Origin of the sequence: uncultured Rothia sp. (assembly GCF_963544205.1) — a bacterium.
Lineage (GTDB): Bacteria > Actinomycetota > Actinomycetes > Actinomycetales > Micrococcaceae > Rothia.
Genome location: NZ_CAUUDY010000004.1, coordinates 1 through 57,671, shown reverse-complemented (window position 1 = coordinate 57,671; position 57,671 = coordinate 1). Strand labels below are relative to the sequence as shown.

At 58.8% G+C, this 57,671-nt stretch carries 46 protein-coding genes (1 of these 46 running past the window's edge); 4 read left to right on the top strand and 42 right to left on the bottom strand.

Going from position 1 to position 57,671, the window contains the following annotated elements; genetic code table 11:
* The 22 genes from RWZ58_RS03650 to hisS form a co-directional block, all read right to left on the bottom strand.
* Positions 1-865 carry the 5' portion of an aspartate carbamoyltransferase catalytic subunit gene (locus RWZ58_RS03650; protein WP_314657488.1) on the bottom strand. Its footprint begins 137 nt before the window's first position, so 865 of the gene's 1,002 nt are visible here — the first part of the coding sequence; it begins with the start codon at positions 863-865; its stop codon lies beyond the left edge, outside the window.
* Complete coding sequence (pyrR, locus tag RWZ58_RS03645; protein ID WP_314657486.1) at positions 862-1,530, bottom strand: bifunctional pyr operon transcriptional regulator/uracil phosphoribosyltransferase PyrR; 669 nt, start codon at positions 1,528-1,530, stop codon at positions 862-864. Before pyrR ends, RWZ58_RS03650 begins: the two co-directional genes overlap by 4 nt.
* A gap of 242 nt (positions 1,531-1,772) precedes the next feature.
* Positions 1,773-2,474 carry a methyl coenzyme M reductase subunit gamma gene (locus RWZ58_RS03640; RefSeq protein ID WP_314657484.1) on the bottom strand — a complete coding sequence of 234 codons (702 nt, stop codon included), beginning with the start codon at positions 2,472-2,474 and terminating at the stop codon, positions 1,773-1,775.
* A 142-nt stretch (positions 2,475-2,616) separates the two neighbouring features.
* Positions 2,617-3,318 (bottom strand): methyl coenzyme M reductase subunit gamma, encoded by a 702-nt coding sequence (locus tag RWZ58_RS03635; RefSeq protein WP_314657482.1) that lies wholly within the window; start codon positions 3,316-3,318, stop codon positions 2,617-2,619.
* A 516-nt stretch (positions 3,319-3,834) separates the two neighbouring features.
* On the bottom strand, positions 3,835-4,245 hold the full coding sequence (gene nusB / locus RWZ58_RS03630; RefSeq protein ID WP_303940727.1) for a transcription antitermination factor NusB: 411 nt from the start codon (positions 4,243-4,245) through the stop codon (positions 3,835-3,837).
* Positions 4,245-4,808 (bottom strand): elongation factor P, encoded by a 564-nt coding sequence (gene efp, locus RWZ58_RS03625; protein ID WP_005505932.1) that lies wholly within the window; start codon positions 4,806-4,808, stop codon positions 4,245-4,247. Before efp ends, nusB begins: the two co-directional genes overlap by 1 nt.
* Positions 4,809-5,034: 226 nt before the next feature.
* Positions 5,035-6,162, bottom strand: coding sequence for a 3-dehydroquinate synthase (gene aroB, locus RWZ58_RS03620; RefSeq protein ID WP_070629805.1), 1,128 nt, complete (start codon positions 6,160-6,162; stop codon positions 5,035-5,037).
* Between the two features lie 25 nt (positions 6,163-6,187).
* Complete coding sequence (locus RWZ58_RS03615) at positions 6,188-7,675, bottom strand: shikimate kinase (protein ID WP_314657477.1); 1,488 nt, start codon at positions 7,673-7,675, stop codon at positions 6,188-6,190.
* Entirely contained in the window at positions 7,675-8,892 is a 1,218-nt protein-coding gene (aroC, locus tag RWZ58_RS03610) for a chorismate synthase (protein ID WP_070678302.1), read from the bottom strand. Before aroC ends, RWZ58_RS03615 begins: the two co-directional genes overlap by 1 nt.
* A gap of 119 nt (positions 8,893-9,011) precedes the next feature.
* Positions 9,012-9,947 carry a shikimate dehydrogenase gene (locus RWZ58_RS03605; RefSeq protein ID WP_314657475.1) on the bottom strand — a complete coding sequence of 312 codons (936 nt, stop codon included), beginning with the start codon at positions 9,945-9,947 and terminating at the stop codon, positions 9,012-9,014.
* A gap of 200 nt (positions 9,948-10,147) precedes the next feature.
* Complete coding sequence (mltG, locus tag RWZ58_RS03600; protein ID WP_314657473.1) at positions 10,148-11,353, bottom strand: endolytic transglycosylase MltG; 1,206 nt, start codon at positions 11,351-11,353, stop codon at positions 10,148-10,150.
* Entirely contained in the window at positions 11,350-11,913 is a 564-nt protein-coding gene (gene ruvX, locus RWZ58_RS03595; protein WP_314657471.1) for a Holliday junction resolvase RuvX, read from the bottom strand. Before ruvX ends, mltG begins: the two co-directional genes overlap by 4 nt.
* Before the next feature lie 2 nt (positions 11,914-11,915).
* Positions 11,916-14,603, bottom strand: a complete 2,688-nt coding sequence (gene alaS, locus RWZ58_RS03590) for an alanine--tRNA ligase (protein ID WP_314657469.1) — start codon at positions 14,601-14,603, stop codon at positions 11,916-11,918.
* 132 nt (positions 14,604-14,735) lie between these two features.
* Complete coding sequence (locus tag RWZ58_RS03585; protein WP_314657467.1) at positions 14,736-15,233, bottom strand: peptide chain release factor 4; 498 nt, start codon at positions 15,231-15,233, stop codon at positions 14,736-14,738.
* On the bottom strand, positions 15,233-15,628 hold the full coding sequence (locus RWZ58_RS03580; RefSeq protein ID WP_298605513.1) for a DUF948 domain-containing protein: 396 nt from the start codon (positions 15,626-15,628) through the stop codon (positions 15,233-15,235). Before RWZ58_RS03580 ends, RWZ58_RS03585 begins: the two co-directional genes overlap by 1 nt.
* Positions 15,629-15,925: 297 nt before the next feature.
* Complete coding sequence (rpsD, locus tag RWZ58_RS03575) at positions 15,926-16,558, bottom strand: 30S ribosomal protein S4 (RefSeq protein WP_314657466.1); 633 nt, start codon at positions 16,556-16,558, stop codon at positions 15,926-15,928.
* A 728-nt stretch (positions 16,559-17,286) separates the two neighbouring features.
* On the bottom strand, positions 17,287-18,876 hold the full coding sequence (locus RWZ58_RS03570; protein ID WP_314657464.1) for a replication-associated recombination protein A: 1,590 nt from the start codon (positions 18,874-18,876) through the stop codon (positions 17,287-17,289).
* A gap of 182 nt (positions 18,877-19,058) precedes the next feature.
* The gene (dtd, locus tag RWZ58_RS03565) at positions 19,059-19,493 is read right to left on the bottom strand and encodes a D-aminoacyl-tRNA deacylase (RefSeq protein WP_314657462.1); all 435 of its coding nucleotides are present in this window, start codon (positions 19,491-19,493) and stop codon (positions 19,059-19,061) included.
* 100 nt (positions 19,494-19,593) lie between these two features.
* The gene (locus RWZ58_RS03560; RefSeq protein WP_296546069.1) at positions 19,594-20,121 is read right to left on the bottom strand and encodes an adenylate kinase; all 528 of its coding nucleotides are present in this window, start codon (positions 20,119-20,121) and stop codon (positions 19,594-19,596) included.
* A 234-nt stretch (positions 20,122-20,355) separates the two neighbouring features.
* On the bottom strand, positions 20,356-22,128 hold the full coding sequence (gene aspS, locus RWZ58_RS03555) for an aspartate--tRNA ligase (protein WP_314657459.1): 1,773 nt from the start codon (positions 22,126-22,128) through the stop codon (positions 20,356-20,358).
* A 238-nt stretch (positions 22,129-22,366) separates the two neighbouring features.
* The gene (locus RWZ58_RS03550) at positions 22,367-22,774 is read right to left on the bottom strand and encodes a DUF559 domain-containing protein (protein ID WP_314657456.1); all 408 of its coding nucleotides are present in this window, start codon (positions 22,772-22,774) and stop codon (positions 22,367-22,369) included.
* Between the two features lie 894 nt (positions 22,775-23,668).
* Positions 23,669-25,030, bottom strand: coding sequence for a histidine--tRNA ligase (hisS, locus tag RWZ58_RS03545; RefSeq protein WP_314657454.1), 1,362 nt, complete (start codon positions 25,028-25,030; stop codon positions 23,669-23,671).
* A 302-nt stretch (positions 25,031-25,332) separates the two neighbouring features.
* Here hisS and RWZ58_RS03540 point away from each other — a divergent pair, with 302 nt between their 5' ends.
* Positions 25,333-26,601, top strand: coding sequence for a DUF349 domain-containing protein (locus RWZ58_RS03540; protein ID WP_314657452.1), 1,269 nt, complete (start codon positions 25,333-25,335; stop codon positions 26,599-26,601).
* A gap of 374 nt (positions 26,602-26,975) precedes the next feature.
* On the opposite strand, the gene RWZ58_RS03535 is transcribed toward RWZ58_RS03540, so the two are convergent.
* The 16 genes from RWZ58_RS03535 to RWZ58_RS03460 all read right to left on the bottom strand — a co-directional run bounded on the left by RWZ58_RS03535 (position 26,976) and on the right by RWZ58_RS03460 (position 45,543).
* Entirely contained in the window at positions 26,976-27,524 is a 549-nt protein-coding gene (locus tag RWZ58_RS03535; protein ID WP_314657450.1) for a hypothetical protein, read from the bottom strand.
* Complete coding sequence (locus RWZ58_RS03530; RefSeq protein WP_314657448.1) at positions 27,521-27,871, bottom strand: hypothetical protein; 351 nt, start codon at positions 27,869-27,871, stop codon at positions 27,521-27,523. Before RWZ58_RS03530 ends, RWZ58_RS03535 begins: the two co-directional genes overlap by 4 nt.
* A gap of 565 nt (positions 27,872-28,436) precedes the next feature.
* Entirely contained in the window at positions 28,437-30,914 is a 2,478-nt protein-coding gene (locus RWZ58_RS03525) for a bifunctional (p)ppGpp synthetase/guanosine-3',5'-bis(diphosphate) 3'-pyrophosphohydrolase (RefSeq protein WP_314657446.1), read from the bottom strand.
* Between the two features lie 291 nt (positions 30,915-31,205).
* Positions 31,206-32,396: a protein translocase subunit SecF gene (secF, locus tag RWZ58_RS03520; protein WP_314657444.1), complete on the bottom strand. Its 1,191-nt coding sequence runs from the start codon at positions 32,394-32,396 to the stop codon at positions 31,206-31,208.
* Positions 32,397-32,398: 2 nt separating this feature from the next.
* Entirely contained in the window at positions 32,399-34,090 is a 1,692-nt protein-coding gene (gene secD / locus RWZ58_RS03515; RefSeq protein WP_314657442.1) for a protein translocase subunit SecD, read from the bottom strand.
* A gap of 99 nt (positions 34,091-34,189) precedes the next feature.
* A complete protein-coding gene (gene yajC / locus RWZ58_RS03510; RefSeq protein WP_314657440.1) occupies positions 34,190-34,549 on the bottom strand; it encodes a preprotein translocase subunit YajC in 360 nt (119 codons plus the stop codon).
* 371 nt (positions 34,550-34,920) lie between these two features.
* Complete coding sequence (gene ruvB / locus RWZ58_RS03505) at positions 34,921-35,907, bottom strand: Holliday junction branch migration DNA helicase RuvB (protein ID WP_210398797.1); 987 nt, start codon at positions 35,905-35,907, stop codon at positions 34,921-34,923.
* A 156-nt stretch (positions 35,908-36,063) separates the two neighbouring features.
* Positions 36,064-36,684, bottom strand: a complete 621-nt coding sequence (gene ruvA / locus RWZ58_RS03500; RefSeq protein ID WP_005505871.1) for a Holliday junction branch migration protein RuvA — start codon at positions 36,682-36,684, stop codon at positions 36,064-36,066.
* Between the two features lie 209 nt (positions 36,685-36,893).
* A complete protein-coding gene (gene ruvC, locus RWZ58_RS03495) occupies positions 36,894-37,583 on the bottom strand; it encodes a crossover junction endodeoxyribonuclease RuvC (protein WP_314657588.1) in 690 nt (229 codons plus the stop codon).
* Between the two features lie 236 nt (positions 37,584-37,819).
* A complete protein-coding gene (locus RWZ58_RS03490; protein WP_313968884.1) occupies positions 37,820-38,578 on the bottom strand; it encodes a YebC/PmpR family DNA-binding transcriptional regulator in 759 nt (252 codons plus the stop codon).
* A gap of 136 nt (positions 38,579-38,714) precedes the next feature.
* Positions 38,715-39,482 carry a glutamine amidotransferase gene (locus RWZ58_RS03485; RefSeq protein ID WP_314657437.1) on the bottom strand — a complete coding sequence of 256 codons (768 nt, stop codon included), beginning with the start codon at positions 39,480-39,482 and terminating at the stop codon, positions 38,715-38,717.
* Positions 39,482-40,765, bottom strand: a complete 1,284-nt coding sequence (locus RWZ58_RS03480) for a Mur ligase family protein (RefSeq protein ID WP_070604348.1) — start codon at positions 40,763-40,765, stop codon at positions 39,482-39,484. Before RWZ58_RS03480 ends, RWZ58_RS03485 begins: the two co-directional genes overlap by 1 nt.
* Positions 40,766-40,922: 157 nt before the next feature.
* Positions 40,923-42,131: a hypothetical protein gene (locus RWZ58_RS03475; RefSeq protein WP_314657434.1), complete on the bottom strand. Its 1,209-nt coding sequence runs from the start codon at positions 42,129-42,131 to the stop codon at positions 40,923-40,925.
* 45 nt (positions 42,132-42,176) lie between these two features.
* Positions 42,177-42,752 (bottom strand): HIT domain-containing protein, encoded by a 576-nt coding sequence (locus RWZ58_RS03470; protein WP_314657432.1) that lies wholly within the window; start codon positions 42,750-42,752, stop codon positions 42,177-42,179.
* 76 nt (positions 42,753-42,828) lie between these two features.
* Positions 42,829-43,485, bottom strand: coding sequence for an aspartate ammonia-lyase (locus tag RWZ58_RS03465; protein WP_314657430.1), 657 nt, complete (start codon positions 43,483-43,485; stop codon positions 42,829-42,831).
* Between the two features lie 477 nt (positions 43,486-43,962).
* Positions 43,963-45,543, bottom strand: coding sequence for an ion channel (locus RWZ58_RS03460; RefSeq protein WP_314657428.1), 1,581 nt, complete (start codon positions 45,541-45,543; stop codon positions 43,963-43,965).
* Between the two features lie 190 nt (positions 45,544-45,733).
* On the opposite strand from RWZ58_RS03460, the gene RWZ58_RS03455 reads away from it, so the two are divergent.
* The 3 genes from RWZ58_RS03455 (at position 45,734) to RWZ58_RS03445 (ending at position 51,035) form a co-directional block, all read left to right on the top strand.
* Positions 45,734-46,657: a hypothetical protein gene (locus RWZ58_RS03455; protein WP_314657426.1), complete on the top strand. Its 924-nt coding sequence runs from the start codon at positions 45,734-45,736 to the stop codon at positions 46,655-46,657.
* 140 nt (positions 46,658-46,797) lie between these two features.
* Entirely contained in the window at positions 46,798-47,787 is a 990-nt protein-coding gene (locus RWZ58_RS03450; protein WP_314657424.1) for a restriction endonuclease, read from the top strand.
* 341 nt (positions 47,788-48,128) lie between these two features.
* Complete coding sequence (locus RWZ58_RS03445) at positions 48,129-51,035, top strand: FAD-binding and (Fe-S)-binding domain-containing protein (protein ID WP_314657422.1); 2,907 nt, start codon at positions 48,129-48,131, stop codon at positions 51,033-51,035.
* A 107-nt stretch (positions 51,036-51,142) separates the two neighbouring features.
* Here RWZ58_RS03445 and RWZ58_RS03440 read toward each other — a convergent pair whose 3' ends face one another.
* From RWZ58_RS03440 to thrS, 4 genes are all read right to left on the bottom strand, one after another.
* Entirely contained in the window at positions 51,143-51,622 is a 480-nt protein-coding gene (locus RWZ58_RS03440) for a hypothetical protein (RefSeq protein WP_303982654.1), read from the bottom strand.
* The gene (locus tag RWZ58_RS03435) at positions 51,604-52,029 is read right to left on the bottom strand and encodes a hypothetical protein (protein ID WP_303982651.1); all 426 of its coding nucleotides are present in this window, start codon (positions 52,027-52,029) and stop codon (positions 51,604-51,606) included. The genes RWZ58_RS03440 and RWZ58_RS03435 overlap by 19 nt, the downstream gene beginning before the upstream one ends.
* A 283-nt stretch (positions 52,030-52,312) precedes the next feature.
* Positions 52,313-55,033, bottom strand: a complete 2,721-nt coding sequence (locus tag RWZ58_RS03430) for an RNA-directed DNA polymerase (protein WP_303982648.1) — start codon at positions 55,031-55,033, stop codon at positions 52,313-52,315.
* 974 nt (positions 55,034-56,007) lie between these two features.
* Positions 56,008-57,671: threonine--tRNA ligase (gene thrS, locus RWZ58_RS03425; protein ID WP_314657420.1), on the bottom strand; the 1,664-nt coding region annotated here is incomplete at its 5' end.

Sequence of the window (57,671 nt, the reverse complement as noted above, 5' to 3'; positions counted from 1 at the left end):
AGATTTCCAGGCCGCGGTTCATGGGGCCCGGGTGCAGGATTGCGACCGGCTGCGGCTGCGCCTGCAGGGTTGCGAAGCGTTCAGCGGTCAGACCCCACAGCTCGGTGTACTCCTCTGCGGAGGGGAAGTACGCGGCGTTCATGCGTTCCTTCTGGATACGCAGCAGCATCACGGCGTCGGGCTTGGTGGCGATAGCTTCGTCGAAGTCGTGGAAGATTTCCACGCCGGCCTCTTCAACCCAGGAGGCGGTGTTCAGCGGCAGCAGGGTCGGCGGTGCGACGAAGACGACCTGCGCGCCGAGGGTGTGCAGCAGCCAAAGGTTGGAGCGCGCCACGCGCGAGTGCAGGATGTCGCCGACGATGAGCACGCGCATGCCGGACAGGTCGGTGCCGCGGGGGCTGTCCAGGCCGTCGCGTTCTGCCTTGTACTGGCGCAGGGACACGGCGTCGAGCAACGCCTGGGTGGGGTGCGCGTGGGTGCCGTCGCCCGCGTTGAGCACGGGAATGTCGGTCCAGCCAGCCTCCGCCAGGCGCTGCGGTGCACCGGATGCGGAGTGGCGAATCACGAACGCATCCGCGCCGATTGCCTTGAGGGTCTGCGCGGTGTCCTTGAGCGACTCGCCCTTAGACAGGGAGGAGCCGGAAGCGGAGAAGTTGGTGACCGCCGCACCCAGGCGCTTCTCCGCTGCTTCGAAGGAGAGGCGGGTGCGGGTGGAGTCCTCGAAGAAGAGGTTGACGACGGTCTTGCCGTTGAGCACGTTCAGGGTGCGGTTTTCGGCCTTGACCTGCGCCATGTAGTCGGCGACGTCGAGGATTTCGATGGCTTCTTCGCGGGTTAGTTCGCGGGTGTCGAGCAGATGCTTCATGAGAGCCCTCCCAGCTGGATAATGTCAACTCGGTCTGTTGCGTTGTCGGTTTCAGTCAGTACGACGCGCACGGTTTCGCTGGCGCTGGTGGGCAGGTTTTTGCCCACGTGATCGGCGCGGATGGGTAGTTGCCGGTGTCCGCGGTCTACGAGGACTGCCAGGCGTACGAGGGCGGGTCGTCCGTGGGCGTTGAGTGCGTCGAGGGCGGCGCGTACGGTGCGGCCGGAGTAGAGGACGTCGTCAACGAGAACTACGGTTTTACCTTCAATGCCGATGGTGGGCATGATGCTTTCCCCCGCGTTTTCTGGGGAGGTGGTGCCGCCGGTTCGCTGGTCGTCGCGGTAGGCGGTGATGTCCAGGGCGCCGATTCGTGTTTCTGCGTTGAAGTTCGGCTCGATGGCTTGGATGCGGGCTGCGAGTCGTACGGCAAGGGGCACGCCGCGGGAGCGGATGCCGATGAGTACGAGGTTTTCTACGCCTTTATTGGTTTCGATGATTTCGTAGGCGATGCGGGTGAGGGCGCGGCGGATTTCGTCCTCGCTGAGGATGGTGCGGCCGACGGTGGTCGCGTCCTCGGAGGTGCTTTGAGGGGTTGCCGAATGGGGGGCTGCGGTTAGATTTCGCCCCTGATTCGCGCCGGATGTGGGTACAGTTGACCCAGGCATAGCCGTCTCCTTCCCCGCCTCACGGGACGGATTTAAAGGTTTTGTGCTTCTAGTAGGGTACCACAGTTCACAGGCTACGTTCAGGTTCGGCGAGAGTCCGCCCACGCTGAGGCGACCCCTCACAGTGAGAGGGCTGCGGGGATATCAGAAGCACGTCTATAGCATGAGGCCAAAAATAGAAGTGGGAAGGTAGTTGAAGCACACTCAGATGCTCTTCAATTACCTTCCCATTTCTGAAAGCGTTAGTGCTGCGAGGGCTTGCAGTCACCTTGGGCTTTGCGTCCGCTCTGAATCACAAACACACCGTCTGGTCGACGAATCATAGTGTTCTCACGCAATTCCTCTGCTGCAGGCGATGAGGGAGAACCATCAACAACAGGTTCACCATTGGGCCAGCGAAGGCTTCCCCAGTCTTCGCAATACTGCACACGAACAACGGCGTTAGGGGTGCTCTGCCCATTTTGGTCCGTTGAGGCAGATACTTCGACTACTTCTACATCGCGAATTTCAATCTGCCCGCCAAACGGTCCTTCCTGAAGTGTTTCACGTAAGTCAGCAAAACCAGCCAGGGTGCTTTTAACACCCTTCGGTTCCAAAAACTTAGCGAGGTCCTCTTCACTGGTATGCTCCAGATCCCCCTGCATCCAGGCATTTCGAAGACGCACGTCCTGAGCTAGCACTTGCTTACCTGCTTCTCCTGCAGCTTTTCGCGCTTCTTCGGAGTCAACGGTGGTGTCAACGGCGGCACGGATTTCAACGACCTCAGAACCGGTCGGGGTAGGCGAAGGAGTAGGGGTAGGAGTTGCGGAAGCTTCAGCGCTCGCGGAAGTGGATGCATTCGATTCTGCCTTGACCTGCGCGCCGCCGGAACATGCAGACAGGGTCAGGAGCATTGCCGCAGAGAGCACGGCAATAGAAGCACGCGTGGTACGACTAAACATCATTGTTGGTTCTTTTCTGGTGTGTGGTTGTGCCGATAAAGACGGCTATGGAAATGGTGACTGTTGGAGGCGCATATCGAGCAACACTAGCAGAGGTAGCCTCCTCGCGTGCCCGGTATGCGTCCCATTACATCAGGTGCGGAGGCTAGACGACTTCGTCTTCCTCATAGTCGCAACCTTTGTGGTCAATATCGATATTGCCAAGAACATATGCCCCGTCATCACGTCGAACAATAAAAATCCTCCGTGTTTGGCTAACGTTCAGCCTAGACCCGTCAGACAGACGAACATTTCTAGTATCTTCGCAGAAGGTGACGGCTATACCCGCGTTAGGCTCCGAAGGCTTAGAACCGTCAGAGTGCTCCAAATTGTAGATAGAGGGAAGGCGAACATCACGGAAGATAATATCGCCTTCCACAGGGGAGGATACTGAGAGCTCATGCATAGACTCTGCCTGCTTTTTAACGCTTTCGAAAATACCCTTATCTACGTACTGAAGTAGCTCCTCATCGCTGGTATGTTCCACATCTCCATGCAACCAGGCGTTCTTAACACGTAGATGCTGGTCCAATACGGCGTACGCTGCGACAAGCGCCGCGTTTTCAGCTTCCTTCGAATCATTATTGGTGTCCACGCTCGGGCGAACCAGCACAATCTCGGAGCCAGACGGGCCGGTCGGGGTGGGCGAAGCAGTGGGAGTTGCGGAAGCCTCGGCGCTTGCCGATTCAGCGTTCGCGGAAGTGGAAGCGCTCGATTCTGCGCTGACCTGCGCGCCGCCGGAACAAGCGGACAGGGTGAGCATCATCGCCGCAGAGAGCGCGGCAATAGAACTACGGTTAAACATCATTGTTGGTTCTTTTCTGGTGTGTGGTTGTGTAAACCGCAGAATTATCCACGCAACAACGTGTGGAATTCAGCGGAATGTTATCGGTTGATGCCATTACCCTAACATATACCCACGGAGCACACACCCTGGCTCGCTATTTGTCCATTTTGGCAATGTTCCGTTCATATAGGTGCAGACAAGGGCATATCTGAGGTATGCATAGAGGCGCATACCGGACACGCAGGGCGGGGGCTCCGTCCTCAAGGCGCTCAGCGCCGCAGAGGGGGCACTCCCCCGCCCGCGTTGTCCGGTGAAGCCTCGACTGTTGCTAACAAACCCTGCGAGCACATCCGCACCCAATACGGAACCCCACGCAGAACTGCACCAACCAAACGCAACCTAGACACAGAAAACCCCCGCCGTCCTGTAGCGAACTACAGTACGGCGGGGGTTTCACGTACGCTCCCCTGCGGGCGCATCCTCAACGGCAGCAAACCAACCAGCTGCGGGCTAGCGGTCAGGCCGCGGTGGGACGTCTTACGCGAGCAGGGTCGGCTTCACCTGACGGAGCTTATCCAGCAGACCGTTCACGAACTTCGGAGATTCATTCGTGGACAGCACACGCGCCAGACCGACAGCCTCAGAAATTGCGACAGCATCCGGAACATCGTCGTTGTACAGAAGTTCCCAAGTGCCAATACGCAGCACGGCACGGTCCACGGCGGGCATACGCTCGAAGGACCAGTCACGGGCGTAAGTCTCAACAAACTCGCGGATCTCTTCGTCGTGGTCGCGAACGCCACGAATGATTTCCTCAGAGTAAGCAGAAATCTGCGCAACCGTGTACAGTCGGCGGCGGCGGAGTACCTCAATATAATCTTCGTTGCGCTGATCCGCCTCGAAGAGCACTTCGAGGGCGCGCAATCGGGCTTTAGTACGCGAATTCATTAGTCGTTCACGCGACCGAGGTACTCACCGGTGCGGGTGTCAACCTTGACCTTGGTACCGGTCTCCAGGAACAGGGGAACCTGGATCTCGTAGCCGGTCTCAACGGTTGCGGGCTTGGTGCCGCCGGTGGAGCGGTCACCCTGCAGGCCGGGCTCGGTGTAGGTGATTTCGAGGACCACGGATGCGGGCAGCTCGATGTACAGGGGGCTACCCTCGTGCATTGCGATGGTTGCGGTCTGGGACTCGAGCATGTAGTTTGCTGCGTCGCCGACAACGGTTGCGGGAACGTTGATCTGGTCGTAGGTCTTCATGTCCATGAAGACGTAGTCGTCGCCGTCCTGGTACAGGTACTGGTAGTCGGAGCGGTCAACGGTTGCGGTTTCGATCTTAGCGCCAGCGTTGAAGGTGCGGTCGACGACCTTGCCGGAGGTAACGTTGCGCAGCTTGGTGCGGACGAACGCGCCACCCTTACCGGGCTTAACGTGCTGGAACTCAACGACGGACCAGAGGTTGCCGTCAATCTTCAGGACGGCGCCGTTCTTAATATCGGTAGTGGATGCCATGGGGCTCTCCTTCGTGTCATCGACGCCCACGCCGTAGTGGTACCCGGCGCGGCGCTAAGTTTTCAATGAGCAAAAATATGTCCCGTACATTCTACAGGATGCGCACGAATTTGCCTAGCAGGGGCGCCACAGAATCTGCGACACCCCGCCCGGCTGCCGCGCGCTGACTGCCATATGCTGGCGGTCGCGTGGCGTGTGCTTCCGGTGAATGTACGGGACTCACCACCTACTCAGTAATCTCCTGGTAGGTCATGTACAGAATCGAATCGTCCGGCACCTCGTAGACGCGCGGGCGGGCCAGACCATCCAGAATGATGAAGCGCAGCAGGTTACCGCGTGCCTTCTTGTCGCGGCGCATTGCTTCAAGCAGCTGGGGCCATGCGTCTGCCTTGTAGGAGGTGGGCAGGCCCAGGGATTCGAGGATGCGGCGGGTGCGTGCCACGAGCTCTTCGTCGGCGTGGCCGGTTGCCAGCGCCAGTTCGGCGGCGTAGACCATGCCGACGGACACTGCCGCGCCGTGACGCCACTGGTAGCGTTCGTTGCGCTCGATGGCGTGGGCGAGGGTGTGGCCGTAGTTCAGGATTTCGCGGCGGCCGGACTCGCGCAGGTCCTCGGAGACAACCTCAGCCTTCACGCGCACACTGCGCTCAATGAGCTCGCGCATCACGGCGGACTGCGAGTCGCGCACAGCGTCCGGGTTTGCCTCAATCAGGTCAAGAATTTCGGGATCGGCGATGAAGCCGCACTTAACGACCTCACCCATGCCGGTCAGCAGCTCGTGCTCGGGCAGGGTGCGCAGGGTGCCAATCTCACAGAGCACTGCGGCGGGCGGCCAGAACGCGCCGACCAGGTTCTTACCCTCGGCGGTGTTGATGCCGGTCTTACCGCCCACGGCGGCGTCCACCATGCCGAGCAGGGTGGTCGGAATGTGGATGACGCGCACGCCGCGCAGCCAGGTTGCCGCAACGAATCCGGCAACGTCGGTAATAGCGCCGCCGCCCACAGAGATGATCGCGTCGGTGCGGGTGAAGTCGTTCTGACCGAGCACCTGCCAGCAGAACGCCGCCACCTGGTAGTGCTTGGCTTCCTCGGCGTCCGGGATTTCGGCGCTGAACGACTCGTAGCCCATGGCGCGCAGGTCTTCCATGACGAGCTCACCGGTGGAACGCAGGGCACGCGGGTGAATCACGAGCACCTTCTTGGTGCGGTTGCCCAGAATTTCGGGAATCTTACCGAGCAGATTGTGGCCGATGAGAACCTCATAGTTCTCACGCGGGGAGCTGCCGGTCACCGGGATGCGGGTAATATCTTCCGCGCCGGAGGCACCGAAAGTGGGGGTGGGCTGAGTGCTCATCATGTGTCCTTTCACAGGTGAGGGGTTAAGCTTGGGGGCGCTGCGCGCGGGAGGCGCGGGTTGCGGTCACGTACGCCTGGATTTCGGCGGTCATCTCGGTGATGGGGCGGCCGCCTCGTGCGTCCAGGGTGAAGTGAGCCAGCTCCTCGTAGCGGCTGCGGCGGCGCTCAAAAATGTCGGTCCACCGCTCTACCGGGTTCGGTTGCAGCAGCGGGCGGGTCTTGTTGCCGGTAATGCGCGGGGTGACTGTCTCGGCATCAACGAGGATGTACACCACGCATTCGTCCTTGAGCAGCTCCGCGACCGAGTCGGTCATGGGCGCGCCACCGCCCAGGGAAAACACCGTGTTGCGGTACACGGGCGAAGTAAGGACCTCTTCGATGGTTTTGCGTTCGAGCTCGCGGAAGTGCGCCTCACCGAAGATCTCGAAGATTTCTGAGACTTCGCCGTAGCGTTCCACAATCAGCTGGTCAGCGTCGAGGAACTCGTAGCCGTAGAAACGCGCCAGGTGCGTACCAATGTAGGTCTTACCTGCCGCCATGGGGCCAATGAGCACGATGGGGCGGGAACGTTCCGCGAAGTTTTCGTGCATTTCACGCACCTGCTGCGGGTGGATGCGAGCGCCGCAGGCGGACTCGTCTTCTGCGAGCGCGTCTGCGGGGGTTTCTGCGGGCGCGACAAATTCAGCCGGTGCGGAAGCTTCGACGGATACTGCAGAATCAGCGGGAGTTGCGGTCAGCTCGGACGCGTCGAGGGGCTTCTCCCCCGCCGGGTTCTCTGCAGGCTGTTCTGCGGCGGGTGCTGCGGGCGCGGCAACCTGAACCTTGCCGAACAGCGCCGGGGTCGGACGGACCGGCTTGGCGGGTTCAGCCGCGGGCACAGGCGCAGAAACAGCAACGTTCTCCCCCGTTGCTTCAACAGGCTGAGCCTGCTTCGGTGCTACAGGTTTCGGAGGCGCCGGCTTGGGGGCAGTGAGATTGGGTGCCGCGGACTTCGGCGCAACAGGCTTGGGCGCGGCAGGCTTGGGAGCCTCCGCCTTCACGGACTCCTCGCGGGGTTCTTCCTGAGCGGTGCCCATGCCCTGCAGGGCGCTGAGCAGCTTCAGGCGCAGGTCCTCGTCCAGGCCCAGCGCCGGGTCGGCATCCTCAGAAACCGAGGAGGCGTACAGGCGCACACCCTGCGTGCTCGCGGCAGCGGCGGGCAGGGGGCGAACACCCGAACGCATCAGGTCAGCCGGGGTCGGCACGCGAGACGCCGCGCGGGCAGCAGAAACCGAAGCGGCAGCCTTGGAGCCTGCCTCAGAAGCTGCAGAAGAACCAGAAGCGCCCGCCTCACGCGCAGTAACCTCAGCGGATACAGCCTGCTCGGCCTCCACCGCGGCACCGGACTCCGATACACCGGATTCCGGGCGCGGCGAAGCGCCCCCTCGCGCACGCTGCGCAGCCGCAGCAATACGCGCAAGGGGGCTCGACGCGACGGGGTGAACGCCCGCAGGCTCAACCGGAAGGGGCACTACGCGTCCCAACCAGCCACGTTAGACTCCCACGCCAGAGACGCCGGAATGGCGTCCAGGTAGGAATCCATGTTGCGGCGAGTCTCACCAATCGAGTCGCCGCCAAACTTCTCCAGTGCAGCCTCAGCGAGCACCAGGGCGACCATGGCCTCCGCCACCACGCCGGCGGCGGGAACAGCACACACGTCCGAACGCTGGTGGTGGGCGCGAGCCTCTTCACCGGTGGAAGTATCAATGGTCTTCAGAGCCTTCGGCACGGTCGCAATGGGCTTCATTGCCGCACGCACACGCAGCAGGTCGCCAATGCTCATGCCGCCCTCAATACCACCTGCGCGGTTGGTATCGCGGGTAACGCCGTGCTCACCAATGGAAATCTCGTCGTGAGCGGCAGTGCCCGGGCGGTCAGCGGTCGCGAAACCGTCGCCAACCTCAACGCCCTTAATCGCCTGAATACCCATCAGTGCTGCGGCAAGGCGCGCGTCCAGGCGGCGGTCCCAGTGCACGTACGAACCCAGTCCGGGAGGCATACCGTACGCAAGCACCTCAACCACGCCGCCGAGAGTCTCGCCGTCTTTGTGAGCCTCGTCCACGCGCTGAACCATCGCGTCGGAGGTTGCCTTGTCGAAGCAGCGCAGCGGGTCAGCGTCCAGCTGGTCAACGTTGCGGGGCGAAGGCACCGGGGCGCCCTCGGGAGCGTGCACGCCACCCACAGCCACGGTGTGAGAAACCAGCTCAACACCCAGAGCCTTCAAAATCTGGGCGGCAACCACGCCAAGAGCCACGCGAGTCGCAGTCTCACGCGCGGAAGCGCGCTCCAGCACCGGGCGAGCCTCAGAGAAGTTGTACTTCTGCATGCCGGTAAAGTCAGCGTGACCGGGGCGCGGACGAGTCAGCGCCGCATTACGTGCGCGACCCTCAATCAGCTTCGGATCCACCGGATCAGAGCTCATCACGTCAGTCCACTTGGGCCACTCGGTGTTTGCAATCTCAATCGCGACCGGGCCGCCCTGAGTCAGGCCGTGGCGCACACCGCCCAGGATGCGCACGCGGTCCTCCTCGAACTTCATGCGGGCACCGCGGCCGTAGCCGAGTCGGCGGCGAGCCAGGGCGTCACGCACCATGTCGCTGGTGAGTTCCACACCGGCGGGTACGCCCTCAATAATGCCGACGAGCGCCTCGCCGTGGGATTCTCCGGCAGTGAGCCAACGCAGGGCCATAGGTTAACCTCTTTTCATCGCACCCGCACCGAAGCGCAGGAAGAAGGAATAATAATTCTTCACGTGTATAAATAGTGTATAAAATGCCCGTTTGCTGAGCGAATGAAAGCACGCTTTTTTCACGAAACGGAAGCGCGAGGCGCAAGATCAACCGCCGCGCACATCGCGTTGATTAGACCCAGCAGTTCGGCGGGCTGCAGTTCACGACCGGTAAACAGCAGAACCTGCTCCACCGCCTGGTACAGCAGCATCTCCAGACCAGAAACCACCGTGCCATCGTTAGCCTCCCAGGCGCTCGCCAGCACCGAAGGCCACGGGTTATACGCAACATCCAGCAGTACCGGGCGGTGCGTCGCGGAGGCACCCTTCAAGCCGGTCAGCTGGCTCGCCCACTCGTCCGCCGCATGCGCCGGAAGCGTAGACACCACCGGGTGATGGCCGCGCTCAGCAAGGTTCTGCGGCAGCTCAGCCAGGGAAACCTGCTCCAGCTGAACGCCCAGGCGATCTGCCGCCTCCTGCACGCTACCGAGCTTATGTAGCGAACGGGCGTACACGCTCACACGGCGGTAACCCAGCTTATGCAGGGCGGTCAGGGCGGAAATAGCGGTCGCTCCCCCACCAACGACGGCGGGCTCATCACGCTTGAGGTCCGGCTCCAAACCGGCGTGGCGCAGCGCGTTCACAATGCCAATCACGTCGGTGTTATCGCCCAGCACCTTCTCGCCGCGCGGATACACCGTATTCACCGCACCGGTCACGCGGGCAGTCTCGCTCAGCTCATCGCAATACTCGATGACGGCGGTCTTCAACGGCATCGTTACCGACAGGCCCGCAATATACGGTGCATCCTCCGTACCCTTCGGGTGGCGCACGCCGCGCATAATCGCCGGCAAATCATCGGGCAGGGTATCGCGGCGATCGTACTCAAGATTCGCCTCACCCAAAAAGTCATACGCCGCACGATGCAACGCAGGCGACAGCGAATGCGCAATAGGGTGCCCCAGCACGTAGGCACGGCGAAGATACGGGGCCTCGCGATACGGTTCAGTCTTCATCGGCTCTCTTTCGCTCTCACGCCGGGGGTCGTTCTCAACGCTGGGTACAGGGACGGCCGCGGGGGCCACCTCCCATTTTAGCGGGTACAGCAAAGGCGGGCACCTCCCCCACTCTCGTGGAGGCGGTACCCGCCTCAGCAAGGAACCTTCACGCCGAAGCCACCAAATCGTAGCTACCGGCTGAACCGACTAGCTACAGCTTAGCTACAGCGGTTCGGGTGCTTAGTACACCACTGGTTGTACTCTTCAACGTAACGCTGGTGCTCAGCGTAAGTGCGGGAGTACTTCGTCTCACCGGAGTCCAGGTCCACAGTCACCCAGTAGTAGTACGGGTTCTTCTCAGGAGCCGCTGCTGCCTTAATCGAAGCCAGCTGCGGGGAACCAATCGGACCCTTCGGAAGACCCTTATTCGCATAAGTGTTGTACTTATTGCTCTTGTCTGCCTTCTGCTCCTCCGTCAGATGGTAGGAGCGGATGCCCAGACCGTAGGTCACGGTTGCGTCCGACTGAATCAGACCGGAGGTCTCACCATCCGGGTTGTTCAGACGGTTCTCGATGATGCCCGCAACCGCCACGTAGTCCTTCGGCTGAGCCTCAAGCTCCACGATGGAGGCGATGGTCAGCACCTCGAAGGTCTTCTGATCGCCGCTCACGCCGGCTTCCTTCAGGTCGGCCTTGGTCTTGTCGACCATGGTCTGAATGACCTTCTTGATGTCGGTGTCCTTCGGGAATCGGTACTCGCCCGGGTGCAGCCAACCCTCAATCGAGGGGAAGTTGCTCGGCACGCCGTACTGCGTGTAGTTCTGCACGGCCTCTTCCACCTGCTTACGGGTGAACGCGCCGTCAGAACCGGAAACGATCAGGTCGATGGTTTCGTTCACACGCTTACCCTGCGGAATCGCCAGGTACAGCACGTTGCTGTTCGCCTCGATAATCGTGTTGATTGCGCTCGAGCTGCTCATGTGCTGCTGAAGCTCGTAGGTGCCCGGCTGCAGGTACTTGCCGTTGCTTTCCTTGCTGTACACCTCGACGAACTTATCGGCGTCGGCAATCACGCCGGCCGCCTCCAGCTCGTTCGCCACCTGCGCGGTGGACTGGCCCGAGCGGATCGTGAAGGTCACGGTCGTGCCGTTACCGCCGCCGGAGTAGTCGCGCGTCTTGAACGGATCGTACCGCGTGATGAAAGCGGCAGAAATAATCACCAGGGCCGCCACGAAGAGCGACATGGCGCTCAGCATGATGGCGCGGCGACGGCGTTTGCGAGCACGCAGAGTCGCTACAGAGACAATCTCGTGCTCCAAGGTAATGCCGGTAATGCCTTTTTCCTCATCGGCTTTCGTCGGCCGAAAAAGGTCCAGACCGCTCTCTTCGGGGTGTTCCTCGGAATGTTTATTCTTTTCGGTCACTGAAGGTTCTCCGTTTCATTGACGGCACCAACCGCAGCCCCTTCTAACTCGTGCGATCGGTTCTCTTCGTGGGCCGGATCGCTCACCTTGTACCCGGCTACGGACTGCCCTGCCTTGAGGGCGTCCAGGCTGTACTGCAAAATGTTCACAGCCGCCACCTGGTCAACCATAGTCTTGAAGTCTCGGCTGGATACCCCAGCCTCGTGCAGTGCACGGTGAGCGCTCACGGTGGTGAGTCGCTCATCCACCAGCCAAATGTTAATGTGTGTTTTCTCTTCGGAATCCAGCTCGGAGCGCAGAGCCTGAGCGTACTCCCGAGCCATCTCAGTGGAGGGAGAATCCCCACCACGCATGGTCTTCGGAAGGCCGACGAACACCTCCACCACCTCGTTCACCTCAATCAGCTTACGCAGGACGCGGCGGTCAGAGTTCTTCTTCGCGTCGCGGCGCAACGTCTTGAGCGGGGTGGCAAGAATGCCGTCGGGGTCGCTGAGGGCGGTGCCGACGCGGGCATTACCCACATCGACACCCATCCGCACTCCGCGCTGGAATTCTGCCATATTTAGGCCTGAGCCTGTGCGATAGCGTCGCGGACAGCGTCCAGTGCAGCACCAATCTTGGATGCGTCCTGGCCACCACCCTGAGCGACGTCGTCCTTACCGCCGCCACCGCCGCCGAGAACACCGGCAGCAACGCGGACCAGAGCGCCAGCCTTTACGCCAGCCTCACGAGCACCCTCGTTGGTTGCCACCAGGACGACGGGGCGGCCATTAGCCACACCCACCACGGCGACAACCGCAGCCTCGGAGCCGAAGCGCGAACGCAGATCCAGAGCCAGCTCACGAACGCCGTTAGCGTCCAGTTCGCCAGCGTCATGTGCCAGAACGCGAACAGCACCAATGGTCTGTGCGTTCTCCAGCAGCTTGCCAGCCTCAGCCTGCAGCTTCTCGCGGCGCAGCTGAGCCAGTTCCTTTTCAGCAGCCTTCAGCTTAGCCAGAGTCTGGTTAATCTTCTCCGGCAGATCAGCGGAAGACTGAACCTTCATCAGGCCGGTCAGCTGGTTCACCAGGGTACGCTCAGCAGCCAGGTGGTTGAAGGAATCCAGACCCACCAGAGCCTCAACACGGCGGTTACCGGAGCCAACAGAGCCCTCGGTCAGCAGGGTCAGCGAACCAATCTCAGCGGACGAACCAACGTGGGTGCCACCGCAGAGCTCACGAGAGAACTCGCCGCCGATTTCAACAACGCGCACCACGTCACCGTACTTCTCACCGAAGAGGCTCATAGCGCCCAGAGCCTTAGCCTCAGCCAGCGGCATCTCACGGGTAATCACCTCGTGGTTGTCGCGGATAGCGAGGTTAGCGACCTCTTCAACCTCACGCTTAGCGGACTCGGACAGACCCTCGCTCCACGCGAAGTCGAAACGCAGGTAGCCTTCCTTGTTGAAGGAGCCACGCTGGGTAGCCTCGTTGCCGAGAACCTGGTGCAGGGCAGCGTGAATGATGTGGGTACCCGAGTGTGCCTTCTCACCGTCGCGGCGACGCTGAACGTCAACCTGTGCCACAACATCGGCACCGGTGTGAACCTCGCCCTCACGCACAACGGCGCGGTGAACGCTCAGACCCTTCACGGGCTGCTGAACGTCCTGAACGTCAATAATGAAGCCGTTGCCGGTAATCATGCCGGTATCAGCTGCCTGGCCACCAGCCTCCGCGTAGAACGGGGTCTCGTCCAGGACAACCTCAATCTTGTCGCCAGCCTTAGCGGCGGGAACAGACACGCCGTCCACCAGGATTGCGCGCAGCTTAGTCTCAGTACGCAGCTCGGTGTAGCCGGTGAAGATGGAGCCGCGCTCGTCCACGAGCTTACGCAGCTCGGACAGGTCAGCAAACGCGCCCTTCTTCGCCTTAGCGTCAGCCTGCGCACGGTGACGCTGCTCAGCCATCAGCTCACGGAAGGACTTCTCATCCACCTTCACGCCAGCCTCAGCGGCCATCTCCAGGGTCAGGTCAATCGGGAAGCCGTAGGTGTCGTGCAGAGCAAACGCCTCAGCACCGGAAACAGAGTTCGAGCCATCCTTCTTAGCGGCTGCAACAGCCTCTTCCAGACGCTCAGTACCGGTCTCAATGGTGTGCAGGAACGCCTTCTCCTCAGCGTACGCAATGCGGGAGATACGCTCGAAGTCGTCAGCAACGTACGGGAACGCACCCTTCATCGCATCACGCGAAGCCGGGAACAGCACGGGCAGGCAGGGCTCAGTCACGCCCAGCAGACGCATCGCACGAATCGCGCGGCGCATCAGGCGGCGCAGAATGTAGCCGCGACCCTCGTTCGAGGGGGTCACGCCATCAGCAATCAGCATGAGCGAAGAACGGATGTGGTCGGCCACCACGCGCATGCGCACGTCGTCCTCGTAGCCCTCGTCCTCGGCGGACTCAGAGCCGTGGTACTTCTTGCCGGAGAGCTTGGACGCTGCATCCAGCACGGGGCGCACCTGGTCGGTCTCGTAGAAGTTCTCGACGCCCTGCAGCAGCATGGCCAGACGCTCAACGCCCAGGCCGGTATCGATGTTCTTCTTCGGCAGGTCGCCCAGAATCTCGAAGTCGTCCTTGCCGATGCCCTCGCCACGCTGGTACTGCATGAACACGAGGTTCCAGATCTCGATGTAGCGGTCGTCGTCAGCCGCCGGGCCGCCTTCCTTACCGTAGGCGGGGCCGCGGTCGTAGAAAATCTCGGAGTCGGGGCCTGCGGGGCCGGGCTGGCCGGTGGACCAGTAGTTTTCCTTCATGCCCATGCGCTGAATACGCTCGGCCGGGAAGCCCACCTTGTTGTGCCAAATGTCGAAGGCCTCGTCGTCACCCTCGTAGATGGTGACCCACAGGCGCTCGGGATCCAGGCCGAAGCCACCCTGATCCTGCGGGGTGGTCAGCAGCTCGTAGGCGAAGGGAATCGCCTGCTCCTTGAAGTAATCGCCAAAGGAGAAGTTACCGGCCATCTGGAAGAAAGTACCGTGACGCGCAGTCTTACCGACCTCTTCAATATCCAGGGTGCGGATGCACTTCTGCACGCTGGTCGCGCGGGAGAACGGAGGGGTCTCACGGCCCAGGAAGTAGGGAATGAACGGCACCATACCGGCGATGGTGAACATAGCGCCGGGCTCGTTCGAAATCAGCGATGCCGAAGGCACCACAGTATGGCCGCGGGAAGCGAAGAAATCGATCCAGCGCTTGGAAATCTCCTGTGAGAGCATCTCGTTCCTTAGAGTAATCTGTGCGAAATTCTAAATTAGTCTACTGACCTATGGTGCCTGTCCGAGAGCAAAATGGCTAATCGAGCCACCCTCGTACCGTGGTTAACGGACAAAAGCACCACCTTTTAAAACCTAGTTGAAGAAGCCGTCGCCGAGCTGACGGTCACGCGCAATACGCTGCTCACGCGCTCGCTTCTGAGCCTCTTCCAAGGAGGCAATCTCAGCCTCCACCTCAATGAGCTCACGCTCCGCCAAACGACGGTTCGTGGACTCAATCTCAGCCGAGCTCATCTGACGATCCCAGGTGTCGAGGGAACCGGGACGCAGGTCCTGCTTCTGGCGCTCCACCTTGGCGTTGAGCTCCATCTCCTTCTCCTGCATACCCTCGCGCACGCGAGCAGCGAACTCGACGGCCTTCAGCGCGTAGGGTTGCAAGGGCTTGCCAATCGGCGAATCGAAGAACTTTCCCATCTGAGACTCCGGGTTGAGGGCCAGCTCGCCGTGCTCACGCTTGAGCAGGGCGCTGCCGGGGGTACGCTGTGCGGGCTCGGAAGAGGAGGCTCGTCGGGAGGCAAGGTAGCCCGCCGCGGCACCGGCACCGAGCAGAAGAACGGAACGGAGCAGACCCATTAGTTCTCACCGCCCGCGGTCGAGGAGGTGCCACCCTGCTGGCCGGACTTGTTGCCGCCGCGGAAAGCCTGGCGCACGCCGTAAGAGAAGGAAGCCACCTTAATCAGCGGCTGGCCCACGGTCGAGGTCACCAGCGAGGACAGGGCCGAAACGTTCGCGGAGGCATCCGAAACGTTCGAGGTGATGTCGTCAACCTTCTCGAGCTGCTCGTTGGTGGTCACCACGGTGCGGGTCACCTCTTCAATGAGCGGCGCGGTGCTCTGGTTGAGCGAACGAATCGTCACGATCAGCTCATCAAACACCTTGGTCAGGCGAATAATGGGAAGGGCCAGCAGTGCCACGAGAATCGCGAAAACTCCCGCCGCAATCAGGCCTGCAATATCTCCGCCAGTCATCTGTACCTCATTTCGCGTAACGCATGGTGCTTGTCAATAGTCGTACTCACCGGCGCGCCGCCGTGGCGCATCGGTCGGACTGCCTACACAGTTCAATCCCTTATTCTAGTCGAAAATTCCTTCTCGCGCCCCTTAAACTCTCATGAAACTCCCAGGATTGAACAATTCACAGGTTCCCCAATGAGCCGAGGCGAAGCCCGCATCCGAGGGGCAGAACCCTAAGTCGGGCCCTTAAACGGGAACAACCCGTCCCCCACCGAAACGGTACGGAACGGGTTGCTTCTCGAAAAATCGAGATTATGCCAGACGCGAGTAGTACTCAACGACCAGCTGCTCGTCGCAGATCACGGGGATCTCTTCGCGCTTGGGCTTACGCTCAAGCTTTGCGTGCAGCTTCTCGATCTCAACGTTCAGGTATGCCGGAACCTCGGGCAGAACTGCCTGGTTCTCGCCAGCAGCCGCAGCCTGGAAGGGAACAGTCTTCTCAGCCTTGGGGTGAACGTGGATCAGCTGGCCGGGCTTGACCTGGAACGAGGGGCGGTCCACGCGAACGCCGTCAACCAGAATGTGACGGTGAACAACCATCTGACGTGCCTGAGCAATGGTGCGGGCGAAACCTGCACGCAGAACCAGGGCGTCGAGGCGGGTCTCGAGCAGCTCGACCAGGTTCTTACCGGTCTGGCCCTCAAGGCGCTTTGCCTCGAGGTATGCGCGGCGCATCTGTGCCTCGCGGATGTTGTACTGAGCGCGCAGACGCTGCTTTTCCTTCAGCTGGGTAGCGTAGTTGGAGTCAGCCTTCTTGCGGGCACGGCCGTGCTGGCCGGGGCCGTAAGGACGACGCTCGAGGTACTTTTCTGCCTTCGGGGTCAGTGCAATGCCCAGGGCACGGGACTGACGCACGGTACGGCGGGTGCGGTTGTGCTTAGCCACAATCTACCTTTCTATGTGAGGCTCCTGCACCCTCACGGGTGGGGCCTCAGTCTGTTTGGATACTGGCCTCCTCGGGTAACCTCGCCGTTGGCCCGCGCGCGACCGATTCGGTCGTTGCTGCGCGGCGGTGAGGCGGAGAGCGCGAGGCAGAGTACCTCGCTGCTACATTACTCATGCTCGCACGGATGCAGGCATAGCAATTGCCAGACCCGTCAAGCTTACCGGATGCGCCCCGGCTTTACCAGCCTTTTGGGGAATCTTTAGTTTAAATTGCCGTTTGTGTGGGTTTTTGACATATACCCACACGAACCCCACGGGGAATATTTGCACCCGTCAGAAGCATTTAGGGGAGCCTTCCCCACAAAATTGCCGGGTGTAGATGTTGGATTGTAATCATTCCGTTATTTTTAACCTGTGAATCTATGGGATTAGCTTGCTTTCGAGCTCTCGCATCGCCTAGACTAGGCGTACAAGCTTGGCGTCCGCCCTTCCGGGATTGGCCGACGGTCAAGACATCTATCACAACTCAAACTCTGATGCGGTGCGCAGTACGACCGAGGTACTGCGCACCGCATTTTGCGTGTGCTCACTGTCTGCTGTCCTATAGACGGGCCGGCGCGGGTGGTTTGCGTGATAAGTCCGCGCGGCTAATGAGCACGGCTAGTCTGCGCGGCAAGCGCGCGCCGCGGCTAGTTCGCGCGGTGAAACGGCATGGCCCCTCCGTGCGGCTAGTTGCCGCCGTCAAGAATCCTGCGGATACGCTCACGACGCTCCGTCAACGTGCGCTCAAAACCATGCTGAGTCGGCTCATAGTAGACCGTGCCGCGCAGGGTATCCGGCAGGTACTGTTGAGCCGCCACATGACCCGGCGCATCATGCGCATAAATGTACCCCTCACCGTGACCAAACTGCTTAGCCCCCGCATAATGACCATCACGCAAATGCACCGGAACCTGACCCGAAGCACCCGCACGCACATCCGCAATCGCGCGGTTAATCGCGTTATAGGCGGCGTTCGACTTCGGCGCGAGCGCACAATAAATCACCGCCTGCGACAGGATGATGCGCGCCTCCGGCATACCCACCAGCGCCACCGACTGCGCCGCAGCCGTCGCAACCTGCAACGCCTGCGGATCAGCCAAACCAATATCCTCACTCGCCAAAATCATGATGCGACGCGCCACGAAACGCGGATCCTCGCCGCCCTCCAGCATGCGCGCCAGGTAGTGCACCGCGGCATCCGCATCAGAGCCACGCATGGACTTGATGAACGCACTCACCACGTCATAATGCTGGTCACCCGAACGGTCGTAGCGGATCGCGGCGCGGTCCACCGCCTCCGTGGCGTGCGCCAGGGTGATGCGCACGGGCGCGGCAGATTCCGGGTCCTTCTCCCCCGCCGGGTCCGCTGAGCCCGCTGAATCCTCGGACGAGTTGGCGGTATCGGGGTCGGCGGGGTCAGTCTCTTCAGAGGTGGGTTCTGCTACATCAGTTTCTGCGGGGCTGGTTTCTGCTGTGGCATTTCCCGCAGCTTCAGCCTCACTAAACGCAATCGCAGCTGCCGCCTCCAGCGAGGTCAGGGAGCGGCGAGCGTCGCCTCCGGAAACCGCCGCGAGGTGGGCGCGCGCATCCGCATCAATGACCGCCGCGCCGCCAAAACCGCGCGGGTCAGCCAGCGCACGGTCAATCAGGTGCTCAATATCGGACTGCTCCAGCGAATGAACCCGCAACAGCAGCGAGCGCGAGAGCAGCGGCGAAATAATGCTGAACGACGGGTTCTCCGTCGTAGCCGCCACCAGAATCACCCAGCGGTTCTCCACACCGGGCAGGAGCGCATCCTGCTGAGCCTTCGTGAAACGGTGAATCTCATCCAGGAACAGCACGGTGGTCGTGCCGTACATATCGCGGTCGAGCAGCGCCTGATCCATGACCGCGCGCACATCCTTCACGCCCGCAGTAATCGCTGAAAGCTCCACGAACTTACGACCCGGCGCGCGTGCAATCACGTGCGCCAGCGTGGTCTTACCCGTACCCGGCGGGCCGTACAGAATCACCGAGGACGGTCCAGCCGGGCCGGCGTTCTCCCCCGCCAACACGCGCAAAGGCGCACCCGGAGTCAGCAGGTGCTCCTGGCCGAGAACCTCATCAATAGTGCGCGGACGCATCCGCACCGCCAGGGGTGCACGAGACGCCGAACGGGCAGAGCGCGCACGCGACGCAGAGGCGCGTGAGGAGGTGGGCTCCTCGGCGGGCGCACCAATCAGGCTCACGCGGTCCCCGTCGTCGGGCAGCTCAAGATCAAAGAGGGAATCAGCCATAGTCTTACTCTATCGTTTTGCAGGCTTGAGGTGGGCGCGGGGTGCGGATTTAGCTCGCGGCGTGACGCCACACAGGTTTTCGATGGGGTTTCGATAGGTTAGTGTCTTCGCCGTGGGTTTTAAACCCCTGGGCAAGGCTATAAACCCAGGAGCAATCCACTAACCTATCGAAAGCGCCGCTTTTAGAGGGTCTCGCTGTCGAGAATCAGGGTCACCGGGCCGTCGTTGACGAGCTCCACCTGCATGTCCGCACCGAACACGCCCGTCTCCACGTACAGGCCACGCTCACGCAACGCCTGAACGTAATCGTTGAACAGCGGCTCACTCACCGGACCCGGCGCAGCGGCAGACCAGGAGGGGCGGCGGCCCTTCTTCGCGTCCCCGTACAGGGTGAACTGGCTGACTGCCAGCACGGGCGCACCCTCATCGAGGAGGGACCTCTCCCCCTCCAGCAGGCGCAGGTTCGCGGTCTTATCGGCAAGCTTCGCAATCTGCGCCGCACCGTCGCCGTGGGTGATGCCAACCAGCACCAGGTAGCCGGGCCGGTCAATCGCGCCGACCGTCTCACCGTTCACGCGCACCGCCGCGCGGGTTACGCGCTGAATAACTACTCGCATCGTTCACCTTTCATTTGGAGCCGGCTCTCGCCGGGCTCGCACATCTCTTTCAATATTCGCGGCGGCTGGTTTAGAGGCAGCCGATTTATAATCAGCCGCCTCAGAGTACGCCGCGCAGCTGCACGGCACGCAAAAACTGGTTCGCCGCCCGTGGGGTACGAAACTCAATAAAACGCTTCTGCAGATGCTGCCCGCGAGCCTCCGCCAGCAGCTCACCGACGTGCGGGTAGCTCCTCCACGTGTACCGAATCATGTTGTCCGGGTCCCGCAGAATATTCCACAGCGGCGGTTCCACGTTATCAGCCCACAGCTTCTGACCCGTCACCGCGCGCCGCACCGTCCGGCGAACCACACGCCACATGACCACCGCGCGGCTATAGCGCAGATAAATCACCACATCCGCACGCTCCAGCAGGCGGCCACGCACCTGCGGATACTGCCACTCCGTAATCCACGCGGGCCGCTCAATAAGCGCCTGAACGTCCGCCTCAAAACTAGGGCGCGGAGTCCAGTCCGGGCCCCAATGCAAAGAATCCATCTCCGTATGCGGAATGTTCAGGAGGCGCCCCAACCGCGCCGCAAACGTCGTCTTGCCGCTACCGCTCGGGCCGGCAATCAGGATGCGCATACTCCCCTCCCCTTCGGCTAGTGCACAAATCGGCACGCACGCCAGTTCATACAAAAGGTGGGCTGCGACCCTGCACCAGCAGAATACACAGCCCACCCTCAACGGCGACCCCGGCAAGGCTCAAGTCTCGAGCCTCACAGCTCGGAGCTCAAAGCTCAAGACTCAATGCCCCACCAGGTTCACGCCGCACACCTCACACCCCAACCGGGGCGCACGACCAAAGACTAGAGAAGATTACTCCTCGTCCTTCTTCTTCGGCTTGAAATCAACGCCAGCTTCCTTACGCTGCTCCGGGGTAATCGGTGCAGGTGCGGCAGTCAGCGGGTCGTAACCGTTACCGGTCTTCGGGAACGCGATAACCTCGCGGATCGAATCAACGCCAGCCAGCAGAGACACAATACGGTCCCAACCGAACGCAATACCACCCATGGGCGGTGCGCCGTACTTGAACGCATCCAGCAGGAAGCCGAACTTCTCCTGAGCCTCTTCCTCACCAATGCCCATCACAGCGAACACGCGTTCCTGCACGTCGCGGCGGTGAATACGGATCGAACCGCCACCAATCTCGTTACCGTTGCAGACAATGTCGTAAGCGTACGCCAGAGCCGAACCCGGGTCGGTGTCGAAGGTGTCCAGGAACTCGGGCTTCGGGGAGGTGAACGCGTGGTGCACGGCGGTCCATGCGGAGTGGCCCAGAGCCACGTCACCGGACTCAGTAGCCTCAGCAGAAGACTCGAACATGGGGGCGTCAACAACCCACACGAAGGACCACTCGCCGTCCTTAATCAGGCCGGTACGGTGACCAATCTCAACACGAGCAGCACCCAGCAACGCGCGGGAAGCCTTAGCCTCACCAGCAGCGAAGAAGATGCAGTCGCCGGGCTTCGCGCCGGTAGCCTCAGCCAGGCCAGCACGCTCAGCGTCGGTAATGTTCTTAGCCACCGGACCGGTCAGCTCGCCGTCCTCCTGAATGAGAACGTAAGCCAGACCCTTAGCGCCGCGCTGCTTAGCCCACTCCTGCCAAGCGTCCAGGGTGCGGCGGGGCTGAGAAGCACCACCGGGCATCACAACGGCGCCCACGTAAGGAGCCTTGAACACGCGGAAAGTGGTGTCCTTGAAGTACTCAGTCAGCTCAGTCAGCTCCAGGCCGAAGCGCAGGTCGGGCTTGTCCGAACCGTACTTCTCCATCGCATCCTTGTAGGTCATGCGCTGAATCGGGCGGGGAACCTTCACGTCAATCAGGTTCCACACAGCCTCAACGATGCGCTCGCCCAGGTCAATGACGTCTTCCTGATCAACGAACGAAGCCTCAATGTCCAGCTGAGTGAACTCGGGCTGGCGGTCGGCGCGGAAATCCTCGTCACGGTAGCAGCGGGCAATCTGGTAGTACTTCTCAATACCGCCCACCTGCAGCAGCTGCTTGAACAGCTGCGGGGACTGCGGCAGAGCGTACCACGAACCCGGAGCCAGACGAGCCGGCACCAGGAAGTCGCGTGCACCCTCGGGGGTGGAACGGGTCAGGGTCGGGGTCTCAACCTCAATGTAGCCGTCCTCAGCCAGCAGGTTGCGTGCTGCACGGTTCGCGTCCGAACGCAGGCGCATGATGCGAGCCGGCTCCGGGCGGCGAAGGTCCAGGTAGCGGTAGCGCAGGCGCGCCTCCTCACCCACCTCAACGTGCTCGTCAATCTGGAAAGGCAGCGGGGCCGCGGTGTTCAGCACCTCAACGGTGGACACCTCAACCTCAATCTCGCCAGTCGCCAGGTTCGGGTTCTCGTTACCCTCCGGGCGCTTAGTCACCAGACCAGTCACGCGCAGCACATACTCGTTGCGCAGGTGCTCAAAATCAGCCTCATTGTGGAAAACACACTGGGTGACACCCTCACGGTCACGCAGGTCAACGAAGGCGACACCACCGTGGTCGCGGCGGCGAGCCACCCAACCGGTCAGGGTAACAGTCTCTCCAATGTTTGCGGCGGTCAGCTCGCCGTTGGTGTGAGTGCGAAGCACAGACATTCCTTTCATAGCGGGCACCTCACGACTATAGACAGTAGCCGGGTACTCGCGGTTGATGATATGCGCACACTGCGTGCGCCTCATATATTGTATCCCCTCCGGGCAGGTCGGGGGTCAGAAAATGAGTTGAGGAGGCGGGGTGCGGATTTGTGCCATGGTTTAGCGTCTTCTGTCGTAGTTAAAAACCATGGCAGAAGACGCTAACCTATGGTCGAAATTTGTAACCTTGGCCTTACCGCAAAAGTAGCCCCCGAAGATGGGTGATGACTTCCCGCTCTTTCTGAAAAATATCAGCCCACGTCAGATGCACAACTCTCCACCCGGCGCGGGCTAGGGCACGGTCACGGGCCGCCTCGTACCGGTCTCTGCCGGGGTGGTCCACGTATTTCTGTTCACCGTCGAACTCGAGAATCACCCGCGCCTCGGGCCAGGCGAAGTCCACTCGGTAGTTACGGCCCTCGCACGAAATCGGGTACTGCGTTACGGGGAGGGGCAGCCTGTGTTCCATGAGTAGGCACCGGGTGAGGCTTTCGCCTGCCGACTCGCTGGATGCATCCACCGCCTGTGCCAGAGCGCGCCCGGAGGAACCGCCGTAGCCGGTAAGATTCAGCAGAATCTCGATTACCTCGTGGGGTTTCAAGAGTCCCCGCCGCATGATGGAGTCAGCGAGGACTACCGCCTCCCGAAAGGGCATGGTGCGAGCGCAATCCTGTAGCGTGCGAGCCACCGTTGTCGCCATGACGGGGGTACCGGGTATTGCGGTCACCGCATTAGGGTCAAAACCTCGCCTATGTCTGCAGATACGCCCTCTATCGGATGGACTAGTCGCGGTACTGTACACATGCACGATTGAAGGCGCATTGAGTACATCAAGACCCCAAAGTGCAGCTGCTGATGAGTGCGAGAAGACCCCTTGGAGACCCATGAGGTGGGCGGCAATGCACCGTACCGCAAGCCGCTCATCCGGAGTGAGCGACTGGGCATCGCGGGTGTAGATATAGGCTCCTCGCTGGATACGTTGTAGGGTTCCTTCCGCTACCATCGCGCGGATATGCCGGGTTCCAATACCTCGTGAGTTGAGGATGCGCGTGGTGAGCACGAGAGGATACAGCTCGGCGGTACGTGTGGTTGGGGCTTGTGCGGCTAGGGTTTGAGGGTTCAGGATATTTGCGGTGTTCATAGACTTTATCCTGGCAGTCTCTGTGAAGTTGTGGGGCATGTTCGTGAAATCTGTGGATAACTTCGCTGTTTTTATGGAAATATCCGCTATCCACAGGTTCAGGTTGTATCCCAAAAATTTTGTGCCATAGGTTAGCGTCTTCTGCCATGGTTTTTAACTACGACAGAAGTCGCTAAACCATGGCACAAATTCGCAGGACCAAAAGATGACGACAAAAAGACCCGCCCGGCAGGGAGGTCAACATCCTCCCCACCAGGCGGGTACACATCCATATGCAGGCTTGCAGTAACCAAATAATCACAGCAGCCAGATATTACAGCGGCCAAACACCGCAGGCATTACAGCCCCTAATACTTACAGGCCCTCAGCACGCACAATCTGAACGTGCAGGTCCTCAGCCGGCGGCATCCACGAATTCGGATCAGCAGCGACCTGCTCGCCCGAACGGATATCCTTCACCTCGTGAACCGGGGCGCCCGACTCATCCGAAGAAATGAACCACACGAACGGAATGCCACGCTTCTCAGCGTACTTAATCTGCTTACCGAACTTCGCCGCGTTCGCCGACACCTCGCAGGCAATACCGCGGGCGCGCAGTGCATCCGCAACATCATTCGCAGCAGACCAGCCCTCATCATTAGTCAGGGCAACGAACACTGCCGAAGGCACCTTACGGCTCGCCTGCGCAAAACCCTGCGACAGGATACGAGCCACCACGCGGGTCACACCAATCGACAGGCCAACACCCGGGTAAGTCTTCTTACCGTTAGAAGCCAGCGACTCGTAGCGGCCACCCGAGCAGATCGAACCCAGCGACTCGTGACCAACCAGAACGGTCTCGTACACGGTGCCGGTGTAGTAGTCCAGGCCGCGAGCAATCGACAGGTCAGCCAGCACCTTACCCGGTGCGCGGCGGGACGCCTCCTCAATGACCTCGGCCAGCTCAGCCAGACCCTGATCCAGCAGCTCGTGCTCCACCGAGTACTTAGCGGCAAGCGCACGTACCTGCTCCACGAAGGATGCATCCTTGGTACGAATCTGAGCCAGCTCCAGGGCGGCAGCGGCAGCATCCGCGCTCGCACCAGCCTCAGCCTGCAGCTCCTCAGCCACACGCTCAGCACCGATCTTCTCCAGCTTGTCAATAGAACGCAGAACAGCCGCAGTATCAGTCAGACCCAGGCCCAGGTAGAAGCCCTCAGCCAGCTTGCGGTTATTCACACGCAACTTGAACTCAGGAATCGGCAGCTTCGACAGCGCATCAACAACAACCAGCGCCAGAGTCACGTCGTAACGGAACGGCAGCTCGCCGTCGCCAACCACGTCAATATCAGCCTGAGTGAACTCGCGGGCACGGCCCTCCTGCGGACGCTCACCACGCCACACCTTCTGAATCTGGTAACGCGAGAACGGGAAATTCAGGTAGCCGGCGTTCTCCACCACGTAACGGGCGAACGGCACGGTCAGGTCAAAGTGCAGCGCCAGCTTTTCCTTAGCCTTCGCGGCCTCGTCCTCCTGCAGGCGAGAAATTGCGTAAACTTCCTTGTCAATCTCACCCTTGCGTAGCAGCTGCTCAATAGTCTCTACCGAACGAGTCTCAATCGGGGAGAAACCGTGCAACTCAAAAGTCTCACGCAAAGTGTCCAGAACATGATTCTCAACCAACCGCTCAGCCGGAAGATACTCGGGAAAACCAGACAGCGAAGCCTTGCGAGCCATACTCGATACTCCTTGACAAAGAACTCGACAACAAAACCCCGGAACACGCCGGGCACATCTACCCATCATACCAACACCCACCCCAGCACAGCACCCACTCCCCCGCCCCACCCGGCGTAAAGCCGCGGCAAACCGTCCGTGTGAAGGTTCGCCCACAACACAACACGACCAGACACTACTCACACACACCCCACAGAGGCTATGCTTAGGAGGTGCACACGCACACCCAAACGGGTGCCCACCACGGGGAACAGCGCAAAGGCGCCCCACCCCCAGCACCCCCGAGTGAAAGAGTTATAGCGGTGACTACCAAACCCGACGACACTGTAAACCTCGAAAAGGCACGCCAGTACGGCCGCGTCTCCGAGGACGGCCACGTCTTCGTCATTGTCGACGGCGAAGAATACGCAGTAGGCCAGCTGCCCGGCGCCTCCGAAGAAGAAGCGCTCAGCTACTTCGCCCGCAAGTTTGAAAACGTCGAGGCGCAGGTTGCCCTGCTCGAATCCCGCCTCGCCAACAACGCCCCCGCCGCAGACCTGCAGAAGGGCATCACCTCCATCGGTGCACAGATCGGTGTGCGCAACATGGTCGGTGACTACTCCGGCCTGCAGAAGCGCCTCATCTCCCTCGCAGAGCAGATCGCTGAACTCGGCGAGAAGCAGCAGCAGGCACGCACCGAAAACCGTGAACGCGCTCTCGCCGCCCGTGAAGAGATCGTTGCCGAAGCCGAGCAGATTGCCGGCCAGGACCCCGACCAGATTCACTGGAAGAACTCCCACTCCCGCATGAACGAACTGTTCGAGGCGTGGAAGAAGGCTCAGCGCGAAATTCACCTGGCAAAGAGCGTAGAGGACGAGCTGTGGAAGCGTTTCCGCGCGGCCCGCACCACTTTTGACCGCAACCGCCGCGCGCACTTCTCGCAGCTGGACGACCGCAACGCACGCATCAAGCGCGCCAAGGAAGAGCTGATTGCACGCGCGGAAGAGCTGTCGACTTCGACTGACTGGTCTGAGACTTCCCGCGCATACGGCGACCTGATGCGCGCCTGGAAGCAGGTACCCCGCGGCCACCGTCGCGAGGACGACAAGCTGTGGGCACGCTTCCGCGCGGCACAGGACGTGTTCTTCAACGCCCGCAACGAAGCCGAAGCAGCGCAGGACGCAGTCTACGCCGAAAACCTCAAGGTCAAGGAAGCACTGCTCGAAGAAGCACGCGCACTCCTGCCCGTCGAGGACATTGAGGGCGCGAAGGCAGCCTTCGAGAAGATCCTGGACCGCTGGGATGCGGCAGGCCGCGTACCCCGCAACGACCTGCGCCGCATCGACGGCGAGTTGCGCCGCATTCAGGACGAAATCAACGGCGCCGAAGAGGCAAAGTGGAAGCGCAACGACCCCGCCAAGGCGGCACGCGCGAACTCCCTGCTCGCACAGATCGAGGATTCCCTCGCCGAGCTGGAGGCGGAGCTCGTAGCAGCTGAGAAGGGCGGCGACTCCAAGAAGATTGCCAAGGCTAAGGAAGCTCTGGAGGCGCGCCGCGCCTGGGCAGCAACCCTGCAGGGCTTCGGCAACTAAGGTCTAGCCGACAGCCTAAAAACGGTCTAAATAACGCCGAGAAGCCACATGTGTTTCGAAAAGCCACCATTATCGTGGCTTCTCGAAACACATGTGGCTTCTGCATGTCTGCGGGGGTTATATTCGCGCCCGCGGTGGCACAGATTCCACGACCGGTCAACAGATTGCTTGATAGGTTAACATCTTGGCTACGAGCTAAAACCTCTCCTAAGTCAATACATTATGACTGAAGTTATAACTCATGAACCAATTTTCTACATAGATTGGCGTCTGCATTTATTTCATAGAACCTATAATCACATTTAATCACTACAATCCAAGTGTAGCAAAACACCTTTTCACTTAATACGGCAGCACACCCCTGAGGTTAAATACTATCTAGTGAGTGCTATTCCATATAAGAAGTTCAGAAAAAGAGCAGTTGCGGTGACGAGTAAGTACATGCAAAAAACTCGAATACTAGATTTGATGATTATCTTTTGAGTATTTTTATGGTTCCCCTCTTCAGCGTCATCTACCATATATTTTACAAAATCGAGATATACCAGATATGAGCTCGCTCCGAGAATGGCACCAACCACCGGAATCGCTGTTGTAAGAACCCCAAAGGGTTCTCCTTGAATCAAGGCAATCGTGAAGCCAATAAACAACCCGATAGTCGTTCCCCTACCAGCATAATCAATAAATTCACGTATTAACGGAGTGAAGTACCCGACCTGCCACCTCGCTTTTATCCAGGAGCACTTCTCTAAGAAGCCCATTCCTTTAATAAGGTGCAGAGCGTCATCAATGCTAATCTCACTGGCATTTTCCCAAACTTCAATTGTAGAATAGAATTCTTTCAGAGATACATAAACCTCCTGGAATGAATCATTTTTGGGAGATAAGTTAGTCATTTTCTTCAGCTGATTCAGTGAATTCATGCATCGATTCCGAGCAGTAGCACTTGAGTTATCTTCAGCTTTTTAATGAAATACTGAACCTTATCAATAAAGTCATTTTCTAAATCTTTCCTGGGAAACAGATTAAATGGGTGACGTAATTGATAAGCGAAATTCTTAAGTTCCTTCTTTCCAAATCGCTTCCAGTATTCAGTCCTAGTTTCCTTACCTATCCCAAAATAACTCAGAACATTTAAAATGATCTCTCGCCTTGCAGCAGAGTACCAGTAATATCCAGTTGCTTCAAGGACAATATCAAAAATAGTCCAGGCAATTGATAAAACCAGGCAAAGAGCTGTAACTGCTACGACCGTACCAAAACTATACAAAATTATTCCCTTCTTTTGAAATTGTAAGAGTACGAAAAACTGCCAATGCTACTACGTACTCTATAACCAAAGGTACGGGGCACCCCTGACAAGATAAGGGGCTACACCTGCAGAATTTGTGCCATGGTTTAGTGTCTTTGACCATAGTTTTTAACTACGACCAAAGACACTAACCTATGGCACAAATCCGTAACCCATGACCGAAAATCGGGGCTGTGCAGAGGGGACTACCCGGCGGCGCGAACTCTTTCAGTATACGGGTTCCCCCGACCCCGTACTCGCCGGTTCGTCATCGCTGAGCCATTGGCTGCTTCGATAGGTTAGTGTCTTCACTGCGGGTTAAAGACCCACGGCGAAGACACTAACCTATCGAAAGTTCCCCCGCCCCTCCCCCCTAAACAGCGAGAAGCCACATGTGTTGAACACAAGTGGCTTCTGAACATAAAGACCAGAAAATAGAAATCCGGCCCGTCTACTCCATCAAGAGTAGCGGGCCGAACGGTTAACTCCAGAGTACAAAAACCAGCACCCCAAAATCAACACACGAAGGATATTTCTAAAGAGCCTACGCTTCCGAGGGCTTCGCACCCGTCAGGCGGTACGCCTTGTACACGCCCGTCACGTTACGGACCACGTTCAGCACGTGCTCCAGCATGAAGCGGTCACCCAGTTCCAGGGCGAAGCGGTCCACCACGGTACGATCCTCCGAGGTGTGCACGCGCGCATCCAGGATGTTCACACCCGACTCAGAAATCGCACGAATCAGGTCGCTCAGCAGGCCCTTACGGTCCAAAGCCTCCACCTGAATCTGCACACGGTACGTAGCGGACGGCGAAGACGCCCACTCGACCGTGGTCACGCGCGGCTCCTCGTCAGCGTTACGCATGTTCGGGCAGTCGCGGCGGTGCACCGAAATACCGTTGTAACGGGTCACAATGCCGATAATGTCATCCGGCGGGACCGGGGTGCAGCAACGCGCAATCTTCGTCAGCACGCCCTCAGCACCCGGCACGACCACGCCGTTATCGCCAATCGCCTTGCGGGTCGACTTCAGCAGCGTCTCGTCAAAGTCGCTGACCTCAACCTCGGGTGCCGGCTCGTCGCCGCGGTGCACCTCAACGAGGGTGTCAATGACCAGCTTCGGCGAGATTTCGTGCTCACCAATCGCACGGTACAGCGACGCCACATCGTTCTTATGCAGCAGCTGAGCCACCTGAGTCATAATCTCCGGGCTCATCATCTTCTGCAGCGGCAACTCGCTATTGCGCATGCTCTTGGTGAGCATCTCGCGGCCGGCGAGCAGCGCCTCCATGCGGCGTTCCTTAGCGAAGTACTGACGAATCTTCGTGCGAGCGCGCGAGGAACGAACGAACTTCAGCCAGTCCTCGCTGGGGCCGGCGTCTTCGTTCTTCGTGGTCATAATCTCCACGGTCGCGCCGGTGGGCAGGACCGTGTGCAGCGGCACGAGGCGGCCGTTGACCTTCGCACCCACGGTGCGGTCACCGACCTCACTGTGGATGGCGTAGGCGAAGTCCACGGGGGTGGATCCGTTCGGCAGGGCGATTGCCTCGCCGTTGGGGGTGAGCACCACGATTTCGTCGGTGTCGAGGGTTTCAGCGAGGGACTCGTAGAACTTCTCGGACTCCGGGTTGGAGTTCGAAATCTCGGCAATGGACTGCAGGATTCCGACGTTCATCATCGCCGAGGTCTGGGTGCTCGGCTCCTGCGGGTCCTTCGCGGGCGCACCTGCGCGAGGCGCAACCTTCTCGCCGCGCGATGCCGCCTTGTAACGCCAGTGCGCCGCCACGCCGTACTCAGCCTCTTCGTGCATCTTGTACGTGCGGATTTGAATCTCAAGCGGCAGGTTACCCGGACCGTACACGGTCAGGTGCAGCGACTGGTAGTTGTTGTTCTTCGGGTTCTTAATGTAGTCCTTGAAGCGGCCGGTCATCGACGGCCACAGGGACAGCACGTGGCCGAGCACGGTGTAGCACTCCGCCTCTTCCTCGACCATGATGCGCACCGCGAGGATGTCGTTAATCTCGTCGAAGCTGCGGCCCTTCGTCTTCATCTTCTGATGAATCGAGTAGTAGTGCTTGGGGCGGCCGGTCACGGTCGCCTCAATGCCGACCTGTGACAGGCGCTCCGTAATCTTGGTGCGCGCCTCGTTCAGGAACTTTTCGAGCGCGGGGGTGCGTTCGCCAACCATGCGCACCATTTCGGCGTAAATTTCCGGGCTCATGGCGGCGAAGGACAGGTCCTCCAGCTCCCACTTAATCGTGTTCAAGCCCAGGCGGTGCGCGAGCGGCGCGTAAATCTTCAGGGTCTCTTCCGCCTTCTTCGCGGCAGAAGCCTGCGGCACAAAGCGCCAGGTGCGCGCGTTGTGCAGGCGGTCGGCAAGCTTAATGAGCAGCACACGAATGTCCTTGCTCATGGACAGCACGAGCTTACGGATCGTCTCGATGGAGGCGTTCTCGCCGTACGTCATCTTGTCCAGCTTGGTCACACCATCGACCAGGTAGGCGACCTCCTCACCGAACTCTTCGGTGAGCTGCTCCATCGTGTAGTCGGTGTCTTCCACCGTGTCATGCAGCAGGCCGGCGGCGAGCACGGGGCCGGTCGCGCCCATCTCCGCAAGAATCGCGGTCACCGCGACCGGGTGGGTGATGTACGGGTCGCCGCTCTTACGCTTCTGACCCTCGTGGCAGCGGTTCGCCACCTCGTAGGCGCGCTGCAGCACCTGAATGTCCTCATCCGGGTGGTAGCGGCGCACGGCACGTACGACCGGGGCAATCATCGGGGAGAAACGGATGGTGCCGCCGTGCGAATCGGACGCCTCCATCTTGCTGCTGCGGCTACCGAAAACCAGGCGGTTCGGCACACGTCCGCCAGCAGCCATGACGCGGTGCGAGCCGCGCTTCCTCTTCGCATCAGACGAATCAGTTTCAGGCAGAGGAATCGGGCCGGCGGGTCGAACCGCAGGCTTCTCGGCGGTCCCTGCGGGGTTCTCAGCGTTAGCGTTCACGGCAGGTTCTGCACTCATTCCAGGCTCCTTCGGGCTCGAGATAATCAGCCGCACACTCAGGTTCCTCATCATTGAGGGCTATACCGGCCAAACCAGCCATCAGCAGGCTCAAACGCGAGCGCACAGTATCTTCACTTCTTATCCTACCCAGCGGCCTGGAACGCGCCAAACTATGCGACATTTTAACACGCCTTAACACGCCAGAGCGCGTTGTGTGAGAAATATTTGGGCACGCTAAAGGGGAGCCAACACCTCTCGGTATCGACTCCCCTATCGTTAGCGGCGCCAGTAGCGCTGGCGGAACGCTGGCTAGCCGTTCAGGTTCACGCGGTGAATCTCAATGGTTGCGCGTGCCAGCTTCTTAGCGGGCTTCTCGGTTGCCTTCTCGTCCTCGGCAGAATCCTTGGACTCCTCAGCAGACTTCGCGGACTTCTCAGCCTTAGCAGCTTCAGCGGACTCCTCCGAACCCTCAGCATCCTCAGCCTCGTCAGCATCCTCAGCGTCCTTGAAGTTGCCGCTCTCCACCTTCGCGGTGTGCTCACGAATATGAGCCTCACCCAAACGCAGCGAAGCATACAGCGGCGCAGACACGAACAGCGTACCGAACATGCCCACCAGAATACCCACAAACAGCGACAGCGACAGGTCCTGCAGAGTACCCGCACCCAGGATGAACGCACCAATGAACAGGATCGCGCCCACCGGCAGAACACCCACAATAGCGGTGTTAATCGAACGGACCAGGGTCTGGTTCACCGCCAGGTTAATCTGCTCGGCAAAGGTCGTGTCGCGGCGCTCAAGCACGCCGTCCGTGTTCTCACGAATCTTATCGAACACCACCACCGAGTCGTACAGCGAGTAGCTCAGAATCGTCAAGAAACCAATAATTGCACTCGGAGTAATCTCGAAGCCGAACGCGGCGTACAGGCCAACCGTCACCACCACGGTGAAGAACAGGCCCGCAATAGACGCCAGCGACATCTTCCAGGTACGGAAGTAGAACGCCATACCAATCAGCGCCAGCACCACAAACGCGACCAGACCCCAGAACGCCTGACGGGTCACATCCGCACCCCAGGTCGGGCCCACGAACGAGGAGGTCACGTCATTCTCAGAGACGCCGTACGCCTCCTGCAGAGCCGCCTTTACCTGCAGAGTCTCATCATCGCTGAGCTTGCTCATCTGGGCACGAATCGTACCCGGCGCAATATTAGTCACGCGAACATCGGAGGCGTCCTTCGCCTTCTCGTGAATAACGCGCTCACCCGTAGCGGTATCAACGTGCGCGGTCTTCGAGACCACGAACTCCGAACCGCCACGGAAATCAATACCCAGGTTGAAGCCGCCGCTCACCGACGGAATCAGAACCGACACCGCCATCAGCACAGCCGCCAACAGCAGCCACAGGCGGCGCTTACCCACGAAGGGGTACGAGCGGGCACCCGAATGCAGGTCATTACCGAAGCGGGCAAAAGCATTAGGTTTCACATCGGTAGCCATGCTTAGCTCTCCTTCTTCTCATCAGAAGCAGACTCGTCAGCCTCCGCGGCGGCACGCTCTGCACGGCGACGCTCAGCAATGCTCAGCTGCTTCTCCTCCGGGCTGCGGAGGCGACCGGCACCACGGTACAGCGGCGTAGCGCCCAGCGACTCAGGCGACAGGCCTGAGTGGCGGTGACCCTCACCGAAGTAGCGGGTATTCGCCAGCAGAGTCAGCGCCGGGTGGGTGAACAGGTACACGACCACAAGGTCAGCAATCGCAGTCAAACCGAGGGTGAACGCGAAGCCCTTCACCGAACCAACCGACACCACGTACAGCACCACAGCAGCCAGCAGGTTCACAGCCTTCGACGCCAGGATAGTGCGGGATGCACGCTGCCAACCGTGGTTCACCGCCGACGGGATCGTGCGGCCCGCACGGATCTCATCACGGATACGCTCAAAGTAGACGATGAACGAGTCAGCCGTAGCACCAATCGCCACAATCAGACCCGCCACACCAGCCAGGGACAGGCGGTAGTTCAACGCCCAACCCAGCAGCGCAATCGCCTCATACGAGATGATGCCCGCAACCACCAGCGACGCAATCGTCACAAAGCCCAGCAGACGGTACTGGAACAGCGAGTACACGAACACCAGCAGCAGACCAATCAGACCGGTCAGCAGACCCACACGCAGCTGCTCCGAACCCAGGGTCGCAGAAATCTGCTGCTCCGACTGGATCGTGAAGCTAATCGGCAGGGCACCGTACTTCAGCTGATCGGCAAGAGCCTTCGCCTCCTGCTCAGTGAAGTTACCGGTAATCTGCGGCTTACCATCAGAAATCACAGCCTGCGACACCGGCGAAGACAGCACCTTACCGTCCAGCAGAATCGCGAAACGGGCACGCGCATCAGTTGCGTTCTGTGCACGAATCGCGTTCAGGCGAGACGTAATGTTCTGGAACTTCTCACGAGCAGCATCGTTGAACTGAATGTTCACAGCCCAACGACCCGTGGTCACGCCCTGACCGCTCGTCTCCTGCGAGTGGCTTGCGGTCGAAATATCGCTACCGTTCAGCTCCACAGGACCCAGAATGTACTTCTCATGACCGTCAGTGGAACACGCCACCATCGGCTTAGTCGGATCGGCGCTATCGGCGTCCTCGTTACGCGCCGCGGTGCAGTCCTTCGCCTCGTACTGCTTGTACAGGTCCGGAGTAATCCAGTTGCGGTCCGAACCATTAGTCGGCTCCGCAGACGGCTTGGGCAGCTTATCGTCCGCAGTGCGGGCATCCTCAGCCACCGCAGTACCGGCACCAGAGACCAGCACCGGGCGGAACGTCATATTTGCAGACGCCTGAATCAGCTGACGAGTCTCAGCGCTAATCGTTCCGGGAACCGAAACAACCACGTTATTACCCGAGCCGAAAGAGGTGGTAACCTCCGCCTCCGACACGCCGGCACCATCAACGCGCTGACGAATAATCTCAACCGCCTGGTTCAACTGCTCCTGGGAGACGTTCTCATCCGAAGAGCCATTGACCTTCGGAGAAAGAATCATCTGAGTACCACCCGAAAGGTCCAGGGCGAGCTTCGGTGCCCAAGAACCTCCCGAGTAGGTGCTGCCGAAAATACCGGCAGCCATAACAACCATGAGCAGGACCATCGAGAGGAGCGCCCCTCGCGCGGCTGCAAGCGGTGAACGCTTAGCCATAATGTTCCTTCTTCGTGTGAATAGTATTGAGTGTTCTACAGATTCCGTAACGCGAAAACCCGACGCCGCTCACTGGGCGCCGGGCTCATACGCGCTGAATTACTTAGCAGTATCAGAAGAGGTATCGGAAGCGGGAGCTTCGGATGCGGTAGCCTCGTACACGTCCTCGGTCAGGGGTGCCGCGGGGGCTTCCTCCTCAACAATGGCCATAATCGCGTTCAGTGCCAGGGTGATAACAACACCGTCCGCAATCTGAAGCTGCAACTTGTTGTTGTCGAGGTCGGTGCTGACGACGGTGCCGTAGATACCCGAACCGGTCATCACCTGGGTGCCGGGGACGAGAGACTGCTGCATTGCGCGCAGTTCCTCCATCTGCTTACGCTGACGCTTCTGGGCGGAGAACATCATCCAAGCCAGCAGCGCCATCATGGCAATCATAATCAGGAGGTTAAAATCCATGGTCTCACTTTCACATCCGCACCCGTGCCGCTCACCGCGAGGGTTGAGCGTACCAGAAGGTGTGGAATCGTAGATACAGTACGTATCCATCCTACGCGAGAGCATGGGCTTTAACGCCCCGAACCAGCGTTTTTGTGAGGTTTACCTGAGTTTTGGACTCTCTCGGCGTAATTTTATGTCGCTGATGAAGCGCGGCAGAGCCCGTTGGAGCCTGCAAAAGAGCTGCCGCGCCTGCTGAAGAGTTGCAGAGAGCGCACAGAAGAGCCCGCGGGAGGCGAACACCTCCCACGGGCTACTTACTGTATGTCTTATCGGGTGTCTTAGCCGGATGCGTTAGCCGGATTCTCTGACCGGCACGGTCTAGCACGGGTCTAGAGCTGAATCTCCGGCGCCTCCAGGCCGAGGTGCTCCCACGCCGCGGGCAGAGCCACACGACCGCGCGGGGTGCGGCCAATCAGGCCCTCACGCACCAGGTACGGCTCGGCAACCGTCTCCACGGTCTCCGTCTCTTCACCCACCGCAATGGCGAGGGTGGACAGACCCACCGGGCCGCCGCCGAACTTGTGAATCAGCGCCTCCAGCACGGCACGGTCCAGACGGTCCAGGCCGCGCGAATCCACCTCGTACATGTCCAGGGCGGTTGCGGCATCACGCGCGTTAATGCGATCCACGCCGTTCACCAGCGCCCAGTCACGCACGCGGCGCAGCAGACGGTTCGCAATACGGGGCGTACCGCGGGAACGACCGGCAATCTCCGTGAAACCCTCGGAGGTAATCTGCATATCCATCAGACCGGCGCTACGGCGCAGCACCAGCTCCAGCTCCTCCACCGAGTAGAACTCCAGGTGACCGGTAAAGCCAAATCGGTCGCGCAGAGGCCCGGGCAGCAGGCCCGCACGGGTCGTCGCACCCACCAGGGTGAACTGCGGCAGCTCCAGCGGAATGGAGGTCGCACCCGCACCCTTACCGACCACAATGTCCACACGGAAATCTTCCATCGCCATGTAGAGCATTTCCTCAGCCGGGCGGCTCATACGGTGAATCTCATCCAGGAACAAAACCTCACCGGGAGTCAGCGAGGACAGAATCGCCGCCAAATCACCCGAATGCTGAATCGCCGGGCCCGAGGTGATGCGCAGCGGCGCCTCCATCTCAGCCGCAATAATCATCGCGAGAGTGGTCTTACCCAGACCGGGAGGGCCCGAGAGCAGCACGTGGTCGGCGCTACGGCCACGCATCTTCGAAGCCTCCAGCACCAGGGACAGCTGCTGACGCACACGGCGCTGGCCCACAAAGTCGTCCAGGGACTTAGGGCGCAGTGCCGCCTCAATCATCTTCTCTTCGGGCTCTTCTTCCATCGCAACGAGGCGCTGGGCGGGAGCTGAAGACGCCTGAGTGCCGGGCACCTGGCCGGGAAAATACCCGCCAGAGAGCTGCGGCTCATAGGGATTCTGGCTCATAGAATTCTTCTTTCACAAAAGTTTGAGTGGGATACATCGAGCAGGGCGCGCCGTCTAGTGGCGGCCCACCGTGTTCTGAGTACCCAAGGAGGCGAGCACACCGCGCAGAGCCACACCCACCGGCTCAGTCTCTGCGGCAGGGTTGTGCTGCACGTAAGCGTCAATAGCGGCGGAAGCGTCCTTCTCGCTCCAGCCCAGAGAGGTGAGAGCGTCAAGCACCTGCGGCTTCCAGACAATGCCCTGGCTCAGCGGCAGCTCATCTGTCTGGCCATCGCTGAGAATCAGCTTGCCGGCAAGCTCCAGCACAATACGGCGGGCACCCTTCGGGCCAATACCGGGAACCTTCGTGAACGCCTTATCGTCACCGGTCGCCACGGCGCGCTCCACCTCAGCGGCAGTGTGAACACTCAACACCGCCAGAGCAATACGCGGACCAATACCAGAAACCGAAAGCATCATATCGAACACTTCACGCTCGGCAGGCTCCGAAAAACCGTACAGAGTCATCGACTCTTCACGCACAATCATGGTGGTCAGCACGGTAGCTTCCTCGCCGGTGCGCAGCTTGGAGAGAGTACGCGCGGTCGCGTACACGAGCATGCCGAAACCGTTCACGTTAATCACCGCGTGATCAAGGCCCACCTGAGCCACACGACCGGTCAGGGATGCAATCATTTCTCTCCACCTTTCAACACCGCGCCCAGGATTAGGGATCGCGGCAGTGTGAGGGCACCGGGCACTCCGGCACCCACAGAACGCACTCCCCCAGTTCAACGGGGAGACACTACAAGTATATTAGAATATTTCTTCTGAAATCAAGCATATATTCGAACTTCTTAGCGAATACCTGCGCGCGCTCAGAAGACTCACACACGCCCCACCAGTTAACGGCGAGCGCGCGCCTCCGCTTCCATCCAGGCACGCTGCGCCGGAGTCAACGACCCACCGCGACGCGCCTGCGCCGGGCGTGAACCCTGGTGAGTCTGCGTCTGAGCAGACATATTGATGCCCGAACCAATACCGCCGCCACGCCAACCGTGACAGATCGCAATCGCCAGGGCATCGGCAGCATCGGCGGGCTTCGGCATGGAATCCAGACCCAAAATGCGGGTCACCATGCGACCCACCGACGCCTTATCCGCGCGGCCGCTACCGGTCACCGCCGCCTTCACCTCCGAGGGGGTATGGAAGAACACCGGCACGCCGCGCATTGCCGCGGCAGAAATCACCGCACCCGAGGCGTGCGCCGTACCAATCACCGTGTTCACCTGCTCCTGCGCGAAGATACGCTCAATTGCCAGGGCATCCGGCTTATAGGTGTCCAGCCAGTGGGAGGCGGCGTTGAAAATCCAGAGAATACGCTGGTCCAGGGACTCCGCCGGGACCGTACCGGCAACACCCACGTTCACGAAGTGCGCCTTACGGTCGGCGGTCATATCGAGCATGGAGAAGCCACAACGGGTCAAACCGGGGTCAACACCCATGATGCGGGTGGCACCCGGCACGCGCTCCACAGCGGCGGCGGTACGGTTCTCACGCATGCTATCGCGTGCGACAGGTTGAGCGGCAGCCATCATCTCCCCTTTCGACAAACTCCCTAGAGAATCTCTAGATTCCAGTCCTCCAGAATCCTAGCACCCGGCACCGGGGCACGCCACGGGAACGGTCACCGCAAGTACGGTACTCCGCGCGCCCTCAAACGCAACATCCCCAGACGCCAAGAAGCCACTCCCCCAACCAGCCAGCCATCGTGCGGCGGCTCGGTCAAAGGAGCGGCTTCTTCAAGCATCAGATATCAGAATCCGAGTGATTACTCAGCTTCCAGCTCTGCCATAACCTCGTCAGAGACGTTAGCGTTCGAGTAGACGTTCTGAACGTCGTCGAGCTCTTCAATAGCGTCTGCCAGCTTCAGGAACTTCTTAGCGCCCTCAGCGTCCAGGTCAACCTGCATGGTCGGGCGGAAGACCGGGTCATCGTTGTTGTACTGCAGGCCAGCCTCGTCCAGTGCCTTACGGATCTCGGGCAGGTCGGTTGCTGCGGAAACAACGGTGAACACGTCGCCCTCGTCCAGAACCTCTTCAGCGCCTGCATCCAGAACAGCCATCAGAACGTCGTCCTCGGTCAGACCGTCAGTCTTGGTGACCTCAGCAACGCCCTTACGCTCGAACAGGAACGCAACCGAACCCTGGTCAGCCATGGTGCCGCCGTTACGGGTCACAGCCAGGCGAACCTCAGACGCTGCACGGTTACGGTTATCGGTCAGACACTCAATGTACAGAGCGGTACCCTGCGGGCCGCGTGCTTCGTACATGATTTCGGTGTAGTCAATGGTCTCACCGGTCAGGCCAGCGCCACGCTTGATTGCGCGGTCAATGTTGTCGTTAGGAACGGAGTTCTTCTTCGCCTTCGACACAGCAAGGTCAAGAGCGGGGTTACCAGCAATATCAGCGCCGCCCATACGTGCTGCAACTTCAATTGCCTTAATGAACTTCGCGAAAGCCTTCGCGCGCTTAGCGTCGATAGCGGCCTTCTTGTGCTTAGTAGTCGCCCATTTAGAGTGACCCGACATTCGTATCTCCCTTAGTCAAAACCTCTGCACGGACACGGCGAAACGCCCCGCGCACTGTACTATAACTCAATCAACTATACCGTAGCGGAGGCGCACACCACCTCAAAAAGTGCACGCCACCGCCCGGAATAGGTTGCTAGCGGGGGCGAGACGCAGCCGAAGCGCGTGCCTTCTCCACCAGCGAGTCGTCAATCGTGTTCGGCGTGAACTCGCCAAACTTACGCTTTGCCGCCTGCTCAATCAGGTAGTCCGAAATCTTCGGGTTCTTCGGCAGCAGCGAACCGTGCAGGTAGGTGCCAATCACGTTGTGCACGCGCGCACCCTCGTACGTATCGGTCACGTTGTTGCCGTCGCCCTTAGTAACGGTCGCCAGCGGGGTGCAGCCCTCGCCCAGGTAGGTCAGGCCCGAGTGGTTCTCAAAACCAATCACGGTGCCGAACTCCTCAGACTCCTCAACAATGTTGCCAATCAGGCGGTCATCGCCGCCGACCGTGTGCGCATCAAAAATGCCGATACCCTTCAGCACCTCACCCTCACGGGTGCGGAACTCCTTGCCGAACAGCTGGTACAGGCCGCAGATGACGAGCATGGGCACGCCGTCCTCAGCCAGCGAGCGCAGGGTGTCACCATTCGCGTGCAGGTCGTCCTGAATCACGGACTGGCCGGAGTCCTGGCCGCCGCCGCCCAGAATAATGTCAACATCCTGCGGGAAGGGCTGACCGGGGTTGTGGTCCAGAATCTGCACGTCAAAGCCGTGTGCCTGCGCGCGACGAGCCAGCGCCAGGGTGTTGCCCCAGTCGCCGTAAATGTTCATGTCGAGCGGGTACAGCTGCAGGATGCGCAGAGTCTTACCGTTATTGGGGCCTGCCGCGGGGGTGCCCTCAAAAGTGTGAGTTGCCGTCATTAGGAGACCCTCTCAACGTCAGTAATCTTTGCGAGCTCTTCACGCAGAGCCAGCATTGCGGTGTAGGTGCAGAAAATACGCATGGGCGCAGTGCCGCTGGAGGCAATGAACTGCTTGAGTGCATCGGCGAGGTTCTCGTTGACTTCATCGACCTTCACGCCGTCATGCTCCAGGCGCAGCGCCATATCCCAGGCACGCACGCCCGAAACCATCTGCACGCCGGTCTTCTGCAAGCTATCGAAGTCGACATCCCACAGCCACGACACGTCACGACCGTCAGCATACTGGTCGTTAATCGTAATCATGGTGGCGTAGTCGTCAGCGTTCGCGCTCGCCAGGGACAAGCGGAAACCGCTCGGGTTCTTCACCAGCAGCAGCTGCAGCGGGCGGCCGTTCACATTCAGGGTCTCACCGCGACCAAAGGCGGGAGTAATCTTCGCCAACTCCGCGATGAGCTTATCTTCGTTGAGCTTCTCGCCCATGACGGCGCGGGTCAGCGCCATAGCGCCAGCCGCATTGAAGATGTTGTAAATGCCGTAGAGGTTAATCTCACCGACTCGCTCCACACCCGCCAGGTCGAACGTAGCGGAGGTGCCGGAGAACGCGGTCAGGGTGACGTCTGCCTCGGGCAGGGTTGCCTTCGCGACGGTGCCGCCGCGCATCTCATCATCCGAAGGGAAGTACGAGCGCAGGGACTCATCCAGGCCGTAATACTTGACGGTCACACCCGGCTGCACGTTCTCAGCGAGGGAGCGGATGCGCGGATCCTCACGGTTGAGCACCACGGTACCGGTCGTTGCGGAGGCGACGGTCGCCAGCATGCGGCGGGTCGTGTCAATCTCACCGAAGCGGTCCAGCTGATCACGCAGAACGTTCAGCAGCAGAGCGTAGTCGGGCTTGACTGCCTTGACGAAGTGCACAGCGTGCGCCTCGTCCAGCTCAAGCACAGCGATATCAGCGTCAAGCTTGCCACCGAGGGTCATCTCGCCCAGCAGTGCCGCGGCAACACCGCGCACAAAGTTCGAACCGGTGCGGTTAGTGAAAACCTTCAGACCCTGAGCTTCAAGCAGCTGCACAGCCATCTTCGTGGTGGTGGTCTTACCGTTCGTGCCGGAGACAACAACCACGCCGTAGGGCAGCTTCGCGAGCTCTTCAGCGACGAAGTCGGGGTGCAATTTTTCCATGACAAGGCCGGGGAAGGCGGAGCCGCCGCCGCGAAGCTTAGTCGCGGCGCGTACGCCCTGGCCGAGAAGACGAATGAGGGGTTTGGACATGCTTACCATTTTAGTACACGCACGCCAGCGGCTGATTGGTCCGCCGGGCTCGTTCGCTCATGCCGGACGGGGCGGGGTTTTGGTACGTGGTAGTGAAATGAGGCGCCGGGGTTTTCGAGCTACGGGCTTTGGAACGGCGCGCAGGGGCTTGGAGCCGTGAGCCCTCTTAGAAGAGCGAGCCCTGCACCCTCACCCGCGTAAACTCCTGCGCCGGCTCCACCAGCACATTCCGCCACGCGGCAGTATTCACCAGGAACGCCGCGTCAGCATCGCCGGTGTGGGCGCTCAAAAACTGACCCGCCGCACCCGTGCAGAAGAAACCAGCCGAACCGCTCTCCAAGCCAGGGTCACACGGTGCCAGCGGTTCGGGTGACTGCGCACGCAACGCCGCATAGGGGCGGTTCATGGCGAGCGACGGAATCCACGGCTCATCCAGGGCGGTGAGCGGCACCTCCGGCTCGGTGCGCGCAAGTTCGGTGAGCGCTTCGCGGGCGCGGGCGACCGCCTCCTGATGGGCAACACGAAGCTGCGCGCCGGGTAGCGGGTTCGTCCAAGCGCGGTACTTGCTCGCCACCTGCTTGACCTGCGGAATCTTCGCGAGGGCGGTCACGGCGTCCTCGGCGCGGCGAATGGCAAGGCCGTCAGGTGCGAGCGCAATGTAGGTGGCGGTGGCGACCGCCTGCTCATCCAGGCGGCGCGGGGTCGAGTGCAGGGAGCTGGTGCCGACCTTGTGCGTGCCGTCGGGGAAGGTCGCGATGTAGAGGCGGTGCTCCAGCATGGCGTAGGCGCGCATGGATTCGGTGAGCGTTCCGGGGTACAGGTGCGCGCTGTGCAGGGCGGTAAATTCGTCGCGGGCGGTGCAACGCGGGCACTGCTGGCCGCGGTGGATGCGGGTGCCCTCGGGGCAAGGTACGCGGCGGATTCCTGCGGAGGCTCCCCCAGTCTCGGGGGCGGCATCATTGCTCGTGCCGGTGGTGTATCCAGCGCAGTAGCGGTAGAGTTCACCCTCGCTATCGCGCGGAATGCGCAACCCCAGGTAGGCGCCCGGGGTCAACGGAATCTGCACGCGAACCCCGCTCGGGCGGTAAACCTGCGGGGGGCTGCTTTCCTGGATAGGGGCGCTCTCCCCGGCCGCTTGAGATGCCCGGTTATGAGCTCCTTCCGCAACCCCGCCGGACACGACGGGCTCCACCTCGATGAGCGGGCGGCGGTTGGACCAGCGGATTTGCCTCCAGATGAGCAGCTGCGGCGCACCTGCAGAATCACCGGCGGCGGCCTCATTACCGGTAGTGGCATCATGACCAGCGGCAGGCGCAGCAGATGCACCGGGTACAGCCTCGTCGAAAGCCTTCTCAAGCAGGTTGGGGTAGTCCATAGCATTCCACTCTAGCGGACCGAAGTTTCTAGCGGCGCTGTCCCCCTAGCTGAGGCGAGCAAACCCCTCCGCAATAGCCACACGCATGTCGTCCAGGGTGCGGGACATGGTCTTCGTCTGAGCGATAATCGGCAGGAAGTTCGTGTCACCACTCCAGCGCGGCAGAATGTGCTGATGCAGGTGATCAGCAATACCCGCGCCACCCACCTTGCCCTGGTTCATACCGATATTGAAGCCGTCGTTATGCGACACCTCGCGCAGAACCTTCATCGCAAGCTGGGTCAGCTGCGCAATCTCAATGGTTTCAGCCTCGGTCGCATCATCGTAGAACGGGATGTGACGGTACGGGCAGACCAGTAGGTGACCGGGGTTGTACGGGTAGAGGTTGAGAATCACGAAGGCATGCTCACCGCGGTGCACAATCAGCGACTCCTCGTCACTGCGGCTGGGCGCAGTGCAGAAGGGGCAGGTCTTCTCGGTGTAATCCTTCTGGCCGCCGCTCACGTAGGCGGTGCGGTGAGGGGTCCACAGGCGCTGGAACTGGTCCGGTGCGCCGGGCAGCTCGAAGGAATCCTGCACCGAGGCTGCGGTGCCGTGCTCGGGGGTCGTGTTCTCGCTCATAGTCCCATTCTATAGCCCGCACGCGCTGACGGGAATGCCCCTCCGACATGCGGGCTACACGCGAGATACCCCCAGGCTATCCCTGCTTCTCCAGGTGAACGATGCGGGTGGCGCCCTCATAGGTCATGGGGAAGCTCAGCACGCCGTTCTCCATGGTGAATTCCTTGGTTTCCTTGTCGGAGGCGTACGGCGCGTGGCTCAGCTTCGCGCGGTCCACACGGGAAATGTAGCTGAAGTTGCCGTCTTTCGCCTCGAAGGTACCAACCCAGAAGGGGGTCGCCAGCTCTTCGTGGTTCAGGTGGTAGGTCACCTCGATGACGCCGTCGTGGATAACGGCGTCCATGTAGTTCTCAAGGTTGGTGGAGTCCTGCTGAACCCAGGTGCCGTCAGCGCTCGCCGTCGAGCGGGTTGCGAGCACGGAAGAGGGCACAGCCGTCGCGTCAGATGCGGCGGTCGCGGCAGGCTCCTGGTCGCTGGTGTTGTCCGGTGCGGGGGTCGCAGTGGGCTGAGTTGCGGTCGGGTGAATCGACGGGTCGTGCGAGACGCTAGCCGCCGCCTTGATTCCGGTGCTAGCGTCGCCGGGGGCGGGAACAGCGCTGGGTTCAGCCGTTTCAAAAGCTGCGGGGTCAACAACCGCACTTGCGGAGGCGTTATCCGGCGCGGATGCGCATGCGGTGAGGGAGAGCGCGCCGACGAGTAGAGCGAGCGCGCCCAGGGTGGACTTAGGTGCCACGAACGTGTCCTAACAGTGTATGTGTTTGAGTGAGTTTGTGAGTTGAGTGACGCCTCCCCGTGAGTGAGGTGGGGATATAACGAAACCCCGTAGCGCGTTGGGCTACAGGGCGTTCGATAACCGGCACGGTAGATAGTTTATAGGCTCTGGCTAGGAGTTTCACTAGTGACAGTCACTTTTAAAAGATAGTTTGGTCACATTCAACCTTTAGTTGAGGTGTTTTCCGCATGTGCAGCCTTCAATTTGCGCTCTGCCTGGGTTATTTTTGCATCGACAAGGCAAAATATCCTGCTCGGCGGCATATGCGGGGCTTGATTCCACCTTCACGTGGGCTCGGCACCCAAACCCACCGCCACAACGTGTGGGCGGTGTGGGTTTGAGTGCCGAGCCTCAACCGAACTGCCATATCTGCGCTGATGCCTGCGCCGATATCTTCACTGCCGCCCGGCTACTGTGAGCAGGCTATGTGTGAGCGGGCTACTGCTTGCGGGAACGCAGCGAGAACTTCTCACGAATAATCGTGAACGTCTGGCGGGTCTCCTCCAGCAGAGCGACCGGCTCCTGCTCACGCACCGCAACCTCATGCGAAGCCGAAGGAGCAGAAGCCTCGCCGGAATCATCAGCCCGTGCAGCGCGTGAGGTGCCGGTCGAAGTAGCAGAACCAGATTCGGCAGCGGCGAAACCGGTGCTACGTGCCGCCTCTGCCTCCGAAGGCACCGGATGCACGCCTTCCTCATCCACGACCTCACGCAGCGTGCAGTCGTGGGCTTCACGGCGCGCATACTCACGAGCTAGCAGGGCACGCAACTCAGAAATCTCCTGACGAAGATCGTCCACGTCAGCCTTCGTGGCGGGGTGCTCCTGTTCCTCCATTCCCCCGATCTTTTCGATAATCCAGCTGGCGAGCGCACCGGTCGCGACTGCGACCATACCCACGCCATACAGCATGACGACCACGGCGATAACCCTGCCAATACCGGTAATCGGGTAGACGTCGCCGTAACCGACCGTGGCGAGGGTCGTGAACGTCCACCAATAGGCGGTGGGCAGGTCACGAATCATCGACCCCGGCTCGGAAGACTCCACCGAATAGATCGCCAGGGCGAACATGATGATGAAGATTGCGGTGTAGCCGAAGAGCTTCATCGCCAGCTCGGAGAGCCGCTTGTATTGGCGGTTGGCGGTCAGGTGAATCATGGCGAGGAAGCTGACAATACGCCACGCCGGCAGCAGCACAATCGCCAGGTTCATCAGGTTGTGCGTGATGAAGTAGAGTCGCCGCGGCGCCAGGTACAGACGCACACAGTAGTCGGCGGCGAATAGGCCCCACAGGATTAGCTGAATGATATTGAGGTACCCGTCATACGGTTCCTGAATGCGCGTGCTCATGATGGGCGCGGCGAACGCGAGCAGGTACAGCACGGACGCCACGAACATGGGTGTGGAGGTGCGGTCCTCCCACGCCGCCAGGTTCTTCTCGCCGCGGTTCTTGCTGAGCGTGCGGAAGAGGCGGGTGCGCGGGGCGCGACGCGGCGGGTCCGTGACGGTGCGGGTGACCGTGCGAATGGTCGTGGTGTGCGTTTCAGGTTCGCCCGCGTCGATGATTTCGGGGGCGCCATCAGGGCTACCCTGGGTGCCCTTCTGGTCGCCCTGCTTGCCGCGCGGGTGATGCGTGGTGCGGGTGATGCGGCGTTCCTCGCGGTGCGTGCCGTCCGGCGCATCGGTGGTGGCGTACTCTTCGACGACCTCTTCATAGTCGTCGTCAGGGTCCAGGTCGGTGGAGTATACGGAGTGGGTGCTGTCCAGGCGCATGGCATCTACCTGGACGGTGTTTGCTGCTGCAGGGCTCGCCTCAGTTTTGGCTGCGCTAGTTTCTGCCGGTGCCGCCTGGGTATAACCAGCCTGTGCCGTATTCTCTGCGGCGGCTTCAGATGCAGAGGTTTCAGATGCAGCACTTTCAGCGTGCACGGGGGCATCACCCGTCGGGCTGCTCGACTTATTGGGCGTTGTACTGTTCGCTGCCGTGTTATCTGTCTGGTTCTGTTCCGCCTTATCCATAGTGTGAATGATACTCTGCCTTGCAATCCTCGCCCGGTTATTTCTTTGCGCTGTGCTCTTTGCGCGGTGGTCTTTACACTGTGCCGCAGTTTTTGCACGGCGAGCATTTAACCTGACACAATATGTGGTGTACCAACCACTGTGGCTGTGCTGCTGACGTAGCGCTGCTGCCCCGCACATCGGAGTGCCCATGACTCACCAGCACACCACTTCCTCTGCTTCTCGCCCCGTCTTCTTCCGCCAGCTGAGCTTCCGTCAGCTGGGCGCTAGCCTCTGCCTGTCGGGTGCGCTCGCCGCCGCCCTGGGTGGGTGCGCCACCTTGAACTCCTCCCCTTCTGCTTCTGCTGAGGCTTCGAGCGAGCCGACCGCGGTGAGCCACGCGACGGCGCCAGTACTTCAGGATTCTGAGGGTTTCCGCCTGTTTACGGGTCGCGGCACCGTTGAGGAGGCGGTCTTTGAGGGCCCGGCGGCTCCCGCTACTTATTCGTATGTGGAGTTTGAGCGTCGCGGTGAGCCTGAGGGCACCATGAAGGTTTCAGTCGCGGACGGTTCGGGCACTCAGGTTGATGTGGTTGCTGGCGGTTCGGGTGAGGGTGCAGGCGTGTGGGTTCGCAATACAGTCAGCACGACGGCACCTAGCCCTTCTAGTACCGGCCCTTCTGGTTCCGCGAAGTCTGCCGGTGCGGTGAGTGTGCCGTATAGTTCGGCGCGTGTGACGGCGTCGACGTCGCAGCTGACTGATGATGCTCAGTGGATGGTGTCGGTCCGTGCGGCGGGTGTTGATTCTTCGGGTGAGTTTGTGGCGCCTGATGGTGTGCCGTTGACGAGTCAGGGCGCTGAGGTTGGCGAGATTCAGATGCAGGGCAGCCGCGGTTTTGTGCACGATACGGCGGCTGACGGCGGTTCGGTTGCGGTGGAGAACCGTTCGGATGTGAAGATGACGGTGTATTGTGCGGGTGTGGACCGTAAGGAGCGCAGTGTGCCTGCGGGTGGTCGCGTGTTTGTGGAGGATTTGGGTGTGCGTGCTTCGGTGGGCTCTCCCCTGTTCTGTGGCGTAGTGACGCCCGATAGCACTGCCAGCTGGAATGTTACGGCGCTCGGCGGGCGTGCCTAAAAGCTCGACGCAGCGCCATTCAACGTAACGCCAATAAATCCTGCACAAGGGAAAACTAACGGACCTTACAACGATTATCTTTTGTATTAGAGGTATATTAAGAGCGGACTACCCGCCGTTATTAATCAATGGAGATACCTATGACCGCTCAGTCACCCAACCATATTCAGGTTGTAGTGCCCAAGTTCTACGAGTTCATTCCGGCTATTCTGAACTACCTGGCCGACGGCCGCGAGCGCAGTAATAAGGAGATTTATGCCGCCGTCGCCGAACGTTCCGCACTCTCTCCTGACCAGATGAAGGAGCTTATGTCGAACGGTCGACGCCTCGTGTATGTGGACCGCATTAGCTGGGGTTTGACCTACCTCAAGCAGTGGGGAGCCGTCGAATCGCCGGGCCGCGGCCGTCAGAAGATTTCAGACGAGGGCAAGAAACTTACCGCTCAGTATCCTCAAGGCCTCCCTTCTGAGATTGTCGCGGAGATTGTTCGCAGTGTTAAGTCGAATTCCGCCTCGGGAACCCCGAATCAGCTGTCTAAGAGCGGCGCGAAGAACAACGTACCTAATGTAGCCCTCAGCACATCCGAACCGACGAACGTAGATGAGAGCACTCCCCAAGAGCTCATTGATGAGAGTATCGCTCAGCTGGAGTCTGCGCTCGTGCACGATATTCTGGAGCGCGTACGTTCCATCTCTCCCGATGCTTTTGAACAACTGGTGGTAGATGTTCTGCTTGCCATGGGATACGGCGGTGCCGAAGAGCGTGGTATCGTCACTCAGACATCCCGTGATGGCGGTATCGATGGAGTCATCGACCAGGACGCACTGGGCCTGTCAAAGATTTACGTTCAGGCCAAGCGATACGGTGAAAAGAACACCGTAGGCCGACCGGCTATCCAGGAGTTTGTCGGTGCGGTACATGCAGAGGGCACACAAGGTGTTTTCATCACCTCGAGCTCTTTCACCACCGATGCTCGAGATTTCGCCAAGAAGCTCAGCGGCAGCACCTCAGTGGTCCTGGTAGATGGTGATCAGCTGGCCCGTCTTATGGTGAAGTATGGTATCGGGGTGCAGGTGGAACGAACCTACACCCTCAAGAGGATTGACGAGGACTTCTTCGACGAAGCCTAAATTATTACAGCAGCGTGGGGTGGAGAGCATGTAGCTTTCCGCCCTACGTTTTTCTTTATCTTGCTAGCTGGAATGTTACGGCGCTCGGCGGGCGCGCCTAAAAAATTCCAAATCGGTCTGCGAGCAGGGTAGCTGTCTCCTTCAGGCTCATACAAAAACCCACGGGAGACCAATAAATACAAGGGAAAACCAGATTAATACCCGGCATATGATGACCGCCCAATATGGTGACAAGTAGTCGCCAAGCTTAGCCATAACTAACCAGAAAAGACGGCGTTCAAAGGAAGATACTGGAATAAGGACAGCATTCGCACACCTGTCACCAGTAAGGAAGCAAGATCATGACCGTCGTGTCAAACACGTCCGAAGCACTCAAGTCCCCCTACGAAGACACCCTCAAGCGCCTACTCTCTGACGCGCGCGCCGAGGCAGTCGAATCCAGCGTCTCCGAACTCGAACGCCTGGCAATCTCCCACGACGCATCCCACTACCTGCTCGTGCCCGCCGGCCTGATCCGCCCCGACTCCGCCGAAGACGTCGCAAACATCTTCCGCGCAGCCGGCGACCTCGGCCTGCCCCTCACCTTCCGCTCCGGCGGCACCTCCCTCTCCGGCCAGGCAAGCGGCGACGGCCTCATGGTCGACACCCGCCGCCACTTCAAGAAGATTGAGGTCCTTGAAGACGGCAAGAAGGTTCGCGTGCAGCCCGGCGCGACCATCATGATGGTCAACAACTACCTGGCACCCTACGGCTACAAGCTCGGCCCCGACCCGGCATCCTGGTCCGCATGCACCATCGGTGGTGTGGTCGCGAACAACTCCTCCGGCATGTCGTCGGGCACCAAGTACAACACCTACAACACCCTGGACTCCATGGTGTTCGTGCTGCCCAGCGGCACCATCATCGACACCGCTGAGCCGGACGCCGACCAGAAGCTGCGCTCCCTCGAACCCGAAATCCACGAGGGCCTGCTGCGCCTGCGCAAGCGCGTGCTCGAGAACCCCGAGTCCATGGCGAAGATTCGCCAGCAGTACTCCATGAAGAACACCATGGGTTACGGCCTGAACTCCCTGGTCGACTTCGAGACCCCCGTGGACATTCTGCAGCACCTGCTGATCGGTTCGGAGGGTACCCTCGGCTTCGTTGCTTCGGCAACCTACCGCACCCTGCCGATTCTGAAGAACATTTCCACCGGCCTGCTCGTGTTCGACAACCTGATTGACGCGGCACGCTCCGTGCCCGAACTGGTTGCTAACAAGCTGGCAACCGTCGAGCTGATGGACGCCACCAGTATTCGTGTGGCTCAGCGTACCGGCCAGGCTGCGGAGGCACTCGCCGCCATCGACGTGAAGGATCACGCCGCGCTGCTGGTTGAGTTCCAGGGCAACTCCGAGCAGGAGCTGAACGACCTTGCCGCCGCCGCAGCGCCCATGTTTAAGAGCCTGCCGGTGGCTTCGCCGGTGTCGATGACCAGCAAACTGTCCGAGCGTAACGCACTGTGGGCTGCACGCCGTGGCCTGTACACCACCGTCGCTGGTAACCGCCGCTCCGGCACCAACGCACTGCTCGAAGACGTGGTCGTGCCCGTCGAGGTTCTGGGTAACACCTGTAGCGACCTGACCAAGCTGTTCGACGCACACGGCTACCAGGACTCCGTGATCTTCGGCCACGCGAAGGACGGTAACATCCACTTCATGCTGAACGAGCAGTTCCGCGACCCGAAGCAGCTGGACCGCTACCGCGACTTCACCGAAGAAATGGTTCAGCTGATCCTTTCCGCTGACGGCTCGCTGAAGGCTGAGCACGGTACCGGCCGTATCATGGCGCCGTTCGTGAGCCGCCAGTTCGGTGATGAACTCTTCGACGTGATGCGCCAGATTAAGCGCCTCATCGACCCGAAGGGCTTCATGAACCCGGGCGTTCTGCTCGCTGAGCCGGACACCGACTACGTGACCGACCTGAAGGTCGCCGAAACCGTTGAGGAAGAAGTCGACCGTTGCGTGGAGTGCGGCTACTGCGAGCCTGTCTGCCCCTCCCGTAACCTGACTTTGACCCCCCGTAAGCGTATTGTGTTGCGCCGTGAGATTGCTGCTGCTGAGGCGAACGGCGACCACGAACTCGCTGAGCGCCTGCGTAAGGAGTACGAGTACTACGGCATTGAGACCTGTGCTGTGGACGGCATGTGCCAGACCCGCTGCCCCGTGAACATCAACACCGGTGACCTGATTCGCCGCCTGCGTTCCGAGAACCAGGACAAGCTGGCCGCTACCGGCTGGAAGATCGCCGCACAGCAGTGGGGCATCATGGATAAGGTTGCCGGTAAGTCCCTGACTGTGGCTAAGAAGCTGCCGTTCCCCGTGGTGCACGGTACCACCAACATTGCCCGCAAGGTCATGGGCGACGACATGGTTCCTTCCTACAAGAAGGACCTGCCGGTCGGTGGCCCGGCACGTAAGCCGCACAAGGACGCAACCGCTGAGATTGTGTTCTTCCCCGCCTGCGTGAACTCCATGTTCGGCGGTGTGGACGGCGACGGCAAGCACGACCCGGTCAACGCAACTCAGGCGTTCATCCGCCTGTGTGAGCGTGCCGGCGTGAAGTACCGCATCCCGGACAATATTGGTGAGATGTGCTGCTCCACCCCGTGGAAGTCGAAGGGCTTCACCGACGGCTACTCGATCATGAGCGACCGTGTGCTGAAGTCCCTGTGGGAGGCTACTGACGGTGGCCTCCTGCCGGTCGTGTGTGACGCTTCGTCCTGTACTGAGGGCCTTGAGGTGATGCGTGAGAAGGTTATTAAGGCGCTTGAGCACAAGATCGTGAACGGCCTGAAGCCGGGTGAGCCGGACTTCTCGCGTCTGCGCATGTACGATGCGGTTCAGTTCGCCGCCGACAACATGCTGGATAAGCTGACCGTGTCCGCTCCTCTGCCGTCGGTTGCTCTGCACCCGACCTGCTCCATGACTCACCTGGGTACTCAGCCTGCGTTTGAGAAGATTGCGAACGCGATGAGTGACGACGTGTACGTGCCGAAGCACTGGGGTTGCTGTGGTTATGCGGGTGACCGCGGTATGCTGCACCCCGAGCTGACTGCAAGCGCTACGGAGGCGGAGGCTACGGAGCTGAGCGAGCAGAAACAGTTCGCCGCATACATTTCGGCTAACCGCACCTGTGAGCAAGGTATGACGGAGGCGACCGGCCACACCTACCAGAACGTGCTGCAGCTGCTGGAACGCACCACCCGCTAACAAGGGTTGAGCGCATAAGCTGACAAAAGAAGGGACCCGGCGGGCTATCTTATGTGATAGCCCGCCGGGTTCCTTCTTTGTCTGTTTCGGTTCGTCTAGGCTCTTCTTTAGGCAGTGACCAGGTGGGCTCCAAGTGCGTTCTGCGCCACTGCCTGCACCGGGCTCAAGTCGCTTTCTAGGACGACTGAGCCGTTCGGAATCATCTGTGCGTACTGCAAGAAGGTGCCAATTGTCAGGTCTTCGTGCGCGGTTTCCGGCTGGGTCACGCCGGATGCGCTCGCTACGGTTGTTACGCCGCGTGAGTCTTGTCCGAGGTTTCGTACGCGTTCGGCTTGGATAATCTGGGCGTAGAGCGTTCCGTTGATTTCGGTGACGATGATGACGGCTGATTCTCCGGCGACGTTACGGGAGCGGCGGAAGACGTCAGCGACTTTCTCGCCGGGTGCGGCGGGGATGACGTGGCATTCTCCTCCGGCACGTTGAGCCGCTAGGGCTACAAGTGCGCGGTGTTCTGGATTGCGGCGGGCAGACAGGTTGAAGCGTCCCGCGATGCGAGCTCGTTCTTTCATCACTTCAATGCTTGCCATTCTTCAATCCTTTCAAATGCGCCTTCCACGATAAAGGCTGTTGCTTCTTCGTAAGCGACGTTGCTTTCCATAATACTATTCAGGGGCCGGTTCTCTTCGACTACGGAACGGTCGCTGCGGTACTTGTAGCGGTGGTAGTGGAAGTTCCGGTGAGAGGAACAGCCACGAATCACCTGCCAGTACTGATCCTGTGTCTTTTCGTCGCGGCAGGATAGGGCGATGCTGAAGTTGTACGCCATATCCCGCGCCGGGTCAGTAGCGCTACAGGTTGTGTGGCGGTCTGTGATGCGGAGGGTGTTCTCATCGTCGAGGTATGAGATGACGGGAGGGTAATCCCAGGTTTCACGGCAGCTGGGGCACCGACAGTAGAATTTCTCACCGGATGTGAGGCGTTTCTTTTTCGCCATGGTTGTCGCTCCTTCATGTGGGTATATGAACCCTACCGTGATTTTGAGGAGCGTGTGCGCCCCGTTCGGCAATCTGTGGAAAACTAGCCCCGGAAGCAAGAAAAAGACTACATGTGGAAAACAGTGCAAGCTACCTTTGGGCTATGAATTCATAAGGAGGACCCGGCGGGCTATCTTATGTGATAGTCCCGCCGGGTCCTTACTGTATGTTTTACGCGATAATCTTCAACCTATCCAGTATATATGTACCGTAAATTTACACTACCTGGTATTGGATAGATATTTACTTACTTAAGCCATACATAAATCCATATGTTCCGGAATCCAAATCTTTATTACCCTTGCCCGTAATCCTAACCCCTGAATCCAGCATCTCTCTATAAAACTTATGGACAATCATGCCACGGCGTTCATTTTTATTTTTTAGGCGAGACTCAACTTCTTTTTTAGTCAACCTAAACTTAAAATGATTTCTGAGTGATACCTTCGAATTAGACCTAACTCTATTCAAAGATTCCTGGAACGAAGAATATATACCAGACTCTTGGCTCTCCTCCTCGCCCTTACCATAACTTAAATCATTCCAAATATTCCGCCGCATGAAATAATATCCACCACCATACTCATCTTCGCCTTCATCTTCATATTCATACCCATATCCATATCCATATTGAGGCGTATATTTAATATCAACAATAGATTCATCACCCGAGAACATTCGCTCACTATTCAATGAATACATAAAATATCTATACATCCAGAACTCTCCCGAAAATTCTTTTCCACACGAGCAGAGCTTCTTATGCCAATTTTTATCTTCGACATACTCACTATCACTTTCTCCACACGTAATATAGTGACTTCTCCACAAAATTTTTGCCGAGTCCTCCAGAATATCATCAAAGCAATCGAACTTACGATAGTAAACCATTGTAGCAAGTATCATATTTATATCATCAATTCCAGAGGAAATAATTGCTTTACAAATCTCTTTTACCTCAAGGTTACTCATATGATTCTTATCGTAATCGAATACAATAAATAGGTTCAACAGTGAATGCAATTCCTGACTATGCCCCTGGTCTAGAATATCCCCAATCCTGCTTGAAAGATTTTCAAATGCTTTTGAAAAATATTTAGCAACACTCTCGCGAATTGATTTTTTAAGCCCCCAATTTTTATAACTGGTATCAGCAGCTGCTAGGTCAACCATAAACTGCGAGAAGTCAATGTACTTCTGAGTAATTCTAGGATACAATACGCAGACATCCAGCAGTTTTTCAAAAATACTCAAATCTGTAAAATAATTTGGTTCAACCAAAATTCTCTGAAGGGACTCAACCTTTTCTTCATCGGTCTCAAAAACTCTATCCATTAATGAGTTGATAGAGCCATCCCGAATACTTGAAACCAAAGCAGGAATCATTGCCTCTAAGCTACCTTCGATTCCTTTACCCTCCTCCGATACACAATAATCAATAAACTGATATATTTGACGCCTAATAGACAACTCTACATTTTTAATATTTTTAGATTGTATATCTACTTCATAACACAAAGGAGATGAATCAAAATAATTAAGTATATTTTTATAGCTAGCTTCAACAAATGGAAAGCTACCGCATTCCGAAGATATCTCAGACAAACTTAAAGAATACTTATTACTCAAATCATGGACCAGGCGCTTAATTTCCATCAGCTCATAGTCAGTATCATACCCAAAAGTTATTTTATCAAATTCTCGAGAGAAAGATAATTTTTTTTCTGAAAGTAATTTCTCGTCAAACTTACACATATACATTTCAGCAACAATCCGGCTTACAAGAGTTCCAACTGGTATACCATGCGTTTCTCCATTTTGGGAAACCCTCATCAGGAGGTCGAGTTTATTACCAAAATTTAAGTCACTCACATAACCAGGTTTAGCATCAGCCGTTGAACTTTTTTTATTCAAGCTTCTCTTAGCCTCTAATTTTCCACCCATAATCCATTCAATACTATGAGTATATACAGAGCGGGGAAAATCTTGAATTTTTACTGTAAATCTCTTACTTTTTCCAATTAGTAAATCAGCTTTAATTTCATCTTTTACATAATCATCATAAACATCATTTTCAAAAAATTTAGAAATAGAATTCCTATTATCAATAAAATAATCAATTATTTTATCGCGGTTCTTATCTATATAGAGAGAAGTATTTGCATATGAGAATAGATTTGGTAATTTGTACTTAATTCGACCCCCAGAGCCATCAGGGGCACTATAGAGTACTGGAGTAGTCCATTCATTTAATGCATCAACTGAGCCTGCTGAGTTATTTTTATAAAAATAATTCACCTTAGCCTGATGAAGCCATTCATTAAAATTGTCTAGATTAAATATGCCTCCTGATATTTTAGTCACTTCCAAGTCATGATTGGACATGTATCTGCGTATATTTTGCATAGTATACTTTCCATACATCTCCTTCCCTTGCATACCGAAATTCTTATATTCAATAAAACTATTCAAGAATTCATTAAGATACCCCTGGCGGATTAAGCTCTCCGTGTCCAAGAGTTCCATGTAGTAAACAATCATCCCTACTTTAGGTCCACATTTTGAACATAGACAATCTTTAATGGTGTTAAAAGCATCTTTTGATGTGTAATTCTCCTGCAAATAAGGTGGGATGCTTAAAGCAACATACTTATCCAGGAGTCGGATAACACTATCCCTTTTACAATTCAATGTACAAGTATCGAGTACTTCCATCCAATTTTCTGTAGATAGCGCATTATGCAAATCTTCTACATTATACCCGCCCCAAGATAGACTCAAATCACTATCTGAACTTTCTTTTAACGTTTCAAGAATAGTTTCCTTTTTTATAATATTTGTCACATATTGAGGGAAATAAGTTTCTTTTTTATTATGCCTAATATACAATCCTCCAGCTGGGGTATCAATAACTTCATCAAACTCAGGAGAGGTACTACTCTCCACCTTATCTTGTTCCGCCACGAACTATTCCTTCACTGCTAAAGACCTACAATACTAAAATTAAAATATTAGTTATATTTACCGGTACTCCTCCTAGGTTTTGCATATCCTACCTCTTGGCATTAACCCACTGCGCTACATGCCTAGCATTCAGACATCCTTATCCGAATCGTACAATTACCGGCACCTCCGAACAGCAACGAACGTTAGCGCCATCACTTACATTAGCATGACGATACTCACCCGGACTAGGGAAAACTCCCCTCACAACACAACTTTCTACGCCCACCCGCTCTTCCCCACTTTCGCCTCCTCAAAGCGCACAAAGAAACTACCCCCCCTCCGCAGCTTGTCGCCGCAGGGGGTCTATATATAGGCTCGGTGCCAGTTCGCCAGCTTAGCTGGTCACAGTCAACCGCAGTCAGCCCGCACCGGCCACACCTACCAGAACGTGTTGCAGCTGCTGGAACGCACCACCTGCTAACAGAGCTAAGCGCATAGCAACCGTATAAAGAAGGGACCCGGCGGGCTATCTTATGTGATAGTCCACCGGGTCAGATGTTGTCTGTTACAGCACCTATTTTCGACTATTAAGTAGCCCAATAATCAATACTGCTATTGAGATGCCGTAGAGAATTCCAAGCACTAGGTCGCTGACATTTGACACTACGTTCAAGATAATTGCCAGGATCAAGAACATCATCCCAACAGGAACATACTTATTCGACTTCATACGCTCGTGCTCCCTCAACAATCAACAGCGATACATCATTTTCAAAGCCATCCAGCTACCCATTTTCTGAATGACCATGGACGTTCGCCCTACTACCACGCTAGCACTCTGGAGCTAAAAAACTCCCCCACAACACAACTTTCTACACCCCACCGCACTCCCCCACCCGCGCCTCCTCAAGACACAAAAAACCACCCCCTCCGCAGCTTGTCGCCGCAAAGGGAGTGGTTTCTATATATGAGTTAGACCAGAAAGCCTAGTACTACTCAGCAGCCTCAGTGCTGGGCTTGGGGTCTTCGTTCACGCGGTTGCGGATATGCTCCACAATACGCGCCACAGCCTCATCCACAGGCACACCGTTCTCCTGCTTGTTGCCGCGGAAACGGAACGAAACAGCGCCGTGCTCCGCATCCTCACCGCCAGCAATCAGAATGAACGGAACCTTCTCGGTAGAGGCGGTACGAATCTTCTTCGTGAAGCGATCCGAACCGTAATCCACCTCAACACGCACACCGTGAGCGCGCAGCTTATCCGCGATCTCGGTCATGTAGTCGTTGAAGGCCTCAGCCACCGGAACACCAATAACCTGAACCGGCGAGAGCCAAGCCGGGAACGCACCCGCATAGTGCTCAGTCAGCACGCCCAAGAAGCGCTCAAGCGAACCGAACTTTGCCGAGTGAATCATCACCGGCTCCTGCACGGTACCGTCAGCAGCCTGGTACTCCAGACCGAAACGGCTCGGCTGGTTAAAGTCGTACTGCACGGTCGACATCTGCCAGGTACGGCCAATCGCGTCCTTCGCCTGAACCGAAATCTTCGGGCCGTAGAACGCAGCTCCACCGGGATCCGGAACGAGCTCCAGGCCGGTCTCCTTCGCAACCTGCTCCAGAACCGCGGTAGCCTCTTCCCACTGCTCATCAGTACCGATGAACTTATCCTTCTTATCGCCCTCAGTGTCGCGGGTCGACAGCTCAAGGTAGAAGTCAGTCATGCCGAAGTCCTCAAGCAGGCTCAGCATGAACTTCAGCAGGTGACGCACCTCGTCCGGTGCCTGCTCCTTCGTCACATACGAGTGCGAGTCGTCCTGAGTAATCATGCGCACGCGGGTCAGACCCTGCAGCACGCCCGACTTCTCATCACGGTACACGGTGCCGAACTCGAAGAAACGTAGCGGCAGCTCACGGTACGAACGGCCACGAGAACGGTAAATCTCGTTGTGCATCGGGCAGTTCATAGCCTTCAGACGGTAGTGACCGTTATCCAGCTCCATGGGCGGGAACATGCCATCCGCATAGTACGGAAGGTGACCGGAAGTGTAGAACAGGTCTTCCTTCGAAATGTGCGGGGTGCTGACGTACTGGAAACCCTCCTGAATGTGGCGGGTACGCACGTAGTCTTCCATCTCGCGCTTAATCACGCCACCCTTAGGGTGAATCACCGGCAGGCCGGGGCCAATGTTCTTCGGGAAAGAGAACAGGTCCAGCTCACGGCCCAGGCGGCGGTGGTCGCGGCGCTCCGCCTCAGCGATGCGCTCCTTGTACGCCACCAGCTCTTCCTTAGTCGGCCATGCGGTACCGTAAATACGCTGCAGCATGGGGTTCTTCTCAGAACCGCGCCAGTACGCGCCACCGGCACGCATCAGGGCGTAACCGTTAGCAATCAGCTTGGTGTTCGGCAGGTGCGGGCCGCGGCAGAGGTCCTTCCAGACGGTCTCGCCGGTCTTCGGGTGCACGTTGTCGTAGATGGTGATTTCACCCTCGCCGACCTCCACGGATGCGCCCTCGGCAGCCTCCGCACCAGAACCGGGGCCCTGGCTCAGGGAAAGCAGCTCCAGCTTGTACGGCTCGTTCGCCATCTCAGCAACAGCCTCGTCGTGGGTGACCACGCGGCGGCGGAACAGCTGACCGGACTTGATGATCTTAATCA

Bases quoted from the DNA above. Each gene is read 5' to 3' on its own strand.
- pyrR (WP_314657486.1), bottom strand. From the start codon at position 1,530: ATGCCTGGGTCAACTGTACCCACATCCGGCGCGAATCAGGGGCGAAAT.
- RWZ58_RS03640 (WP_314657484.1), bottom strand. From the start codon at position 2,474: ATGATGTTTAGTCGTACCACGCGTGCTTCTATTGCCGTGCTCTCTGCG.
- RWZ58_RS03635 (WP_314657482.1), bottom strand. From the start codon at position 3,318: ATGATGTTTAACCGTAGTTCTATTGCCGCGCTCTCTGCGGCGATGATG.
- nusB (WP_303940727.1), bottom strand. From the start codon at position 4,245: ATGAATTCGCGTACTAAAGCCCGATTGCGCGCCCTCGAAGTGCTCTTC.
- efp (WP_005505932.1), bottom strand. From the start codon at position 4,808: ATGGCATCCACTACCGATATTAAGAACGGCGCCGTCCTGAAGATTGAC.
- aroB (WP_070629805.1), bottom strand. From the start codon at position 6,162: ATGAGCACTCAGCCCACCCCCACTTTCGGTGCCTCCGGCGCGGAAGAT.
- aroC (WP_070678302.1), bottom strand. From the start codon at position 8,892: ATGGCCCTGCGTTGGCTCACTGCCGGAGAATCCCACGGCGAGGCGCTC.
- RWZ58_RS03605 (WP_314657475.1), bottom strand. From the start codon at position 9,947: ATGAAGACTGAACCGTATCGCGAGGCCCCGTATCTTCGCCGTGCCTAC.
- ruvX (WP_314657471.1), bottom strand. From the start codon at position 11,913: ATGGCAGAATTCCAGCGCGGAGTGCGGATGGGTGTCGATGTGGGTAAT.
- alaS (WP_314657469.1), bottom strand. From the start codon at position 14,603: ATGCTCTCACAGGAGATTTCCAAGCGCTGGATCGATTTCTTCGCTTCC.
- RWZ58_RS03585 (WP_314657467.1), bottom strand. From the start codon at position 15,233: ATGGGTCTGCTCCGTTCCGTTCTTCTGCTCGGTGCCGGTGCCGCGGCG.
- RWZ58_RS03580 (WP_298605513.1), bottom strand. From the start codon at position 15,628: ATGACTGGCGGAGATATTGCAGGCCTGATTGCGGCGGGAGTTTTCGCG.
- RWZ58_RS03570 (WP_314657464.1), bottom strand. From the start codon at position 18,876: ATGGCTGATTCCCTCTTTGATCTTGAGCTGCCCGACGACGGGGACCGC.
- dtd (WP_314657462.1), bottom strand. From the start codon at position 19,493: ATGCGAGTAGTTATTCAGCGCGTAACCCGCGCGGCGGTGCGCGTGAAC.
- RWZ58_RS03560 (WP_296546069.1), bottom strand. From the start codon at position 20,121: ATGCGCATCCTGATTGCCGGCCCGAGCGGTAGCGGCAAGACGACGTTT.
- hisS (WP_314657454.1), bottom strand. From the start codon at position 25,030: ATGGCTCGCAAGGCTTCGCTGTCTGGTTTTCCCGAGTATCTTCCGGCT.
- RWZ58_RS03535 (WP_314657450.1), bottom strand. From the start codon at position 27,524: ATGAATTCACTGAATCAGCTGAAGAAAATGACTAACTTATCTCCCAAA.
- RWZ58_RS03525 (WP_314657446.1), bottom strand. From the start codon at position 30,914: ATGAGTGCAGAACCTGCCGTGAACGCTAACGCTGAGAACCCCGCAGGG.
- secF (WP_314657444.1), bottom strand. From the start codon at position 32,396: ATGGCTACCGATGTGAAACCTAATGCTTTTGCCCGCTTCGGTAATGAC.
- secD (WP_314657442.1), bottom strand. From the start codon at position 34,090: ATGGCTAAGCGTTCACCGCTTGCAGCCGCGCGAGGGGCGCTCCTCTCG.
- yajC (WP_314657440.1), bottom strand. From the start codon at position 34,549: ATGGATTTTAACCTCCTGATTATGATTGCCATGATGGCGCTGCTGGCT.
- ruvB (WP_210398797.1), bottom strand. From the start codon at position 35,907: ATGGAAGAAGAGCCCGAAGAGAAGATGATTGAGGCGGCACTGCGCCCT.
- ruvA (WP_005505871.1), bottom strand. From the start codon at position 36,684: ATGATTGCATCCCTGACCGGTCGTGTGGCTCAGGTGGGCCTTGATCAC.
- ruvC (WP_314657588.1), bottom strand. From the start codon at position 37,583: ATGGCTGCCGCTCAACCTGTCGCACGCGATAGCATGCGTGAGAACCGT.
- RWZ58_RS03490 (WP_313968884.1), bottom strand. From the start codon at position 38,578: ATGTCGGGTCACTCTAAATGGGCGACTACTAAGCACAAGAAGGCCGCT.
- RWZ58_RS03485 (WP_314657437.1), bottom strand. From the start codon at position 39,482: ATGACGGCAACTCACACTTTTGAGGGCACCCCCGCGGCAGGCCCCAAT.
- RWZ58_RS03480 (WP_070604348.1), bottom strand. From the start codon at position 40,765: ATGGTAAGCATGTCCAAACCCCTCATTCGTCTTCTCGGCCAGGGCGTA.
- RWZ58_RS03475 (WP_314657434.1), bottom strand. From the start codon at position 42,131: ATGGACTACCCCAACCTGCTTGAGAAGGCTTTCGACGAGGCTGTACCC.
- RWZ58_RS03470 (WP_314657432.1), bottom strand. From the start codon at position 42,752: ATGAGCGAGAACACGACCCCCGAGCACGGCACCGCAGCCTCGGTGCAG.
- RWZ58_RS03460 (WP_314657428.1), bottom strand. From the start codon at position 45,543: ATGGATAAGGCGGAACAGAACCAGACAGATAACACGGCAGCGAACAGT.
- RWZ58_RS03455 (WP_314657426.1), top strand. From the start codon at position 45,734: ATGACTCACCAGCACACCACTTCCTCTGCTTCTCGCCCCGTCTTCTTC.
- RWZ58_RS03450 (WP_314657424.1), top strand. From the start codon at position 46,798: ATGACCGCTCAGTCACCCAACCATATTCAGGTTGTAGTGCCCAAGTTC.
- RWZ58_RS03445 (WP_314657422.1), top strand. From the start codon at position 48,129: ATGACCGTCGTGTCAAACACGTCCGAAGCACTCAAGTCCCCCTACGAA.
- RWZ58_RS03440 (WP_303982654.1), bottom strand. From the start codon at position 51,622: ATGGCAAGCATTGAAGTGATGAAAGAACGAGCTCGCATCGCGGGACGC.
- RWZ58_RS03435 (WP_303982651.1), bottom strand. From the start codon at position 52,029: ATGGCGAAAAAGAAACGCCTCACATCCGGTGAGAAATTCTACTGTCGG.